General features: G+C 46.2%; 65 protein-coding genes and 1 other RNA gene (2 of these 66 only partly in view). 43 read left to right on the top strand and 23 right to left on the bottom strand.

Features of this window, described 5'->3' with window-relative positions; genetic code table 11:
• The 6 genes from Pas1_RS05960 to Pas1_RS05935 form a co-directional block, all read left to right on the top strand.
• On the top strand, positions 1–322 hold the 3' end of the coding sequence (locus Pas1_RS05960; protein WP_112294761.1) for an endonuclease/exonuclease/phosphatase family protein. Its footprint begins 425 nt before the window's first position; only the last 322 of its 747 coding nucleotides appear in the window; its start codon lies off the left edge, out of view; it ends in the stop codon at positions 320–322.
• Positions 319–1,797: a cardiolipin synthase gene (gene cls, locus Pas1_RS05955; protein ID WP_112294760.1), complete on the top strand. Its 1,479-nt coding sequence runs from the start codon at positions 319–321 to the stop codon at positions 1,795–1,797. The genes Pas1_RS05960 and cls overlap by 4 nt, the downstream gene beginning before the upstream one ends.
• Positions 1,746–2,300 carry a YqaA family protein gene (locus tag Pas1_RS05950; RefSeq protein WP_318784731.1) on the top strand — a complete coding sequence of 185 codons (555 nt, stop codon included), beginning with the start codon at positions 1,746–1,748 and terminating at the stop codon, positions 2,298–2,300. The genes cls and Pas1_RS05950 overlap by 52 nt, the downstream gene beginning before the upstream one ends.
• Before the next feature lie 58 nt (positions 2,301–2,358).
• Positions 2,359–3,135 carry a 3-hydroxybutyrate dehydrogenase gene (locus Pas1_RS05945; protein ID WP_112203649.1) on the top strand — a complete coding sequence of 259 codons (777 nt, stop codon included), beginning with the start codon at positions 2,359–2,361 and terminating at the stop codon, positions 3,133–3,135.
• Positions 3,136–3,276: 141 nt separating this feature from the next.
• Entirely contained in the window at positions 3,277–3,870 is a 594-nt protein-coding gene (locus Pas1_RS05940; protein WP_112209077.1) for a urate hydroxylase PuuD, read from the top strand.
• 146 nt (positions 3,871–4,016) lie between these two features.
• The gene (locus tag Pas1_RS05935) at positions 4,017–5,117 is read left to right on the top strand and encodes an alkene reductase (protein WP_112294759.1); all 1,101 of its coding nucleotides are present in this window, start codon (positions 4,017–4,019) and stop codon (positions 5,115–5,117) included.
• Between the two features lie 40 nt (positions 5,118–5,157).
• Here Pas1_RS05935 and Pas1_RS05930 read toward each other — a convergent pair whose 3' ends face one another.
• The 5 genes from Pas1_RS05930 to Pas1_RS05910 form a co-directional block, all read right to left on the bottom strand.
• The gene (locus tag Pas1_RS05930; protein ID WP_112203655.1) at positions 5,158–5,340 is read right to left on the bottom strand and encodes a hypothetical protein; all 183 of its coding nucleotides are present in this window, start codon (positions 5,338–5,340) and stop codon (positions 5,158–5,160) included.
• 21 nt (positions 5,341–5,361) lie between these two features.
• Complete coding sequence (locus Pas1_RS05925) at positions 5,362–5,904, bottom strand: cytochrome b (RefSeq protein WP_112209079.1); 543 nt, start codon at positions 5,902–5,904, stop codon at positions 5,362–5,364.
• Between the two features lie 88 nt (positions 5,905–5,992).
• Positions 5,993–6,181, bottom strand: a complete 189-nt coding sequence (locus tag Pas1_RS05920) for a hypothetical protein (RefSeq protein WP_112203659.1) — start codon at positions 6,179–6,181, stop codon at positions 5,993–5,995.
• A 33-nt stretch (positions 6,182–6,214) separates the two neighbouring features.
• A complete protein-coding gene (locus Pas1_RS05915; RefSeq protein WP_112294758.1) occupies positions 6,215–7,012 on the bottom strand; it encodes a bestrophin-like domain in 798 nt (265 codons plus the stop codon).
• Complete coding sequence (locus Pas1_RS05910) at positions 7,013–8,158, bottom strand: alpha-hydroxy acid oxidase (RefSeq protein WP_112294757.1); 1,146 nt, start codon at positions 8,156–8,158, stop codon at positions 7,013–7,015.
• Positions 8,159–8,258: 100 nt separating this feature from the next.
• On the opposite strand from Pas1_RS05910, the gene Pas1_RS05905 reads away from it, so the two are divergent.
• From Pas1_RS05905 to Pas1_RS05895, 3 genes are all read left to right on the top strand, one after another.
• Positions 8,259–9,170 carry a DMT family transporter gene (locus Pas1_RS05905; protein ID WP_112209082.1) on the top strand — a complete coding sequence of 304 codons (912 nt, stop codon included), beginning with the start codon at positions 8,259–8,261 and terminating at the stop codon, positions 9,168–9,170.
• Positions 9,171–9,275: 105 nt separating this feature from the next.
• Complete coding sequence (locus tag Pas1_RS05900) at positions 9,276–10,424, top strand: aminotransferase class V-fold PLP-dependent enzyme (protein ID WP_112203671.1); 1,149 nt, start codon at positions 9,276–9,278, stop codon at positions 10,422–10,424.
• A 159-nt stretch (positions 10,425–10,583) separates the two neighbouring features.
• On the top strand, positions 10,584–10,859 hold the full coding sequence (locus tag Pas1_RS05895) for a protein tyrosine phosphatase (protein ID WP_112209083.1): 276 nt from the start codon (positions 10,584–10,586) through the stop codon (positions 10,857–10,859).
• On the opposite strand, the gene Pas1_RS05890 is transcribed toward Pas1_RS05895, so the two are convergent.
• Positions 10,853–11,743, bottom strand: coding sequence for an NAD(P)H-hydrate dehydratase (locus Pas1_RS05890; protein ID WP_112294756.1), 891 nt, complete (start codon positions 11,741–11,743; stop codon positions 10,853–10,855). The two genes, Pas1_RS05895 and Pas1_RS05890, sit on opposite strands and share 7 nt — an antisense overlap.
• A 110-nt stretch (positions 11,744–11,853) precedes the next feature.
• On the opposite strand from Pas1_RS05890, the gene Pas1_RS05885 reads away from it, so the two are divergent.
• The 3 genes from Pas1_RS05885 to Pas1_RS05875 are packed head-to-tail and all read left to right on the top strand — an operon-like array spanning position 11,854 to position 14,464.
• Positions 11,854–12,711, top strand: coding sequence for an LOG family protein (locus Pas1_RS05885; RefSeq protein WP_112294755.1), 858 nt, complete (start codon positions 11,854–11,856; stop codon positions 12,709–12,711).
• 19 nt (positions 12,712–12,730) lie between these two features.
• The gene (locus tag Pas1_RS05880; protein ID WP_112209086.1) at positions 12,731–13,243 is read left to right on the top strand and encodes an ion channel; all 513 of its coding nucleotides are present in this window, start codon (positions 12,731–12,733) and stop codon (positions 13,241–13,243) included.
• Positions 13,244–13,246: 3 nt separating this feature from the next.
• Complete coding sequence (locus Pas1_RS05875; protein WP_112294754.1) at positions 13,247–14,464, top strand: BaiN/RdsA family NAD(P)/FAD-dependent oxidoreductase; 1,218 nt, start codon at positions 13,247–13,249, stop codon at positions 14,462–14,464.
• On the opposite strand, the gene Pas1_RS05870 is transcribed toward Pas1_RS05875, so the two are convergent.
• Positions 14,433–15,191, bottom strand: a complete 759-nt coding sequence (locus Pas1_RS05870; protein ID WP_112209088.1) for a TerC family protein — start codon at positions 15,189–15,191, stop codon at positions 14,433–14,435. The genes Pas1_RS05875 and Pas1_RS05870 overlap by 32 nt on opposite strands.
• Positions 15,192–15,349: 158 nt before the next feature.
• On the opposite strand from Pas1_RS05870, the gene Pas1_RS05865 reads away from it, so the two are divergent.
• Entirely contained in the window at positions 15,350–15,907 is a 558-nt protein-coding gene (locus Pas1_RS05865; RefSeq protein WP_112294753.1) for a phasin family protein, read from the top strand.
• A 44-nt stretch (positions 15,908–15,951) separates the two neighbouring features.
• Here Pas1_RS05865 and Pas1_RS05860 read toward each other — a convergent pair whose 3' ends face one another.
• The gene (locus tag Pas1_RS05860) at positions 15,952–16,176 is read right to left on the bottom strand and encodes a TIGR02450 family Trp-rich protein (RefSeq protein WP_112294752.1); all 225 of its coding nucleotides are present in this window, start codon (positions 16,174–16,176) and stop codon (positions 15,952–15,954) included.
• A gap of 14 nt (positions 16,177–16,190) precedes the next feature.
• Positions 16,191–16,460, bottom strand: a complete 270-nt coding sequence (locus Pas1_RS05855) for a hypothetical protein (protein WP_136625605.1) — start codon at positions 16,458–16,460, stop codon at positions 16,191–16,193.
• A gap of 125 nt (positions 16,461–16,585) precedes the next feature.
• Between Pas1_RS05855 and Pas1_RS05850 the strand changes: the two genes are divergently transcribed.
• Both Pas1_RS05850 and Pas1_RS05845 read left to right on the top strand, forming a co-directional pair.
• On the top strand, positions 16,586–17,635 hold the full coding sequence (locus Pas1_RS05850; protein WP_112209092.1) for a fumarylacetoacetate hydrolase family protein: 1,050 nt from the start codon (positions 16,586–16,588) through the stop codon (positions 17,633–17,635).
• 170 nt (positions 17,636–17,805) lie between these two features.
• Positions 17,806–17,994: a hypothetical protein gene (locus Pas1_RS05845; protein WP_112203691.1), complete on the top strand. Its 189-nt coding sequence runs from the start codon at positions 17,806–17,808 to the stop codon at positions 17,992–17,994.
• 45 nt (positions 17,995–18,039) lie between these two features.
• Here the strand turns inward: Pas1_RS05845 and Pas1_RS05840 are convergent, their stop codons facing one another.
• Together Pas1_RS05840 and Pas1_RS05835 are read right to left on the bottom strand one after the other, a co-directional pair.
• Positions 18,040–18,486, bottom strand: coding sequence for a hotdog domain-containing protein (locus tag Pas1_RS05840; protein WP_112294750.1), 447 nt, complete (start codon positions 18,484–18,486; stop codon positions 18,040–18,042).
• On the bottom strand, positions 18,487–18,924 hold the full coding sequence (locus tag Pas1_RS05835; RefSeq protein ID WP_112295180.1) for a GNAT family N-acetyltransferase: 438 nt from the start codon (positions 18,922–18,924) through the stop codon (positions 18,487–18,489).
• 161 nt (positions 18,925–19,085) lie between these two features.
• On the opposite strand from Pas1_RS05835, the gene Pas1_RS05830 reads away from it, so the two are divergent.
• Positions 19,086–19,664, top strand: a complete 579-nt coding sequence (locus Pas1_RS05830) for a hypothetical protein (RefSeq protein WP_112294749.1) — start codon at positions 19,086–19,088, stop codon at positions 19,662–19,664.
• A gap of 54 nt (positions 19,665–19,718) precedes the next feature.
• On the opposite strand, the gene Pas1_RS05825 is transcribed toward Pas1_RS05830, so the two are convergent.
• Complete coding sequence (locus tag Pas1_RS05825; RefSeq protein WP_112294748.1) at positions 19,719–20,537, bottom strand: substrate-binding domain-containing protein; 819 nt, start codon at positions 20,535–20,537, stop codon at positions 19,719–19,721.
• A gap of 103 nt (positions 20,538–20,640) precedes the next feature.
• Between Pas1_RS05825 and Pas1_RS05820 the strand changes: the two genes are divergently transcribed.
• Complete coding sequence (locus Pas1_RS05820; RefSeq protein WP_112294747.1) at positions 20,641–22,278, top strand: OFA family MFS transporter; 1,638 nt, start codon at positions 20,641–20,643, stop codon at positions 22,276–22,278.
• Positions 22,279–22,338: 60 nt separating this feature from the next.
• On the opposite strand, the gene Pas1_RS05815 is transcribed toward Pas1_RS05820, so the two are convergent.
• Positions 22,339–22,962 carry an FMN-binding negative transcriptional regulator gene (locus Pas1_RS05815; protein ID WP_112203701.1) on the bottom strand — a complete coding sequence of 208 codons (624 nt, stop codon included), beginning with the start codon at positions 22,960–22,962 and terminating at the stop codon, positions 22,339–22,341.
• 142 nt (positions 22,963–23,104) lie between these two features.
• Here Pas1_RS05815 and Pas1_RS05810 point away from each other — a divergent pair, with 142 nt between their 5' ends.
• The 10 genes from Pas1_RS05810 (at position 23,105) to Pas1_RS05770 (ending at position 30,339) form a co-directional block, all read left to right on the top strand.
• Positions 23,105–23,347: a FeoA family protein gene (locus tag Pas1_RS05810; RefSeq protein WP_112209098.1), complete on the top strand. Its 243-nt coding sequence runs from the start codon at positions 23,105–23,107 to the stop codon at positions 23,345–23,347.
• Entirely contained in the window at positions 23,344–25,257 is a 1,914-nt protein-coding gene (gene feoB, locus Pas1_RS05805) for a ferrous iron transporter B (RefSeq protein ID WP_112294746.1), read from the top strand. The genes Pas1_RS05810 and feoB overlap by 4 nt, the downstream gene beginning before the upstream one ends.
• Positions 25,258–25,359: 102 nt before the next feature.
• Positions 25,360–26,403 (top strand): fumarylacetoacetate hydrolase family protein, encoded by a 1,044-nt coding sequence (locus Pas1_RS05800; protein WP_112209100.1) that lies wholly within the window; start codon positions 25,360–25,362, stop codon positions 26,401–26,403.
• Positions 26,404–26,506: 103 nt separating this feature from the next.
• Positions 26,507–27,286, top strand: a complete 780-nt coding sequence (locus Pas1_RS05795) for a hypothetical protein (RefSeq protein ID WP_225971590.1) — start codon at positions 26,507–26,509, stop codon at positions 27,284–27,286.
• A complete protein-coding gene (locus Pas1_RS05790; protein WP_112209102.1) occupies positions 27,283–27,555 on the top strand; it encodes a SemiSWEET transporter in 273 nt (90 codons plus the stop codon). Before Pas1_RS05795 ends, Pas1_RS05790 begins: the two co-directional genes overlap by 4 nt.
• 53 nt (positions 27,556–27,608) lie before the next feature.
• On the top strand, positions 27,609–27,767 hold the full coding sequence (locus tag Pas1_RS09645; RefSeq protein ID WP_158525183.1) for a DUF5993 family protein: 159 nt from the start codon (positions 27,609–27,611) through the stop codon (positions 27,765–27,767).
• A complete protein-coding gene (locus Pas1_RS05785) occupies positions 27,764–28,327 on the top strand; it encodes a disulfide bond formation protein B (protein ID WP_112294744.1) in 564 nt (187 codons plus the stop codon). Before Pas1_RS09645 ends, Pas1_RS05785 begins: the two co-directional genes overlap by 4 nt.
• A 43-nt stretch (positions 28,328–28,370) precedes the next feature.
• Positions 28,371–29,318 carry a Bug family tripartite tricarboxylate transporter substrate binding protein gene (locus Pas1_RS05780; protein ID WP_318784730.1) on the top strand — a complete coding sequence of 316 codons (948 nt, stop codon included), beginning with the start codon at positions 28,371–28,373 and terminating at the stop codon, positions 29,316–29,318.
• Between the two features lie 136 nt (positions 29,319–29,454).
• A complete protein-coding gene (locus Pas1_RS05775) occupies positions 29,455–29,871 on the top strand; it encodes a hypothetical protein (RefSeq protein WP_112237924.1) in 417 nt (138 codons plus the stop codon).
• A 39-nt stretch (positions 29,872–29,910) separates the two neighbouring features.
• Entirely contained in the window at positions 29,911–30,339 is a 429-nt protein-coding gene (locus Pas1_RS05770; RefSeq protein ID WP_112209105.1) for a glycine zipper family protein, read from the top strand.
• Positions 30,340–30,345: 6 nt separating this feature from the next.
• Here Pas1_RS05770 and Pas1_RS05765 read toward each other — a convergent pair whose 3' ends face one another.
• The 5 genes from Pas1_RS05765 to trxA form a co-directional block, all read right to left on the bottom strand.
• Positions 30,346–31,737 (bottom strand): MATE family efflux transporter, encoded by a 1,392-nt coding sequence (locus Pas1_RS05765; RefSeq protein WP_112294742.1) that lies wholly within the window; start codon positions 31,735–31,737, stop codon positions 30,346–30,348.
• A gap of 3 nt (positions 31,738–31,740) precedes the next feature.
• Positions 31,741–33,459: an ArnT family glycosyltransferase gene (locus Pas1_RS05760; protein ID WP_112294741.1), complete on the bottom strand. Its 1,719-nt coding sequence runs from the start codon at positions 33,457–33,459 to the stop codon at positions 31,741–31,743.
• Between the two features lie 98 nt (positions 33,460–33,557).
• Positions 33,558–33,917, bottom strand: coding sequence for a type B 50S ribosomal protein L31 (locus Pas1_RS05755; RefSeq protein ID WP_112203726.1), 360 nt, complete (start codon positions 33,915–33,917; stop codon positions 33,558–33,560).
• Positions 33,918–34,072: 155 nt separating this feature from the next.
• Positions 34,073–35,335, bottom strand: coding sequence for a transcription termination factor Rho (rho, locus tag Pas1_RS05750; RefSeq protein ID WP_112294740.1), 1,263 nt, complete (start codon positions 35,333–35,335; stop codon positions 34,073–34,075).
• Positions 35,336–35,621: 286 nt separating this feature from the next.
• Positions 35,622–35,948 carry a thioredoxin TrxA gene (gene trxA / locus Pas1_RS05745; RefSeq protein WP_112294739.1) on the bottom strand — a complete coding sequence of 109 codons (327 nt, stop codon included), beginning with the start codon at positions 35,946–35,948 and terminating at the stop codon, positions 35,622–35,624.
• A gap of 120 nt (positions 35,949–36,068) precedes the next feature.
• On the opposite strand from trxA, the gene Pas1_RS05740 reads away from it, so the two are divergent.
• The 3 genes from Pas1_RS05740 (at position 36,069) to Pas1_RS05730 (ending at position 43,134) form a co-directional block, all read left to right on the top strand.
• Entirely contained in the window at positions 36,069–39,068 is a 3,000-nt protein-coding gene (locus Pas1_RS05740) for a PD-(D/E)XK nuclease family protein (RefSeq protein WP_112294738.1), read from the top strand.
• The gene (locus Pas1_RS05735) at positions 39,065–42,568 is read left to right on the top strand and encodes a UvrD-helicase domain-containing protein (protein WP_225971589.1); all 3,504 of its coding nucleotides are present in this window, start codon (positions 39,065–39,067) and stop codon (positions 42,566–42,568) included. Before Pas1_RS05740 ends, Pas1_RS05735 begins: the two co-directional genes overlap by 4 nt.
• A 62-nt stretch (positions 42,569–42,630) precedes the next feature.
• Entirely contained in the window at positions 42,631–43,134 is a 504-nt protein-coding gene (locus Pas1_RS05730; RefSeq protein WP_112203734.1) for a DUF1993 domain-containing protein, read from the top strand.
• Positions 43,135–43,154: 20 nt separating this feature from the next.
• On the opposite strand, the gene Pas1_RS05725 is transcribed toward Pas1_RS05730, so the two are convergent.
• The 4 genes from Pas1_RS05725 to Pas1_RS05710 all read right to left on the bottom strand — a co-directional run bounded on the left by Pas1_RS05725 (position 43,155) and on the right by Pas1_RS05710 (position 45,802).
• A complete protein-coding gene (locus tag Pas1_RS05725) occupies positions 43,155–44,111 on the bottom strand; it encodes a tripartite tricarboxylate transporter substrate binding protein (RefSeq protein ID WP_112294736.1) in 957 nt (318 codons plus the stop codon).
• Positions 44,108–45,175: a tartrate dehydrogenase gene (locus Pas1_RS05720; protein ID WP_112294735.1), complete on the bottom strand. Its 1,068-nt coding sequence runs from the start codon at positions 45,173–45,175 to the stop codon at positions 44,108–44,110. Before Pas1_RS05720 ends, Pas1_RS05725 begins: the two co-directional genes overlap by 4 nt.
• 95 nt (positions 45,176–45,270) lie before the next feature.
• Entirely contained in the window at positions 45,271–45,552 is a 282-nt protein-coding gene (locus Pas1_RS05715) for a type II toxin-antitoxin system YafQ family toxin (protein WP_112203740.1), read from the bottom strand.
• Positions 45,539–45,802: a type II toxin-antitoxin system RelB/DinJ family antitoxin gene (locus tag Pas1_RS05710; RefSeq protein WP_112203742.1), complete on the bottom strand. Its 264-nt coding sequence runs from the start codon at positions 45,800–45,802 to the stop codon at positions 45,539–45,541. The genes Pas1_RS05715 and Pas1_RS05710 overlap by 14 nt, the downstream gene beginning before the upstream one ends.
• Positions 45,803–45,916: 114 nt before the next feature.
• Here Pas1_RS05710 and Pas1_RS05705 point away from each other — a divergent pair, with 114 nt between their 5' ends.
• The 8 genes from Pas1_RS05705 (at position 45,917) to Pas1_RS05680 (ending at position 50,129) form a co-directional block, all read left to right on the top strand.
• A complete protein-coding gene (locus Pas1_RS05705; protein WP_112209114.1) occupies positions 45,917–46,402 on the top strand; it encodes a LexA family protein in 486 nt (161 codons plus the stop codon).
• Entirely contained in the window at positions 46,399–47,688 is a 1,290-nt protein-coding gene (locus Pas1_RS05700) for a Y-family DNA polymerase (protein WP_112294734.1), read from the top strand. Before Pas1_RS05705 ends, Pas1_RS05700 begins: the two co-directional genes overlap by 4 nt.
• Before the next feature lie 25 nt (positions 47,689–47,713).
• Positions 47,714–47,848, top strand: a complete 135-nt coding sequence (locus tag Pas1_RS09825) for a hypothetical protein (protein WP_264080452.1) — start codon at positions 47,714–47,716, stop codon at positions 47,846–47,848.
• Between the two features lie 294 nt (positions 47,849–48,142).
• On the top strand, positions 48,143–48,511 hold the full coding sequence (locus Pas1_RS05695; RefSeq protein ID WP_112294733.1) for a phosphate-starvation-inducible PsiE family protein: 369 nt from the start codon (positions 48,143–48,145) through the stop codon (positions 48,509–48,511).
• A gap of 147 nt (positions 48,512–48,658) precedes the next feature.
• Positions 48,659–49,096 (top strand): CBS domain-containing protein, encoded by a 438-nt coding sequence (locus tag Pas1_RS05690; protein WP_112294732.1) that lies wholly within the window; start codon positions 48,659–48,661, stop codon positions 49,094–49,096.
• 299 nt (positions 49,097–49,395) lie between these two features.
• Positions 49,396–49,527: a hypothetical protein gene (locus Pas1_RS09820; protein ID WP_255880032.1), complete on the top strand. Its 132-nt coding sequence runs from the start codon at positions 49,396–49,398 to the stop codon at positions 49,525–49,527.
• Positions 49,528–49,555: 28 nt separating this feature from the next.
• Entirely contained in the window at positions 49,556–49,858 is a 303-nt protein-coding gene (locus Pas1_RS05685; protein ID WP_112294731.1) for a BrnT family toxin, read from the top strand.
• Positions 49,818–50,129 carry a BrnA antitoxin family protein gene (locus tag Pas1_RS05680; RefSeq protein WP_112237987.1) on the top strand — a complete coding sequence of 104 codons (312 nt, stop codon included), beginning with the start codon at positions 49,818–49,820 and terminating at the stop codon, positions 50,127–50,129. Before Pas1_RS05685 ends, Pas1_RS05680 begins: the two co-directional genes overlap by 41 nt.
• Positions 50,130–50,145: 16 nt before the next feature.
• On the opposite strand, the gene ffs is transcribed toward Pas1_RS05680, so the two are convergent.
• Positions 50,146–50,244, bottom strand: an RNA gene (gene ffs, locus Pas1_RS05675) — signal recognition particle sRNA small type.
• A 32-nt stretch (positions 50,245–50,276) separates the two neighbouring features.
• Here ffs and dnaX point away from each other — a divergent pair.
• The 5 genes from dnaX to Pas1_RS05650 all read left to right on the top strand — a co-directional run.
• Positions 50,277–51,890, top strand: coding sequence for a DNA polymerase III subunit gamma/tau (gene dnaX / locus Pas1_RS05670; protein WP_112209129.1), 1,614 nt, complete (start codon positions 50,277–50,279; stop codon positions 51,888–51,890).
• Between the two features lie 36 nt (positions 51,891–51,926).
• Positions 51,927–52,247, top strand: coding sequence for a YbaB/EbfC family nucleoid-associated protein (locus Pas1_RS05665; protein WP_112203755.1), 321 nt, complete (start codon positions 51,927–51,929; stop codon positions 52,245–52,247).
• 11 nt (positions 52,248–52,258) lie between these two features.
• Positions 52,259–52,882: a recombination mediator RecR gene (recR, locus tag Pas1_RS05660; protein WP_112203757.1), complete on the top strand. Its 624-nt coding sequence runs from the start codon at positions 52,259–52,261 to the stop codon at positions 52,880–52,882.
• Positions 52,883–53,001: 119 nt separating this feature from the next.
• A complete protein-coding gene (locus Pas1_RS05655) occupies positions 53,002–54,411 on the top strand; it encodes a carbohydrate porin (RefSeq protein WP_112294730.1) in 1,410 nt (469 codons plus the stop codon).
• A 128-nt stretch (positions 54,412–54,539) separates the two neighbouring features.
• On the top strand, positions 54,540–55,121 hold the 5' portion of the coding sequence (locus Pas1_RS05650; RefSeq protein WP_225971588.1) for a TolC family protein. It continues 897 nt past the right edge of the window; 582 of the gene's 1,479 nt are visible here — the first part of the coding sequence; its start codon is at positions 54,540–54,542; its stop codon lies off the right edge, out of view.

The raw sequence follows: 55,121 nt of genomic DNA, 5'->3' as shown, positions 1-55,121 counted from the left end.
TTTTCAGAAGGGTAGGGAGCGACAGTTGGCGGAGATCATTCATTATATTGGACAGTTAGCCCATCATGAACCTACGATTGTGGCCGGTGACTTTAATGATTGGCGCAGGCGAGTGAGTGGCCCAATGCTGGAGGCAGGTTTTAAGGAGGTATTTGAAGTTTTAACAGGATCACCAGCAAAAACTTTTCCGAGCATTAAACCCATGCTAGCAATGGATCGAATCTATGTGCGTGGCCTGAAGATTCATTCTGCGCAAATCCTGCACGACTGGTTACGCCTATCAGATCACCTGGGTATTGCAGCTGAATTGGAGTGTCTATGAATCATCTCTGGGATTACTTGCTCCAATCGATGCTTGGGATCACCTCGCTTTGGGTTACCCTGCTTCATCTATTGGTAGTGGGTGTTTTTGCAATTCAATTGCTGTTGGTGCGAAGACCGGTTGCCGTTGCTTTTGCTTGGCTTTTTATTGTGGCTACTTTACCGCTCATTGGAATCCTCTTATTTTTCATGATCGGTGAGCGCCCAGTAGGCCGAAAGTTGCGCAGAAAAATCACGCGTATGGAAGAGCACTATGCACAGATTACCCAAGCAATGCGTGAGCGTTATGAGGGTGATAGGCAGTTTATGCCTCAAGAGGCTAAAGCCTTAAGTCTTCTCATCGAGGCTAATAACGGGACCCCAGCTGTCGCCGGTAATCGTGTGACATTGCACACGAACTCCCTAGAGATTTTGCAAGCAATGATTGAAGATATTCAGAACGCTAAAAAATCCTTACATCTGGAGTTTTATATCTGGGCCGTGGGTGGTCAAGCAGATCGTGTTTGCGAAGCCCTCATTGGAGCCGCAGAACGCGGGGTAGCTTGTCGTGTCTTACTGGATTCATTAGGGAGTAAAGATTGGTTCAAGTCAGATTGGCCAGCAAAGTTTAGGGCTGCAGGTATTGAATTAACAGAGGCCCTACCGATTCAATTGGGGCGCTTTCAGTTTCGTCGTGCTGATTTGCGTCTACATCGTAAGATCTTCGTTATTGATGGTGCTGTAGTGTGGACGGGTAGTATGAATTTAGTTGACCCGCGCACATTCAAACAAAGTGCTGGAGTGGGTGAGTGGGTCGATGCCATGGTGCGAGTGGAGGGTCCAATTGCCTCCCAGTTCGAGTTGACCTTCTTATTTGACTGGAGTGTTGATAACACGGCAATCACCGAATTTTCGGATCCTGAGCCACTGGGATCCCCAGATGAGGGGCATGTATTGGCACAGTGCTGTGCCTCAGGGCCAGTTTACCGCGATGACATTCTGTATCAAATGCTGCTCTCCACCATCATGGATGCCCGCGAAGAGTTGACCATTACCACGCCTTATTTTGGGCCTGATGAAGGCTTGATTCAGGCGCTTATCGCTGCAGCAAGGCGAGGCGTCACCGTGACTTTAATTGTTCCAAAGCAAAATGATTCAACGCTAGTTGCATTAAGTAGTCGCAGCTTTTATGGCGACTTAATGGATGGTGGTGTCAACATTGCTGAGTTTCATGGGGGTTTGCTACATACCAAGTCGATGTTGGTGGATCGACGTATCGCCGTCTTTGGGTCAGTTAATTTAGACCAACGCAGCTTGCGCCTCAATTTTGAAATCAGCCTCATTGTTTATAACGAGACCTTCTGTGCAAATCTCCAGAAACTCATCGAGAGCTATTTACAGCAATCGAATTTAGTCAATCCTGTCAGCTGGGCCAAGCGATCACGTTGGCATCTCATTCTAGAAAACGTAGTGCAACTGATGTCACCCTTACTCTAATGGAAGACCTTCTTCATTCTTTTTTCCACTGGTTCGGCATGCCCTCGGTTGGGCTGCCCATGGTTTTTATCACTGCCTTTGTTTCTGCAACATTGCTGCCCATCGGTTCTGAGCCTGTATTGTTTGGCTACATTGCTGTCAAGCCACATTTATATTGGCTAGCGATTGCGGTGGCGACGATAGGGAATTCACTCGGAGGCTTATTGGATTGGTGGCTTGGGTTAATTAGTCGGAATGGTGTTGAATCTCTTAAAGGCCCAATTAATGGTCGAGTACAAAGCTGGCTTGAGGCTCGTGGGCCCAAAATGCTCTTGTTGTCTTGGCTGCCCGGTGTTGGTGACCCTCTTTGTTTGGCGGCTGGCTGGTTACGCCTACCCTGGTTGCCGTGTTTGCTCTATATGGCGATCGGTAAATTTTTGCGTTATGTAACGATTACATGGTTGCTATCCCTAATCCCACACTCTTTTTGGGAGCAGCTAGGACATTTCATTTACAGAATCTAAATGCAATTCCTGTATCCTCGAATTTCTTCTTAGTACATTATTTATTGCGAGTATCCATATGTCCCAATTAAAAGGTAAGACGGCTTTAGTCACAGGTTCAACGAGCGGCATTGGCTTAGCCATGGCCATCGGCCTAGCAAAGCAGGGTGTCAATATCATGGTCAATGGCTTTGGTGAAAAAGATAATGCCATTGCCCAAATTAAAGCCTGTGGTGTTGAGGTTGACTATCACGGAGCTGATATGAGTAAGCCTGCTGAGATTGCAGACTTGATTAGTCAGACTGAAAAACGTTTTGGTTCGCTAGATATCTTAGTCAACAATGCCGGCATTCAACATACTGCGACTGTTCAAGACTTTCCTGCGGCTCAATGGGATGCCATTATTGCGATTAATCTGAGCTCTGCATTCCATACGACGCACTATGCTCTGCCTGGTATGAAAAAACGCAATTGGGGCAGAATTATTAACATCGCCTCAGTGCATGGTTTGGTTGGCTCAGCCCAAAAGTCGGCTTATGTTGCGGCTAAGCATGGCATAGTGGGTTTGACAAAAGTAGTCGCACTTGAAAATGCCCAAACTGGAATTACTTGCAATGCGATTTGCCCAGGCTGGGTTTTGACACCCTTGGTTCAAAAACAAGTCGATGCTAGAGCGGAGCGCGAAAAGATTACGAATGAGCAAGCCAAGCATGATTTGGTTGCTGAGAAACAGCCTTCAGGTAATTTTGTTACTCCCGAGCAGTTGGCAGCACTAGCAGTATTTTTATGTGGCCAAGATGCTTCAGAAGTGCGCGGTGCAGCTTGGAATATGGATGGCGGTTGGACTGCCCAGTAAGCAGGGTGCCTATAGATGGCATAAGTACTTGTTTTACATCATAAAAAATGCATTGCAAAACGCTTACGCCCATCCCGAATTCCAGCCCTAAAGAATAGTTTATAGTTAGCACGCATTCAGATTATTAAAGGAGATCCTGACATGGCTTCAATTTTGACCTCTCTCGGACGCACTGTATTTGCAGGCTTTGTGCTCCTGCTTTTGATTCTCTTGGCATTGGGCGCAAACTTTAGTGCACCTGAGTTGCCATTCGTCTTCCGTTGGTTACACGTGATGTGCTCAATTATGTGGATTGGTTTGCTCTGGTACTTCAACTTTGTGCAAATTCCTTCCATGCCAAAGATTCCTGATGAGCAAAAACCAGCGATTGGTAAAGTCATTGCTCCTGCTGCTTTGTTCTGGTTCCGTTGGGCAGCACTCTTCACGGTATTAACCGGCATTATTCTTGCAGCTTTGAATGGCTACATTCATCAAGCGTTTACTTTGCAGGCTCCATTCCGTGCGATTGGTTTGGGCATGTGGATTGCATTAGTGATGGCCTTTAACGTTTGGTTCATTATTTGGCCAAACCAAAAGCGTGCTCTGGGTATCGTTGCTGTTGAGGCAGATGTCAAAGCCAAATCGGCTCGTGTTGCTATGCTGACATCTCGTATCAATACTTTGCTTTCGATCCCAATGTTGTTCTTGATGGTTGCACAGTCATGGAGCAGGGTTTGGTTAGTAGTAATTTCCTAATCAATAAATGATTTTAGAAGAGGCCCGCATTGCGGGCCTTTCTATTTATATCGACACAATTAATCTCCCAGCCAAATCACCTCAGCAAAATTTACCAAAGTTTGCTAAATTCACAGCGTCAGTTCAACCCCATTAGAAAGCACACCATGTCCGGAAAAGAAATCATGTTCACCCCAACAAAGCTTGGTGCGATTGGTATTAAAAATCGTTTAGTCATGGCGCCCCTCACCAGAATGCGTGCTGTAGCTGGGGATGTACCCAATCCTTTGGCGAAGACGTACTACAGCCAAAGAGCCAGTGCTGGCCTGATTATTACTGAGGCTACTCAAATTTCTGCTCTAGGTATGGGCTATCCCGCGACCCCCGGAATTTATTCTGCAGAACAAACTGCTGCATGGAAAGAGATTGTGGATGCGGTCCATGCTAAAGGAGGTGCCATTGTGGCGCAACTATGGCACGTGGGACGCATTTCTCACTCCTCCTTACATCCTCAAGAAGGGCTGCCAGAAGCACCTTCAGCCATTGCTCCTGCAGGTCAAACCTATGGCGCTGATTGGAAGCTGCACGACTACGAGACCCCAAAAGCGATGGCTGAGTCCGATATTGCTCGTCTGTTACAAGAGTTCAAGCAAGCCGCTCAGAATGCAAAGACTGCTGGCTTTGATGGGGTAGAGATACATTCGGCTAACGGCTATTTGTTGGATCAGTTCTTGCAAGATAAAACCAATCATCGTTCCGACCAATATGGCGGCTCAATTGAAAATCGGATTCGTTTGCTTGGCCAGGTCATTGAGGCGGTCTCTACTGTTTACTCGAGTGATCGAATTGGTGTGCGTCTCTCACCTTATGGCAGCTTTAACGATATTGCAGATAGCGATCCAGTAGCCTTATTCACAGCAGTAATTCATAAGCTCAATACCTATGGACTAGCTTATCTGCATATGATCGAGCCTCGCTCTACCTCTGCTGGCGGCAATGACCAGCACGATGAGGCTGCTCCAGTGACTTCTGAGTTATTCAGGGCCTTGTTTAAAGGCAAGTTCATAACTGCTGGTGGATATGACCAGGCCTTAGGTGAAAAAGTATTAGAAGAAGGCTTGGCTGATGCGGTCGCATATGGCCGAATTTATATTGCCAATCCCGATTTAGTGGAACGCTTCCAACAGAATGCACCACTCAATCCTTATAACCGCAAGACTTTCTACGGCGGTGGTGAGGCAGGATATACCGATTACCCTAGCTTGTAATGAGTTGCACATCAAACGATAAGGCCCAGATCTCTGGGTCTTATTTTTTAGTTTGATCGGTATTGTCTTTGATTAGGCCGTACTGATTGGCTACTAAAATCAGTGCAAGGGAGGCACAGCCGAGCGCAAAAAATTGCCACTGATGCAAGATGGCAGTACCAATGACGGTCATCAAAATCGTCCAGCCCGCTACGAGCTTGGCTTTGGTATTTAAGGGCTTCATATTGATCCTGAATTGAGATTACTAAGATGGTGAATTACGACGATACAACATGCGCTGCAGTGTATCGTTTTTTAGGATGTAGTGCTGCCAAATGGCACTGAAAGCGTGCAACCCTATCAAATAGTAGAGCGCATTACCCAGCCATTCATGGGCAGACTTGAAAGTCTTTTTCATCTCAAGATTACTCGGAACAAGATTGGGTAGATCCCATCCAAGCCAATTGACTGACTTATCTCCAGCTTGCAAAAAGATCACCCCCAGGATTGGTAGCAGTAATAGCAAGCAGTAGAGCAGGGTATGCATGGCTTTGCGAAGAAAATTCATCAGAGTATTGGTGTCGATCGACGGGGGATTACCAAAATACCATTTAGCAAAGAGCCTGAGTACAACGCTCATAAATATTAGCTGTCCTAAATAGCCATGAATAGTCTTACATAACTCACGCGGTGGGCTACCTTTGATGAATTGCCCTTTTAATTCAATGGAGGCGAGGGCTAGGACTACTAAAAGAAAAATAAACCAGTGAAAGAAAATCAGGACTGGATGATAGCGTTGAATAGTCATGTGAACACATTAAAGAATTTTGAGTGTTCATGATAGTGAAAGCAATTGCCAATGATTTTGATATGGTCAATTACTAAATCAGTAAATATTAAATGGGTATTCTCATTCTGGCGCTTAAATTGCTGATTAGGCCGAGCTTATCGAGTTGCGATAAACGTAAGGCTTCAATCTCAAAGTCGAGTTGTGCAGGATGAAACTCAGCATTACCTAAATGAATGACGTAGGTCCAGACTAAGTCTCGACCTCGGTTCTTAAATACATCAACAACTCGTTTCATCTTTACCGCCTATTGGATACTGAGTTACAGCAATTAATGGCTAATGCTTGGGGAAACACTTGCTTTCTGAGGGTAAAGGGAGGCTTGGAGTGCCAATAGGTTACGAGGCTTAATCCGAATAATGCCTCGTGTTGGACTATCAATATCGGCAATCAAAAAAAACGAGACTGAGACAATCAAAGGGAAGATGATGAACAGACCACGATTTTTCTGGTAATTGCGAGCCCCATAACCGACTAATGCGTTAGCAAATACTGCAATGGCAATCATCAAGGTCCAGGCTGCAATAGGAATGCGATTCCACCATGCCGCTTGTGTATAACCTTCGGCGTTCAAGACATCATTCATACCTGAGGCAATCAGGGCGGGGGTAGCTCCATTCTGACTTTTGACATACGGCAAGATACTACTCCAGAGTGCCACTTGCGTATTTTCGGTCTGAGTACGGAGAGATTGCTTCTCATCATCCAATCGCAGACTATAAAAAGTAATGCGTTGATTCAAATACTCGACTAGCAATGCCTTCGTTTTGACTGCAGAACTGGCGGGTAATAAATCTGCTCGTAAATACTCAGTGCTAATGGCGTTGGCTTCCGACTCTTCCAATGTTTGTCTCAGGTCGTAACGGGTAATTGCCATAGAGAAGGTAAAGCCAATAATCAAACCTAAAAGGGTCAAGGTTGCTGTTTGAATGACTCCTAAATCAAATTCAGATTCAGTATCTGCATTGCGATATCGACTAAAAAAGTGTGAGCCCATCCAAGCTGAAAGACTCAACAAGATCAAACTGCAGACAAAGATGATGGCTGGCCAGTCATATATGTAAGACATTTAAAAAGTCCCTGGATACAAAATATCTTTCGTCACGTTTTGAATATCCCGATGACCTGTAAATGCCATCGTAATATCCATCTCGTTACGAATAATTTCCAAACATTTAGTGACGCCTGCTTCACCCATCGCACCTAGGCCATATAAGAAAGGACGGCCGATCATCGTGCCGCGTGCACCAAGAGCCCATGCTTTAAGTACATCTTGTCCAGAGCGTATACCGCCATCCATCCACACTTCAATATCTTTACCAACTGCATCCACAATGCCGGGCAAAGCTTTGATACTGGAGATAGCGCCATCAAGTTGACGGCCACCATGATTAGAGACAATGAGTGCATCGGCACCAGAGTCAGCAGCTAGGCGAGCATCTTGTTCATCCAAAATGCCTTTGATGATGAGCTTGCCACCCCATAATTTTTTAATCCATTGCACATCATCCCAGTTGAGACCCGGATCAAATTGCTCTGCAGTCCAAGAAGAAAGGGAAGACATATTGCCTACCCCGGTAGCATGTCCAACGATATTGCGGAAAGTCCGACGCGGAGTCATCGCCATACCCAAGCACCAGCGAGGTTTAGTGGCCATATCGATCATATTGGCGATCGTGAGCTTGGGAGGGGCTGATAAGCCATTCTTTAAATCTTTATGACGCTGCCCCAGAATCTGTAGATCTAAGGTGAGCACTAAGGCAGAGCATTTAGCTGCTTTCGCTCTTTCAATTAATCGTTCAATAAAGCCCCGGTCTTTCATGACGTAGAGCTGAAACCAAAAAGGCTTGGTTGTTCTTTCAGCAACATCTTCAATGGAGCAGATGCTCATGGTAGATAAGCAGAAGGGCACACCAAACTTTTCAGCAGCCTTAGCAGCCAATATTTCTCCATCGGCATGTTGCATGCCAGTTAATCCCGTTGGTGCTAGCGCTACTGGCATTGTAACTTTCTCGCCCACCATGGTAGTTTCCAGAGTGCGGTTAGTCATATTGACAGCAACCCTTTGGCGTAACTTAATTTTCTGGAAATCAGACTCATTTGCACGATAAGTAGACTCAGTCCAAGAGCCAGAATCGGCATAGTCGTAAAACATCTTGGGAGTGCGTTTTTGATGAAGTACCCGCAGGTCTTCGATATTGGTAATGATTGCCACTAGGTATCCTTGTACTAAATTTGGCTCTATCTTAGCAATACCCCAGCTTTCTTTCTACAATCGAGCCTTTATATCGTCTTTACCCCTTCTAGACCCTGTGATGTCACATATTCCTTTATCTACCATCTTCTATTTAGTGACTGCTACTGTACTTTGGGCGGGAAATGCTATCGCTGGCCGCTTATTGGTTGGCAGTGTTTCCCCCATTACCTTAAGTGCGGTCCGCTGGGCGATTGCAGCAATCATATTGCTACCCTTGGGTTGGAAAGTCTTTAAACCTAGCAGTGCCTTGTGGTCGAATAAAAAACGTTTTGTTCTACTCGGTTTATTTGGAGTGGGTAGCTATAACGTCTTACTCTATCTAGCCCTGCAAACTTCAACCCCTATCAACGTGACATTGATAGGTGCAAGTATGCCAATTTGGATGCTCATTATCGGAGCGCTCTTGTATCAAACTCGACCTAATCCATTGCAACTATTTGGTGCTTTGGTTTCGCTCTTGGGAGTTGCGCTGGTTCTCTCTCGTGGGGAGATGGATGTCTTACTCAACCTCCAAGTAGTGGTTGGTGATTTGTTAATCATGCTCGCAACGATTCTATGGGCGCTCTATAGCTGGATGCTGAGTCGCCCCGGGAAAAGTACAGAGCGCCAGTGGCCCTGGGCTGAGTTTTTGATGGCACAAGTTTTTGCAGGCTTACTATGGACGGGTTTATTCGATGGCTTTGAGGTGATGGCAGGGCACGCCTATATTGAGTTCACACCGCTGACTGTGCTACTGATTCTTTTTGTTGCAATCGGCCCATCTTTAATTGCGTATCGTTGTTGGGGTCTTGGCGTGAATGGAGCAGGGCCCACAGTAGCCGCTTTCTTTGCAAATCTGATTCCTTTATTTACTGCAGTGTTCTCTGCCGCCATGCTAGGTGAGCCACCCCATTTCTATCATGGTTTTGCCTTTATCTTAATTGCCTTGGGGATAGCTGTGTCATCAGCACGGCGCAAGGATCGATCCTAGTGGCCTCTAAATGGGCTAAATTGCATACGATTGATCTTGTGCAATGCAAAAATGGTCAAAATCGGTATCATTTAGGGCTAAACACAGAATTGCTAGGAAACGAATATGCCAGGCCTATTGCCCAATGTTGATCCCGATGGTCTTTTAGAGTTTTCGGTGGTCTATACCGACCGTTCTTTGAACCACATGTCAAACGAGTTCAAGAAGGTGATTGTTGATATCTCGAGCATCTTGAAAGATGCTTACAACGCCAGCTCAGCAGTAATCGTTCCTGGCAGCGGTACTTATGGCATGGAAGCGGTGGCTCGCCAATTTGCCAATAATCAAAAATGCGTGGTTTTGCGTAATGGCTACTTTAGCTATCGCTGGACTCAAATTTTTGATTTAGCTAACATTACCAATGACATCACTGTCATTAAAGGTAAACAGCTAGACAATTCCACCCAAGGTGTATTCGCTCCAGCGCCTATCGAAGAGGTTGTGGCGCATATTAAGACGCATAAGCCAGCCGTAGTATTTGCTCCCCATGTAGAAACCTCTGCTGGAATCATTCTGCCAGATGATTATTTAAAAGCCGTTGGTGAAGCGGTGAGATCTGTTGGCGGTTTATTTGTGCTTGATTGCATTGCTTCTGGTGCAATGTGGGTTGATATGAAAGCCTGTAATGTCGATCTCTTGATTACCGCACCTCAAAAAGGGTGGAGCAGTTCGCCTTGTTGTGCGATGGTTGCGATGAGTGATCGTGCCCGTGAAAAAATTGAGAGCACTCAAAGCAGTAGTTTCTCAATGGACCTCAAGAAATGGTTGCAAATCGTAGAGACCTATGAAAAAGGCGCTCACGTTTATCACACCACCATGCCAACCGATGCCCTAAAGATTCTGCGCAATGTCATGAAAGAAACTCAAGACCTAGGCTTTGATTTACTGAAAGCCAAACAGCTTGAATTGGGAACTAAGGTTCGAGCTTTGATGGAGTCAAAAGGTTACCCTTCAGTTGCAGCAAAAGGTTTCCAAGCACCTGGTGTAGTAGTTAGCTACACCAAAGATCCAGAGATTCAATCGGGCAAGAAATTTATTGCCCTGGGATTGCAAACTGCTGCCGGTGTTCCTTTGCAATGTGACGAGCGCCCAGATTTCCGTACCTTCCGTATCGGCTTGTTTGGTCTCGAGAAGTTAGAGCATGTTGATCGCACGGTGCAACATCTCGAAAAGGCTTTAGAGAAGATTGTTGAAGCTGAAGCGGTTCCTGCTTAAGGGCTAGCTGTAAAGATAAAAAGGTCATCTTAGGATGGCCTTTTTTATTTGTTCTGCCGCTATTGCAAGAGCCAAACCCTATCCAAAACCCGCAAATTGGCATATTTGTTGATTTATTAGGTATGATTGATTCATCGCTTACTTGTTTGGAGATTTCTCATGACTCGCACTTTCCGCCTAGCCTTAGCTACTTTAGTTGCTGCTTCAATCGGTTTAACCCCAATGATGGTTTTGGCTGCAGATCCAGCACCAGCTCCTGCACCTGCAGCAGCTCCAGCTACAGCACCAGCGGCAATGCCTGCAGCAACAACGCCAGCGCAAGACAAGGCTGCTGCTAAAGCAGAAAAGAAAGCCAAGAAAGCGAAGAAGAAGGCAGACAAAAAAGCCAAGAAGGCTAAGAAAAAAGCTAAAGCAGCAGAAGCCGCTGCTCAGTAATTTTGATTTAGCACCGATCTCATTTCTAAAATGAGTTCGGTGGGTGTCAGGCCAATCGGCCCAACACCTTGATTGACTAAAGCATCCGCTGCGCTAGCGTGTAACTCAACCGCTAGGCAGCTCGCTTCCCACAAGTCTAATTCATGTCGAATGCCCTGCGCAGCCAGCGCAGCAATGCTTCCTGTCAAAACATCACCCATACCGCCAGTAGCCATACCCGCATTGCCCTGTAAGCATTGCAAAGGCGTATTTGCAGGTGAAGCAATCAGCGTGTGCTGACCTTTCAGAATCACTATCGACCGAGTCAGTTCTACCAAGGCCCTGATAGATGCGATCCGATCATCTTGTACTTGCGTGCCAGTGGAGTTCAAGAGTCTGGCCGCTTCTCCGGGGTGAGGCGTTAAAACCGTTAAGAGCGGAAAAGCTTGATTACGATTCCGTAAGCGTTGCAATAAGGTCTCATTTTGACTAATCAGATTGAGCGCATCTGCATCAATGATGAGTGGAATAGCAGGGTAGGCTAATACCGCTGTGAGCCAATCCATGGCAGCTAAGGAGTTTCCGAGACCTGGACCAATCGCAATACAGTCTGGTTTTAACTCTGCAAGCTCAATAGCAGCATCTGGCTTAGCGAAGCGGACCATGAGTTCTGCTTGCTCTGGAACAAGATGCGCAGAAGCGGCATCCAGCATTTCTAGTACGGTCCATCCTGCACCTAGATGCAGACAGGCTTTTCCGGCCAAGACAATTGCCCCAGCCATTCCGGGAGCACCACCAATAAGTACAACTTTTCCTGCATCTGCTTTACTTTCTGCAGGATCGCGCTTGAGTCGCTTGATGTAAGCAAAGCAATTGAGATTGTTGGGGGAAGTAGCGTCAGGCATTGAAAGATTTTGATGGATATAAATGATGCCAAAGGGTATGTAGAGATGTTACTACCAAGCCGTCAAATAAAGGCATTAAGATGGAAGCACTAGATATTTAAAGGCTATCAATGAGCCCCAAGCTCCCCGTTAATAATTCCCAGACAATTACTGAGTTCTTCAATCTTCATAAAGAGGATCTTCATGAAGCAACAACGGATGAGTCTTATAAGTTTGCTTTCGCTGATGAGGCCTTTTTGGCTCGCAAAGAAACGATGGGTATTCGGTTCGAGTTAGAACTTCTGAAGCCCGATATCCTATTACGAGAGCACGGTATTGAGCACACCATTACTGTCTTTGGCTCAACGCGCTTTATTAGTCATGATCAAGCAGAAAAACGAGCAGCACAAGCCAAGACGTCTGAAGAGCAATTTGAGGCTAAACGTGCTGTTGACAATAGCCACTTTTATGAAGAGGCTCGAAAGTTTGGCGCTCTAGTGGCTCAATACAATACAAGCCAATCAAATAGCAATAACAAGCTGCATATTTGCACTGGAGGTGGCCCCGGAATTATGGAGGCGGCTAGTCGGGGCGCCTTTGAAAATGGCGATCAGACCATTGGTTTTAATATCAGCCTGCCTCGAGAACAAAAACCGAATCCCTATCTCACTGAAGGTTTGAGTTTTCGCTTTCATTACTTTGCACTTCGTAAGATGCATTTCATGTTGCGTGCGAGGGCCATTGTGGCCTTTCCTGGAGGATTTGGTTCTTTTGATGAGCTCTTTGAAGTGTTGACCTTAATGCAAACCCATAAGGTGGCCCAACTGCCGATCATCCTCGTTGGTAAGACTTTCTGGGAGAATTCGATAAACTTCAATTTAATGACGGAGTACGGAGTAATCGAACGAACCGATATGAAGCTCATTCATTTCACCGAAACCGCAGAAGAAACCTGGCAGATCATTCAGCAATGGTATCAACTGGCTTGAACCTTTACATATTGAGACGATGCAAATACCAGCCAACTCCCTCGTAGTGCAGCTCGATATTCCTGCCTATACCTATGGCATCGCCATATTGATGCTTGTCATGGTTCTTCATGGGGTTTGCCTCCTCCAGATTGCTAAGCGTTATGAGGTCAAAGCCTATCTCTATTTGGCAGAGAAAAAATATACCGCAGTTACTACAGTTTTTTACCTATCTATCTTCCTCCTCCTCATTACCCATCTCTTTGAGATTTTGATTTGGGGTCTATTCATTTACAGCTTTGGGCTGATAGCGCATTGGTCGCAGAGCGTTCTATTTAGCGGTAGCGCGTATACGGCGATTGGTTTTATGGATGACACCTTGCCTGAAGGCTGGCGCATGCTTGCTGTGATCATTGCATTTTCCGGTTTATTTTCTTTTGCTTGGACAGCCTCAGTCATGATTTCAATGACGAAAAGTTTTCGGAAGGCATATACGCGGATTCATATGCATAAACTCAATCTGCCCCAAGAGATTATTGATCGGTTTGAATAGTCTATGAGTACTCAATGGGATGCCATCATTATTGGTGGTGGTGCAGCGGGCCTATTTTGTGCTGGGGTAGCTGGACAGCTCAACAAGAGGATCCTAGTCCTAGATCACGCTGAAGTCTTAGGTGAAAAAATTCGGATTAGCGGAGGTGGTCGCTGTAATTTCACAAACCAGCATAGCAGCCCAGCCAATTTCTTATCGCTTAATCCCCACTTTGTGAAGAGCGCTCTCGCACGTTATCCTGCTAAAGACTTTATTAAGCTAGTGCAGTCTTACGGCATCACCTATCATGAGAAACATCAGGGCCAATTGTTTTGCGATCACTCTGCGCAAGATATCATTCAAATGCTTTTTGCTGAATGCACTAAAGGCAAAGTAGAAATACGCAATCCCGTATCTGTATTGAGTATTACTCAAGAGTCAGGTGGTTGGGTGGTCAATACCAGCACTGGCTTGGAAAAATCCAAGGCAGTCGTGATGGCAACAGGGGGCTTACCTGTGCCTGCTATTGGCGCAACTGCTTATGCGCTCGATATTGCGAAACAGTTCAATCTGAATGTGGTTGAACCCCGCCCAGGTTTAGTACCACTGTCATTTACGGCAGACTCTTTTCATCATCTGAATGAATTAGCAGGCCTGAGTTTGCCGGTCCGAATTAGCTCAGGGTCTAAAGGCGATCGCTATGGTGCTTGCCGCTTTCAGGAAGATTTGTTACTCACCCATAAAGGCCTATCTGGACCAGCCGTTCTGCAAGCCAGTAACTATTGGACTGAAGGTGAAGGCATTCACATTGATTGGCTGGGCTCGGTCGAAGTAGCGGGTGGCTTCAACTGTGATGCATTATTTAATGATGAAGAGAACCGCTTAAAAACTGCTGAGACGATTTTGGCTTCTGTTCTGCCGCAGCGTTTGGCAAAAGTCTTTGCGGAACAGAAAAATTTACTTGGACGCAAGTGGGCAGAGGTTTCTAAAAAGGATCGTAACGCTTTAAAAGAGCTGATCACCAATTGGTCAGTAAAGCCTGCAGGAACTCTAGGTTGGAAAAAAGCCGAAGTGATGTTGGGAGGGGTGGATACCAAAGAATTGGATGGTCAAACCATGATGGCGAAATCACATCCAGGCTTGTACTTCATCGGTGAATGCGTTGATGTTACTGGCCACTTAGGTGGCCATAATTTTCAGTGGGCTTGGGCTAGCGGCTTTGCTTGCGCGCAAGCTGTTTAGCGCGAGCACGAATATTGAGTAACTCGACCGCCAGAGAAAAAGCCATCGCAACGTAGATGTATCCCTTAGGGATATGCAATCCCATGCCCTCAGCGATTAAGACTACGCCCACAACGGTCAGAAAAGAAAGTGCTAAGACTTTGATAGAGGCATGACGGCTAACAAAGTCTCCGATCGGTTTAGCAGCAAGTAGCATAATCAGAACTGAAACAATCACGGCAGCAATCATGATGGCGATCTCATCGACCATACCGACTGCGGTAATCACACTATCTAAAGAAAAAATCATATCGAGTAAGGCAATCTGTCCTACTGAAGTGATGAATAATTTCTGGATAGATTCTTTGGGGCTGATTTGCTCAGCTTCTGATGGCGTATTTGAATCATGATGGAGTTCTACTTCAGAGTAGATCTCTTTTGAGGCTTTCCAGATCAAGAAGAAGCCGCCGAGTAATAAGATCAGATCCCGACCTGAGACCACATGACTAGAAAAGCCAAAGAGGGGTTCTGTTAAGCCCATCACCCACGACAAACTCAGCAACAGTAGGATGCGGGTGACCAGTGCAAAAAGGAGGCCAATTCTTCTGACCTGCTCACGAATGCTAGCGGGTAAGCGACCGGCAATAACACTGATAAAAATAATGTTATCGATGCCGAGAATGATTTCGAGGGCGGATAAAGTGAGGAAGGCGGCCCAGGCACTGGGATTTACAAGTAGATCAAGCATTTAAGGGTGTGAGGAGGGTTGCGGTCTGAGAAATTGATGGTTTAAGCCCTATTTTACCGATAGTAAATGGGGTGATTGCCCACGCCTCCATTTGGGTTTAGGATAGTCGATGAAGGATCACTACTTTTCAGGTAAGTTGTAAATAAAAGGAAACTATCATGAACCCAAAAGATTTTCAGGACTGGCAAAGAGAAAAAGCCAAAGAGCTTTTTGCTTTTTCACATAAATTACTCGAAACGGCTAAAGAAATTGGCGATCATCATCTTGCTGAAGTTGAATACAGTATGAAAAATGCCATGGCTACTGCAAAGTCAGCAGCCAAGAACGATCTCAGTAAATTAAAAGATTTACAAGAAGAGGCAACAAAAGAAGCTGCTAAGCGTGCGGCAACTTATCAGAAAAAAGTTAAATCCCTGCTCAAAGATTTAGGTGAGAACGCAGCCGACGAGACAGAAAAGCATTTAGAGAAGGTGCGCCATTCATTAGTCAGCTGGCTTGAAGATGCAGAAAGCAAAATGCCATCCCATGCTGATAAGTTATCTAAGGTTGTCCATGAAATGTCGACTACTGGTCAGCAGATGTTTCAGGAAGGCCGTCGGATTGTGAATCAGGTTGCAGACTCAGCCGAGAAGAATCTCGACGAGCTAGTCAAAAAAGCCTCTTCTGGTAAGAAATCCAAAGCTGCTTCAAAAGAATCTACTGATAGCCCAGAGTAAGTAGCAATATGCTTCAATAAAAGCCACCTCTAACGGTGGCTTTTTTATTTCCAACCCTGAAGCCAACAATCACTATCAGTCAGCTCTCGCCAAGGAATGACCCGAATCTTTTTACTGAAGACCGCCTCAAGCTCTACCGACTCTGCTATCAATTCCTGTTCGGGATCTGAGTAGATTACTTTAGATACTAAAAAATGTTTCTCTTTATTCTGTGGATGTACTGCAGTCCATTTACTTAAATATAGCTTCTTGGGGCTGAGGGGATTCATCTACAGGGACCTCATTAAAGTGCTGTGCATTGATATGCTTTATCGGCAATGTTGAGCTTGCCCTCACTAGGAATGAATCGCACTTGCGCATCTTGGGTGAGGGCGGGACATTGATTGTCGAAATAAGTGACTTCTCCGAGGGCGCCACAATGTATATAAGTAGTATTGGGCACAATCATTTGCGCCTGCTTGATAATCATCGAGAGCTTCTGTCCATCGACATCCTGGCACTTCCAGGTCGTGTAGTCGATCCTGCCGCAGGCAGAGAGTATGGCGATACTCAAAAGGGGGATGAGAGACTTCAACGGGGTTCGCACACCCTAAGCATAGCGAAATTCTGACGATTTTGTGTTTCGTATTAAGATTTACCTAAAGATATATCAATAGATAAAACCTTAAAGGAGACAGTATGGATACGAATCGTCGCGATATTCTCAAGATGGGTGGTAGTGCCGCACTGAGTGGCTTAATGCTATCTGGCACTGCAGAGGCAGCTAGTGGCAGTTTTCCAGTAGTCGTTGAGCCCTTGACCGGAAAAGCGGGTTACCGAGTTGCAAACTACTTACCTCGCATGGGTGCAACATCCCGCCTGGGGTTAGTTACTAATGATGGCATGGTGATTGATATCCCTGCGGAAGCCACCCGTCAAAAACTCACGCTGTCCTTTGATCCTACTTCTTTGATCTCTTTAGCAGGCTCTGGTAATCAAGGGCTATTAGATTTAGCCAAGCTCTTTAAGGGCAGGGGTCAAGCCACTCAAAACGTGAACCAAATTATCTTGCTTTCACCAATCCCTAAACCCCAAAGTAATATTTACTGCGTAGGCTGGAATTATCTTGATCACTTCGAAGAAGGCCTAAAAAATCGCGAAGATAAAAGTATTAAAGAGTACCCAAAGGTGCCTGTCATTTTCACTAAGGGTACTCAGACCATGAATGGCCCTTTTGACAAGATTCCTTACGATGGCGGTCTTTCCACCATGATTGATTGGGAAGCAGAGCTAGCCTTGGTCATTGGTAAAAAGGGTAAGAATATTTCCGAAGAGAACGCCATGGAATACGTTTTTGGCTACTCTGCATACAACGACACGACTGCACGAGATGTTCAACAGAAGCGACAATCTGGGCAGTGGTTTAAAGGGAAGAGTTTCGATGGTCATGGACCAATGGGTCCTTGGGTAGTTACTGCTGGTGGCGTAGACCTTAAAGACGTGCGGGTGATTTGTCGGGTCAATGGGGTTGAAAAACAAAACGCCAGTTATTCGCAAATGTATTTCAAAATCCCGGCGATCATTGCAGAGTTATCGCGCGGCCTCACTTTGCTACCAGGTGACATTATTGCCACTGGTACACCTTCAGGAGTGGGCTACAGCAGAAATCCCCCTGAGTTTTTAAAGCCCGGTGATGTCATGGAGTCTGAGGTGACAGGTATCGGAATTATCCGAAATACGATTGCGTAATAGCCTCACTAGTATAAAAAATGGTTATTTTTCAATAAGTTATGAGGATTTAGGGGTATGACTCTGTAAGAGTTTTCCCCTATTTAGACTGTCAATAACTCTACTTTTTATAGAGATATACTTGCTTTCGTAGTGGGTAGGGAACCAATTTTTAAATATTAGGAGACAAGATGTCACAACACGATACATTGCTAGCCGCTTTTGAGAATTACATCGCTGAAAACGAAAAATTCATTGGTAAGGGCGTTAAGGCATCCGCTGCTCGTGCTCGTAAAGCATTGCAAGAAATTGCTGGTGCATGCAAAGAGCGTCGTAAAGAAATTACTGCTCATAAAGAAGCAATGGAAGCGAAGAAATAATCTTCTTGGGCTAACTCTGATTGATTAAAAACCTAGCTCATGAGGCTAGGTTTTTTGCTTTTGGGAATCTACTGAATCCACTAAGGGAAATAGCCACTCTGGTAGACCCTTTGGCTTGAGTGTTTTGGTATCGACTGCCACCAAATGAATCAGCGCACTGGCCAGTAAAGTAGGCTCTTCAGATGGGTTGGCTTCATTGATCTTCTTGGCAGTTTGTTTAATCGCGATTTGAGTGCGACCGCGATGCTCAATCATTTGATCAATCACTAAGAGGTCATCCAATCGTCCGGGACGATGAAAGTTCATGGTGAGCTCGCGCACGGGGAAAAGAATCCCGAATTCCTCTACTAACCTCAAGGGGCCGATGCCTAGACCATGAAGCCAAGCAGCTCTGCTACGCTCAAAGATTTCTAGATAACGGGCATGGTAGACAAAGCCCGCAGTATCGGTATCGGAATAGCAAACACGAAAGGTGTAGGGAGTTGTAGTCATTTATGGCGCAGTAGGGTTCAATATCAACATCATAGAGCGATGTGGAATTCCTGCTTCATCATAAACAGGCCCATGGGCTTGAAATCCCAATTTCTCATAAAAAGGAATGGCAACCATTTGGGCGTTGAGAACAAAACGCGCAATGCCTTGTGACTTCCCAAAACCAATTAAAGCCCCCAGCAGCTGTCCACCAAAACCCTGTCTTCGGTAGGGGCTCAATACTGCCATCCGACCAATCTTTCCGGCGCCGTCACTTTGTACAACCAGTCGTGCAGTGCCAATGCATTGTGAGTTTTGATATAGCAGGGCGTGTTGGGCTTGCGCATCATAGAGGTCAAGCTCCATTTCTTCGGGGACAGCTTGTTCTTCAATGAAGACTGTTTTCCGAATGCGGTAGGCGTCTACCTCTGCTTCAGCCCAACTCTTAATCAGTATCACCAGATTTTCTCCAAAATCCCTGCTTAGCCTAGTACTACTACCAATATAGAACATCAATTAAGACTTTTTTGTCTTAAATTGCATAAAGATCATAGTTACAATGAAAAACGCTTTATTGGCGTTCTTGCCTTTTTAAACCCCGTATCTATTTAGGAGTTATCTTGAAGAAATCTGTCTATGCTTTACTAGCCTCTCTTGGCCTTGCTGTATCTGCTTCTGCATTTGCTCAATTGCCAGCCAAAATGATGCCATTGGCAGCTGACGTTGTTATTTTGACTGCAACTGTTGACTCTGTGGATCTCAAAAATCGTATCGTAACTTTAAAAGATGCTAACGGTAATCTGGCTCAGATGAACGTTGCTAAATCTGTAAATGATTTAGACAAAGTAAAGAAGGGCGATATTTTCATGGTTGAGCATGCGCAAGCGATTGCGGTTGGTTTGACTGCTGCAGGTCAAGGTCAGAAGCCAGGTGCATCCGGCGTACATTCTGTAGTAGTTTCTGGCAAAGGATCTGCAAAGCCATTTGAAGAAACCCAAGATACGGTTTATGCGACTGTGAAGATTTCTGCAATTGATTACAACAATCGTGTTGTGACTTTCACACTCCCATCTGGTGAGAAGCAAAAAGTGAAAGTAGCTCCAAGTGTTTTAGGTCTTGAGAAATTCAAAGCAGGCGATGACGTCATTGTTGAGTTCGTAGATGACACCGCAATTGGTTTCGTAAGACCTAAGAAGTAATTTAGCGCACTAAGTAAAAAAGCCCATCAATTGATGGGCTTTTTCTTTATATGCTTACCTGCCGCTTACTTTGGCATTCGGAAAGAAAAGCTGTTGCCCATCAATCTTGTAGGAAGCAATCGTAGACTGTCCGTCTTTAGAGATTAGCCAAGCAATAAAAGTTTGACCTAATACTTTCTTCACCTGAGGAAACTTCTCGGGGTTGACTAGCATTACTCCATATTGATTAAAAAGTTTTCGGTCCCCCTCGACCACAATGATGAGATCACCGCGATTTTTAAAGCTGAGCCATGTGCCCCTATCAGCAAGAATGTAGGCATTCATAGCTGAGGCAGTATTGAGGGCAGGGCCCATGCCTGATCCGGTGTCTTTGTACCAAGCTTCACCAGTAGGATTGATGCCAGCACTCTTCCAATAGCGAAGCTCTGCTGCGTTTGTTCCGCTCTTATCCCCTCTAGAAAAAAACGGTGACTGAGATGCGGCAATTTTCTGAAAGGCGTCATTAATGTCTTTGCCGCCTGCAATCTTGGCTGGATCACTTTTAGGCCCAATCAGAATGAAATCGTTGTACATCACCTCATATCGCTTAGTAGCAAAACCCTCAGCTACAAATTGTTCTTCTGCCGATTTGTCATGAACAAAGACCACATCGGCATCACCTCGGCGACCAATATCTAAGGCCTGGCCCGTACCTACTGCAACGACTTTGACATCAATGCCACTCTTACTTTTAAAGATCGGTAATAGATAACTAAATAGACCCGACTGCTCTGTAGAAGTTGTGGAGGAGACCACGATACTTTTCTCTTGAGTGAAGCCACAACTGGCAAAACTTATTAGAACAACGAGAAAAAATGTTTTGATGATGTTCATGTGCGGGAAAACCCTTATATTTAATGACAAGGATGTAACTACTAAATGCAAAGTTTTTGTTGATGCAGTATAAACAGGAGATGCTGCATAACAAGGAGACAAAATGTTCCATCTATTAGATAAAGAAAGAACCATTGCAGGTTCTGGTTTTAATCGCTGGCTGGTGCCACCAGCTGCATTGGCTATTCACCTGTGTATCGGTATGGCTTACGGCTTCTCCGTTTTCTGGTTACCTCTTTCAAAAGCATTGGGTGTTTCTCAGGGCGGAACAGAAGCAATTAAATGTCCAGCAGATGTAGGCTTTATTGGACAACTCTTTACTACCACCTGCGATTGGCAAATTTCCACGTTAGGTTGGATGTATACCTTGTTCTTCGTATTCCTTGGCGCCTCTGCTGCAATTTGGGGTGGCTGGTTAGAGCGCGCTGGTCCGCGTAAAGCTGGAGTAGTTGCCGCTTTCTGTTGGTGCGGTGGCATGCTCTTCTCAGCACTCGGCGTTCACTTACACCAGTTCTGGATGATGATCCTCGGTTCTGGCGTGATTGGCGGTATTGGTTTGGGATTAGGTTATATCTCCCCAGTATCAACCTTGATTAAATGGTTCCCAGACCGTCGCGGTATGGCAACCGGCATGGCCATTATGGGCTTTGGCGGTGGTGCGATGATCGGCTCACCATTAGCAGCGATGCTGATGAAAAACTTTGCAACTCCTACCAGTGTTGGTGTTGCGCAAACTTTCGTTGTAATGGCTTGTGGATACTTTGTTTACATGATGTGCGGTGCTTTTGGCTATCGCATTCCTGCGAGTGATTGGAAACCGGCAGGTTGGACTCCCCCTGCTAACCAAACTAACAACGCCATGATTGCCAAGCGTAGCGTGAATGTAAAAAGAGTTTGGGGCATCCCTCAGTTCTGGTTGGTGTGGATGGTTTTGTGTATGAACGTCTCTGCAGGTATCGGTGTAATCGGTATGGCATCACCCATGTTGCAAGAGGTATTTGCAGGCAGCTTGATTGGTGTTCAGCAAACCTTTACTGAACTCGATAAAACGCAGCTCACCGCTATTGCTGGTATTGCTGCGGGCTTTACTGCGCTTTTGAGCTTGTTTAACATTGGTGGCCGCTTCTTCTGGGCTAGCTTGTCAGATAAGTTGGGTCGCAAAGTAACTTACATTATTTTCTTTGTGCTCGGCGCCGCAATGTACTTCAGTGTGCCAAGTAGTGCACAGGCAGGTAATTTGGCTTTATTCGTAGGTGCCTTCTGCATCATCTTAAGTATGTATGGTGGTGGGTTTGCTACCGTTCCCGCTTATCTTGCCGACTTGTTTGGTACACAGATGGTAGGAGCGATTCATGGTCGTTTGTTAACAGCATGGGCTACTGCAGGTATCTTGGGCCCAGTTGTGGTGAACTACATGCGTGACTACCAGTTAAGCTTAGGCTTGCCTCGTGCCCAGGTGTACAACCAAACGATGTACATTTTGACTGGCATGTTAGTTATTGGATTGATCTGTAACTTGCTGATTCGTCCTGTAGCTGATAAGTGGTTCATGACCGATGCGGAGTTGGCTGAAGAGAAGCGCTTAGCCCACGAAAAAGCTTTAAGCTCTGTGGTGACTGGCAGCGGTGGTAATGAACATACCTCCAGCTTTACAGTTCTACTGGCTTGGATCGCAGTAGGCATCCCATTGTCATGGGGTGTCTATAAGACTGTATTAAGTGCGATGAAGCTCTTTGCATAAGCTTTATTGCTTAAACAAAAACGGCTCATTCGTGAGCCGTTTTTTTATTCCCAAATTATCTTAATCTTGCTTCATCAACTTGAGCATCGCTTGCAGATCTTCGAGCGAGGATTGCTTCAAATTCTGAATCACGCCACCGTATTCAGAAGGGGTGCGATTCTGACTCAACTTAAATTTACCAACCAAACTCGAAATCTTGATTTCAATTCCAACAATGGCTTTGAGCATCATTTGGACATAGTCTTCTGGCGCATCATCGAGCTTCCAGTCAGATTGATAGATAGGCTCATGAGTGTCGGTGAGTTGCGATACATGTTGACGAATCCATTGCGGATCTTCTTTAAGATTCAGAACACCTTGCACATGAACTACGGCGTAATTCCAGGTGGGAACGACTTTGCCAGTCTCATATTTTGATGGATACCAGGCAGGGGTGATGTAAGCATGTGGCCCATGAAAAATTGCCGTCACTTTAACCTCGCCTGCTTGGGCTAATTTGGTTAAGGGATTCATTCTGGCAATGTGACCATGTAAATATTGGCCATCTTTACTTACCACCAGTGGGATGTGATTGATTTCGAGTTCACCGTCTGTATTGCCAATCAGAGTGGCAAGGGGGTATTCACCCATGACCTTCAATAAGATCCCGCGGTCCTCGACTAAGAAATGCTTGGGTAGGTACATAAATATCTCGTTGCTATTAGTATTTCTGACAGTGTATTACTTCAAACAGGGATGGTACGACCAAGCTTCTTAGATGAGAATAATTCTCACTTTATCGCTATAATGAGAACCATTCCCATTAAATAACAAAAGTGCCATATTTATGTTTCTAGATCAGGCTTCCTTAGATACCCTTTTTAGGGTCAAGGGCGTTCTCGCTTCGGAAACTAGCCCCGAAGTAAAGGGGCAATTAGAGGATATTGGCTTTCTGATTGGTGAGCAGGTCACCGTCTTACGAAAAGGACTCTTTGGAAAAGGGCCCATTCTGGTGCGCGTCGGATCTTCCACTTTTGCCTTACGCGAGAACGAAGCCAAACTGATTGAGTTAGAGGCGATTGCGTCATGACTGAGTCCAAGGTTCATTTCTTTGCCAAAGAGCCCTTGGTTGCACTATTGGGTAATCCTAATTGCGGTAAGACTGCACTATTTAATTTGCTGACAGGTAGTCGACAAAAGGTTGCCAATTATTCTGGTGTGACAGTGGAGCGCAAAGAAGGTAATTTAACGCTTAGCTCAGGCAAGGTGATTCGGATCTTGGATTTGCCAGGCGCTTACAGTCTCTATCCCCGCTCATTAGATGAGCGAGTGACTTGCGATGTGTTGCATGGCAGGGCTGCTGGAGAAAAAAGACCCGACTTAGTTCTGTGCGTACTCAATGCCATGAACTTGCGTGCCAATTTGCGTTTAGTCTTAGCTGCTAAGCGTCTAGGCTTACCTTGTGTCGTCGTACTCAATATGGTGGACATCGCCAAACGCCAAGGCCTACAGATTGATGCAGCGGCCTTAGCAAAAGAGTTGGGTATGCCGGTGATTTCTACAGTCGGTATTCAGGCTAAGGGAGCCAATGATCTCAAAGCCTACTTAGCTGATCTGGATTGGCGCAATTTAGCAGGACTTGCGCAAGCCTCTATTGATGAGGGTGATGAAACGGTTACTGCGCATTCTGAGCATATCGAGTCTGACAATATCCAGGTACATCGCATTCTGAAAAATCTCAATTTGGATCATGTGATTCCGGATCAGTTCAGTGATCGCTTAGATGCAGTCCTATTGCATCCTGTGATTGGCCCAATTATTTTGACTGTCTTACTGTTCTTTATCTTCCAGGCAGTCTTTGCTTGGGCTGTCTATCCAATGGAGTTAATCAAAGACTCGCTAGACTGGTTGGGTGGATTGCTGACACAGTTATTACCAGACAATTGGTTTAGAAGCCTATTGATCGATGGCATTTTGGCGGGAGTAGGGGGCGTACTCACTTTCCTGCCGCAGATTTTGATCTTATTCTTCTTCATTCTGGCTCTGGAAGAGTCTGGCTATTTACCAAGAGCTGCTTATTTATTAGATCGTTTGATGGGTCGAGCTGGCTTATCTGGCAGATCTTTTATTCCTTTGCTATCGAGTTTTGCCTGTGCAATCCCAGGCATTATGGCGACGCGTAGCATCTCTAATGCCCGCGATCGTTTAATTACCATTCTGATTGCACCGATGATGACTTGCTCGGCACGTCTACCGGTATATGCTTTATTGATCTCCGCATTTATTCCGCATACCAAGTTATGGTTTGATCTCGACTTGCAAGGCCTAGTCTTATTTGCCCTTTATCTGGCCGGTATTCTTGGGGCAATGGGCGTAGCTTGGTTACTTAAGCACTTCACCAGCAAGCAATTTAAAGTCAACGCCTTGATGATGGAGTTACCCAGCTATCACTTGCCCAGAGTGAGCAATCTTGCAATTAGTCTATGGCAACGGGCAGAGATTTTTCTCAGACGCGTTGGCGGAATCATCTTGCTAATGACGATTGCCTTATGGGCGCTATCGAGTTTTCCATTGCCACCTGAGGGTGCAACAGGAGCGCCGATTCAATACAGTATCGCGGGCATGTTAGGTCATGCTTTATCAATCGTCTTTGCGCCGATTGGCTTTAACTGGCAAATCAGTATTGCCTTAGTCCCCGGCATGGCAGCACGTGAAGTTGTAGTGAGCTCATTGGCAACGGTCTATGCCTTATCCAGCACTGGTGCTGATGCTGCCAGCGCTCTGGTACCTTTAATTTCTTCTACATGGAGCTTAGCTACGGCATTATCTTTGTTAGCTTGGTTTGTGTTTGCTCCCCAGTGCTTGTCGACGATTGCGACCGTTAAGCGTGAGACAGGGGGGTGGAAGATCCCCATCATCATGCTTAGCTACCTTTTCTTCCTAGCTTATCTAGCCTCCTTTATTACCTACCGAATTGCATTGTTCTTCGGTCTAGGTTAAACCCTGATCTACCCGTTTTTAGCCCATTTTTCCCTCTAGTGTGCGGTAAGATATTTGCAGATGTATCGCAGCAAATAATAAAAATACATTACAGGAGATAGTATGAGTTCACGTCGTCAATTTATGAAGACGGTTTCTGCATCGGGTGCAGGAATCGTAGCTGCTTCTACAATGGGTTTAATGCAAGAGGCTTCAGCACATCCAACTTCCCAGTGGGGCGGAGAGATCTATAACGGCCCCCACGAAATGGTGAAGAATTGCAAGATTCTCACCATCATGAATGCTGATGGCACTGAAAGCATGGGTGTAGTCACGCCAAAGGGCGTGATTGATGTTCGTACTGTCGCTAAGAAACTCAAAATTGCAGCTCCTATTACCCTCGATCAATTATTGCAAGAAGGTAATGCCGCTGCATTCAATAAAGTCGTCGCAGGTGCAGATAAGTCTGGTGTGCCTTACTTGGATGAATCCAAGATTACTTATGGCCGACTGTTTGTCAATCCTGGCAAGATCGTTTGCGTTGGCCTCAATTATCGTGAGCATGCCAATGAAATTGGTATGGCGCATCCTCGTGTGCCACCGCTCTTTAATAAATACAACAATAGCCTGACCTCACACAATTGCATCTTGAGGATCCCACCACCAGAAGTCTCCTATAAGCTTGACTACGAAACTGAGTTGCTCATTGTGATCGGCAAGCGGATGCGCAATGTTCCTGAGGCTGAGACGCTGAACTACGTTGCTGGATATTGCACTTCGAATGATTTCTCCTCACGCGATCTGCAACTAGAGACCCCCAGTGTTCAATGGATGATTGGTAAGACCTTAGATCAATATGCGCCGATTGGACCTTATTTTGTGAGTGCTGACCGGGTAGGGGATCCTAATAAGCTGCAAGTGCAAACTTATGTGAACGGCCAGATTCGTCAGAACTCCAATACTGCCGACTTTATTCACAACACCCAAAAGATGCTCTCCTATATCAGTACCTATTGGGCGCTGGAGCCAGGCGATATTGTTTTCACGGGCACTCCCCAAGGTGTGATCTTGGGTTATCCAAAAGATAAACAAGTGTGGCTCAAGAAGGGTGATGTAGTCGTGAGCGTGGTTGAGAAGTTGGGTGAATTGAAGTTCACCTTGGGCTAACTCATCAGCCCTCTAGAAAAGCCACCTCCGGGTGGCTTTTTTATTTCATCAGCGGCGCCTCAACAAATAAATCGATTCGTTGCTAAACTCTCGCATCATGTCGATGCGCGCCCGCTTTCTCTCTCAATGTGCACTCTGCTTGCTGGCCTTGGCGCCTTTAGCAAGCTACGCCGTATTGCAAGATGAGATTCAGGTATATGACGATGAGATTAATGCCAAGGGTGAGCAAAGTTTAGAGTTGCATGTCAACAATACGCCCAATGGTTTAGTAACGCAGAGTTACCCAGGTGAGGTGATGAATAATCACAACACTCGCATTACTCCTGAATATGCTTATGGCTTAGGCCATGATTTAGAGGCAGGCTTTTATATCAACTCTGTCGTGAGTGGCGGTACATGGAACTATGCTGGCGCCAAAGTCAGGATGAAATACCTGCCCATCATGGAAGACAAAGGCTACCCCTTTTTTGCTGGTGTCAACGTCGAGCTCTCGAATACCTTGCCCCAGTATGAGCAGTCCCGTTATAACGGGGAAGCCCGTTTCATTTTGGGTAAGCATGTCGATAAATGGCTCTTTGTAATTAACCCCATCTTTGATCAGCCACTGTCACAGCCCTATGTGCACCAAGCACCTGATTTCAATACCGCAATCCGGATCTCACGAGAAGTAGCGCCAGATTGGGCTGTGGGTACTGAGTTCTATTCCAACTACAACCAAATCGGTAGCGGTCCACTTGCTAATCCCAACACTCAGCAGTTAGTGTTTCTCAAAGTTTATTGTGATGATGGACCTTTACCTTTTCAGGCGGGGGTCGGTAGAGGCTTTACCAACAGTAGCGACACTTGGACTTTAATGACGATTGTCTCGATTCCATTACCATGATCCTAGAACCCCATCAAATAGAGTTGATTGGTTACGCTGCTGCATTTTTGACCACCTTTGCTTTTGTTCCCCAAGCGATTGTGTCATGGCGAACCCGTGACCTTTCCGGAGTCTCCTTAGGGATGTACTCTTTATTTACTTTTGGGGTAGGGCTCTGGCTCATCTACGGTCTCATTATTGAGAAGTGGCCCTTAATCCTAGCTAATGCGATTACCTTTGCCTTGGCACTCAGTATTTTGGTTTTAAAACTGCGCTATCCAAGAAAATAAGACCTCAATTCAGATTTCATAGATCTTCAATTCGCTTGAGCTAGAATGGATTCATGTACATGTTTTTACCATTTCTGACAGCTTTTCTAGGCTTGATACTTGCCTGGTTTGAGAAGCGTTTTGCGGCCTTAATCCTACTCGCTATTACCGTCGGAATTCTGATGTACTGGTTCCACTTCCATGCAACTGACGCTCTGAATATTAGCCTGTGAGTAAATCGAACCTACCTTCACTCTCCTTATTAGGCAATCAGCTCTCACTATTGGCGATTGTGGGTATTCTTTCTTATGCATTTGTAGACCAGATCTACTTTGGTGAATTGCCTTGCCCACTTTGCTTGATGCAAAGGATTGGTTTTGTATTAATGGGTTTTGCAATTGTTCTTAATCTGCGCTTTGGTGCACATTCCTCTCATTACGGTTGGGCCATTTTTAGTGGCTTAGTCGGCATGATGATTTCATTACGGCAAATCTTCTTGCATATTGCACCAGGTGACCCTGGCTATGGCAGTCCCTTTCTAGGCTTGCATTTTTATACTTGGGCCTTTGTTGGATCTCTGGGTTTGATTGGAGGGCAGGCCATTTTGCTGATGTTGCCCAATGGTGAGGTGCGCTCCCGTTCTTGGTTTAGCAATTTCCTTGTGGTGATTTTTATCCTGCTGGTCTTTGCCAATCTCATTTCCACTTTAGCTGAGTGCGGCTTGGGTCCTTGTGCAGATAATCCTGTCAATTACGACGGCTGGACTTTGCTGCGTTTCCGCTTCGGTTTCTAATTTTCTGATGCATTACCTAATCAAGGCTCTTAAAAGCCTCTGCGTGCTTTTGTGTGTTTCATCTTTAATTGCACCCGCACAAGCAGCTACTTGGCCCAAAAATCCGATTCGCATCATAGTCACCTTCACTCCAGGTGGCGCACCGGATATCTTGGCAAGAGTGCTGGCGCAAAGTTGGCAAAAATCTCTGGGTGTACCAGTACTGGTTGAGAACAAGCCAGGCTATGGTGGCAATATTGGTGCCGAGTTAGTCGCTAAAAGCGAAGCTGATGGCTATACCTTGCTGATTGGCACGGTGGGTATTCATGCGATCAATGGGGCGCTGTACGAGAAGATGGCGTTTGATCCTATTAAAGACTTCACGCCGATTAGTTTTTTGGCCAGCACGCCCAATGTCTTGATAGTGAACAAACAGCTTGGCATAAGTAATTTGCACCAACTGATTGAATACGCTAAAGCCAATCCCAATCAACTCACTTATGGGTCTTCTGGAGCAGGCACTTCACTGCATATGTCAGGAGAGCTTTTACAGGAGATGGCGGGTATTCAGATGCGACATATCCCATACAAGGGTAGAGCGCAATCCTTGCCTGATTTAGTTAGCGGTAGAATCTCGCTGCTCTTTGATAATTTGTCCTCCTCTTTGCCCTTAATTCAGTCTGGTGATGTTGTCGCGTTGGGTGTCACTACCTTGAAGCGCTCACCTGCTGCTCCTGATATTCCCACATTGGCAGAGCAGGGTTTACCGGGTTTTGAGGCGACGTCTTGGTTCTGCCTCATGGCACCAGCCAATCTTCCACCTGCCTTAGTCAGGCGACTCAATACGCTGACGCGCAATACCCTAAATCAACCTGAAGTCAGGCAAAAGCTCCTTGCCAGCGCCTTAGAGCCTGCCCCAGCTAGCCCTCAAGAATTATCAAAATTGATACAGTCTGAATCTGTTAAATGGGGAAGACTGGTGCAAAAGGCGGGCCTTAAATTAGAGCCCTAAGGGCCTACAAAATAATTCCAAAAAGACCTTTTTTCTTGTCAGCTTGAATGGATTTCAGGCGTTAATAGGGTAAGGGCTTAAAAAGCCCAGGGGTAGTAAGATAATGATACAGAGACCAAAAAATAAGGGGTCCATCATGAAACAGATTCAATCATTTCTCGCGCTAGGCGCATCCATCGCTTTGCTTGTTATATCTCCGCTATCCCTTGCTCATGGCGGTTCTTATGTGGGCTGGAATGTCTCGGTCGGCAGTGGCTATCGTCCTGCAGCCTATGGTCCCGGTTGGGGTGGATGGGGTCCAGGTTGGCGAGGTAATTGGGCATATGGCGGACCTTATTACGGTTACCCTTATGGCGGCTATTATGGCCCCCCAGCAGTGGCTTACGTTCAACCCACTCAACCGATGGTTCTGGCTGCTCAGCCTCAACCCCCAGTTTGGTATTACTGCGCAAGCAGTGGCAAATATTTTCCTTACGCGCAGGATTGCGCAACGGGTTGGCAGGTTCAACCTGCAATGCCACCCAGTGGCAAAGTAGTATCGCAACCAAACTAAACCTCAATTACTAATTTAATAGTCTTAGAAAGCGATCGTATGAAACGTATTATTTTGTCATTTGCCGTGATCAGTGTTTTGGCCGCTTGTACTTCAGCGCCGACAGGTCCAACGGTTGCGATCATGCCGCGTGAAGGCAAACCTTTTGAGGTGTTTCAGGCTGAAGATCAGCAGTGCCGTCAGTTCGCTGTAAACGCTGTCAAAGACACTTCTGATGCTGCTCTCAAAGAGGGCATGACCAGTGCAGCTGTTGGTGCCGCTTTGGGTGCAGCAGCAGGTTTGGTCATCGGTGGCGGTAGTCATACCAATGTAGGAACTGGTGCAGGTGTTGGCTTACTCGGCGGTGCTGGTCTTGGAGCCATGAACGCCTCGGGCAAGCAGAACCAAGCTCAAGAGCAATACAACATTGCTTATCAACAATGCATGTATTCCAAAGGCAATCAAGTCCCTAGCTATAAAGCTCAGTAAGCGTCTTTAAACCTCAATAGGCGGATGCGTTTTCTCATAACGCGCCGCCGTTTTTCTAAAGAGGTAGAGCAAGAGGCAAGCAGCTAAGCCTAGGCTCATGCTGTTGGCTGCCCAAAAACCATTAGCGCCTTGTAAGAAGCTTGGGGTATTGCCCAAGATGTTAAAGCCCATCAGATAGCCGCCGCCTAAGCCAACGCCCCATAGTGAGCCTGCATAAATGAGCATGGGCCAGAAAGCAATGCGGTAAGCACGAAGAATAAATGCTGCCGTGACTTGTAAGGCATCAAACATTTGGTAGAAGGCAATAAATAAAAAGAGTGGAATTGAAAAAGCTTTAACGGCTTGCGGTGGATTGTATAAATCCAGTAACTCGAGCCTAAAGCTCCACACTGCAATACCAATTGTGATGCATAAGGCGCTGGTAAAAAAGACAGACGACCAACCAATTTCTTCGGCACGTTCTTGTCGATTGGCGCCAATCGATTGTGAGACTAGAGTCATGGTAGCAATCGAGAGTGAGAGGGGCACCATATACATCACTGTGCCCATATTGGCGATGATCTGGTGACCGGCCAGCGCGGTAGTCCCAAGGCGCGCAATAAATAGTGACATAAAGGTAAATGAAGTGACTTCAATTAAGTAACTGAAACCAATTGGGGCGCCTAATTTAAGCAGGGTCCAGATGCGGTGAAGGTCAGGCTTACTGAAGCGACTAAAGATTTCAAAAGGACGATAAAAACGATTGAACAAAACGTAGCTTAAGGTCAGTAGTACCCAAAACCAATTGATGATGACAGTAGCTACTGCGCAGCCTGGGCCACCCATCGCAGCAATTCCTAAGCCACCATAGATAAAGAGGAGGTTCAGTGGTAGCTTGAGTCCTAAACCGATAATCTGAATCACGGTAATGACAGTTGGTCTGGAGATGGCATTATGCAAAGCCATCAAAACGCGCATCCCCATGCTAGCTGGTAATCCTAGCGCCAGTATGCTCAGATAGAGACGGGCTTTGTCTTCAATCTCAGGACTGATGTGCGAGATACTCAACAATACATCAGCATGGGTCAAAACGAGGCAACCCACAATCGATAGTGCAACTGCTAGCCAGGTTGCTTGCCTTACCTCCTCGCCAATTTCACTGAAGCGCTTGGCACCAAAGAGTTGCCCAGCAATAGGAGCCAAGGCAGAAACAACACCAGTTAAGCCAACATACAGACTAATAAAAATGGCTGAGGCCATGGCTAATGCAGCCAGGTCAGCAGCGGAGTAGCGCGCTGTCATGGCAGTGTCTAAGACGCCAAAGGCAATAACGGCTAACTGCCCCAATAAAATTGGGGTAGCAAGTTTGAGTAGGGCGGGGATATCCTCGCGTAAACGCGATAATTTAAAGTGAATCACAGATTATTTAGGGCTAACTTCGTAAAGGCGTAGACGCTCGTCTCGGTCGGCAGCACGACGATCTTCCCAGATCAAGACCAGTTTCTTGTCATTGAGGCTGCCAAAAGCCTGAGCTTCAGACTGGCTATGGGTAAGCATCCATGGACAATTTGGATCATCACGTAAATCGAGTTTGGTGAAGTAATCAAACGAGGCGAGTTGGGATAAACCTAGACTGCTGGTATTAACGCATCCCGTATTGGTAGAAATCACTTGAGATAAACGTGCAGCCACATAACGATAGGTTTTGGCGTAATTAATGGTGGGTAACCACAGAGTCATTAATAAAACCCACATCAAAGTTGTGCCCGATGCAGAAATAATGAGGCAGCGCCAGATTTCTTTGGGGGCGCGTGAAGTTCTCCAGCGCACGATGGCTAACCACACACCTGTAATCGCAAGGGCAATAAAGAAAGCCAACCAATTCAATTGCGCCTGAAAGCCGGGTAATAAGCGTGCGAGATTAGCGGCAGTACTTTCGGGATAGCCAGTGACCTTGGCAAACCAAATCACCCAAACTGCAATTGCAATTACAGTGAAACTGAGCATCGCAAACCAATCAATAAAACTAATTAAGTTGCGCTTGAGAATCGGCAAACTAAAAGCCCCAATGATCGCTAGACTCGGTATCAGAATCATCAAATCATGTTCATTGGCTTCGACTCTAAATAAGACATAAATCAATGAGCCAATAAATAAACTTAGTGGAATCGCAAGATGGGGAGCCCGCCAAGCACCTGCTGACTTATTCGTACCCCAGTGAGCCAGAGAGATTGCGGCAAGAGGCCACACTGGCCATGCGTAAGCCCAGAAGTTCACACTCAAGAACGTAATCGAATCAAGTGAGATAGAGGAGCGCATGACTGGCATATTGCGCCAACCGACTTCCGCAACATGGCGCAGCTCTGGTGAAAGATTAAAGCCATACCAAAGTGCTGGCCAGATCGCAAATCCAATTAAACCCAGTACGGTACTAGTTAAGGTCCAGCGCAAACGTAACTTGGCATTGCTTGCCAAGACCGCGATGATAGTAGAGCTGACCATGATCAAGCTAAGCGTTAAATTGCTCGACAAAATCACAATCATTAAGCCTAGGCCAGTCCACAAGCCACCTTGCCAGGGCTTATCTAGTCCGCGTACGGTGCCATAGAGTATGAAGCCAATACCCATCAGCTGCGCCATCATCGGCGTAGTTTCATGGGCGTTTTGTGCCAGACCAATGCAGGCTAAAAAGATGAGTAGGGCGCCATCGGCCAAGGTCATGCCGTAACTCTTGCGATCGGGTTGGCCACCAACTGCAAAAGCCATCGGCTGCACTTCGGGGCGACGACCTAAAAGATAAGTGGCATACCAAATCGCTACTGCAGTTGCAAAGAAGCAAATCGCTGAATACAAACGGGCTGCATTAGCAGCGCCAACCCAAGGCCCAAACAGGCGAATGAGGGTGCCGCCTAACCAATATGGAAAAGGTGCGCCTAAAGAAAGTTCACGGCCAGCTAGGTGCGGAACAATCCAATCAAAGGTATTGCCCCTAAATAAAGTCCACATACCACCAAAACCAATCGCGTCTTCATTCTTCCAGGGATCCCGAAAGAATAGTCCTGCAAAACCATAGACCAAGGTCAACGCAAAAATAATGATGCGCGGAATGGAGCGGGTGGCGGCGGCGGTGAGTTTAACCATGCGTTAGTCAATACAAGTGCGCAAAATACACAAACTAGAAATAAAAAAGGCAGCAAACGCTGCCTTGATTATCTCGCAAGTATTGAGTACCTGAAAAATTAAGCCTTCTTAGCAGCAGGCTTCTTCGCTGGCTTTTCAGCAGCTTTCGCTTCTGCAGCAGCAGCCTTTTTCTCAGCAGTCTTAGCAGCGCCATCGCCAGTTGCTTTAGCAACAGCTTTGGTACCAAACTTCTGACGGAATTTCTCAACACGACCTGCGGTATCCATGATTTTCTGGGTACCAGTGTAGAAAGGGTGTGACTCAGATGAAGTCTCGATCTTGGCCAAAGGATATTCCTTGCCATCTTCCCACTTGATTGTCTCTTTTGTAGACATGGTGGAGCGAGTCTTAAAGCTGAAGTTGTTGGAAACGTCAACAAAGACGATTTCACGATATTCTGGGTGGATGCCTGGTTTCATAATAATTCCTATTAGCGGGTAGCCGTTTCGGTTAAACAACCCAAATACTTGCCCAAGTTAAAAGTGCTTCTGACAGCAGCAAAGGCAAAATTATGCCATGAAATCAATCAGAAAGCGCTGTTTCCAAAGTGGAAAAAGGCTAAAACAAGTCCTTTTTAGCCACCACGACGCATTAAATCAAAGAATTCACCGTTGTTTTTAGTCGATTTGAGCTTATCGACGATGAAGTTCATCGCTTCAATATCGTCCATATCGGCCAACAATTTACGCAATACCCAGATCTTTTGAAGGTTCTCAGCCTTCACCAAGAGCTCTTCACGACGGGTACCAGACTTATTGAGATTGATCGCTGGGTAAACTCGGCGCTCAGCCAAACGACGCTCAAGGTGGACTTCCATATTGCCAGTACCTTTGAACTCTTCGTAGATCAAGTCATCCATACGGCTGCCAGTTTCAATCAGGGCAGTTGCGATGATGGTGAGTGAGCCACCTTCTTCAATATTACGAGCGGCACCAAAGAAACGTTTTGGACGTTGCAATGCATTGGCATCCACACCACCGGAGAGGACCTTACCTGAGGAAGGTACGACGGTGTTGTAAGCGCGCGCTAAACGGGTAATTGAATCGAGCAGGATGATCACATCTTTGCCCATCTCAACTAAGCGCTTGGCTTTTTCAATCACCATCTCAGCAACTTGAACGTGACGCACTGCAGGCTCATCAAAAGTAGAGGCCACAACTTCACCGCGCACGGAGCGCTGCATTTCAGTCACCTCTTCAGGGCGCTCATCAACGAGCAATACGATCAAGATCGCATCAGGGTTATTAGCAGAGATTGCATGCGCAATGTGCTGCATCATCACCGTCTTACCAGACTTGGGTGAGGCAACTAAGAGGCCACGCTGTCCATAACCGATGGGCGAAATCATATCGATGATGCGGCCAGTAAGGTTTTCTTCTGCTTTGATATCGCGCTCTAAAGAGATCACACGGTTGGGGTGGAGTGGTGTGAGGTTTTCGAACATGATGCGGTTCTTCAGAGCCTCTGGCGCTAAGCCATTGATCTTATCGACCTTCACTAAAGCAAAGTAACGCTCACCATCTTTAGGGGTACGTACTTCACCTTCAACGCTATCACCAGTGTGCAAGTTAAAGCGGCGGATCTGTGCAGGGGAGATATAGATATCGTCTGGAGAAGCCATATAGGAGGCTTCTGGAGAGCGCAAGAAACCAAAGCCATCAGGCAATACCTCTAAGGTGCCATCACCAAAGACAGTCTCGCCAGACTTCGCGCGTTTCTTGAGAATGGCAAACATCAACTCTTGTTTACGCATCCGTTGGGTATTTTCAATCTCCAGGCTAGCTGCCATTTCCAGCAGGGCGGATACGTGGAGGACTTTAAGTTCAGTTAATTGCATAGCGTTCTTCGGGGGGGATAAATGGGGTATTGATAAAAGGAAAGGATTTGGCTTGGGTTTTGTCTAGATGAGATCTGACAAGAGCTTGTTACCAGAAAACCAATTTGGGGGATGTGTACTAGAAAGAGATCAAGAAAAGTGGGGGAGGTGAATCAGAAAATCGAAGCACAGATGAGTGCTGGATTTGTACTATCGAGACATACTACACCAAAACAGACCTAAAAACACAAAAAGGGTAAAACACCTACATCACAGGCTCAGTCAGAGAGCCTGTGACCCGGGATGATTAGATATTGCTGTCAATAAAGGCGGATAACTGGGATTTAGCCAGGGCGCCTACTTTTTGAGCAGCAACTGTACCGTTTTTAAACAAAATGAGGGTAGGAATGCCGCGGATATTAAATTGGGCTGGAACACCTTGGTTCTCATCCACATTCATCTTGGCGATTTGTAATTTGTCGCCGTATTCGCCTGAGAGCTCCTCAAGGATAGGGCCGATCATTTTGCAAGGACCGCACCATTCAGCCCAGAAGTCGAGTAATACAGGTTTATCGGACTTGAGGACGTCTTGTTCAAAAGAAGCGTCTGTTACGTGTTTAATGCCGGCACTCATGAAAATTCCTTATCTAGACTTATTTAGTAATCGAGCTACACCGCTTATATTAGCAATAAGCCACACTTTCTGCCCAAAAAAACGCTTTAGACCAAAACCGAGCCCCAAAACATCAGCCTAATGCCTCAACCCTTCCCAACCCTCAATACTGAAAAACAAGTGAACACTTGGGCTATCGAACCCAATGCCAAGGCATTAGAGCAACTGGCAAACGGCATTTGGGAATGCGCTATCAATACCGAGCAGAGGCCCTTGGTCGTTCTCAGTACTGCAGGACCACTCATCGGGCTCAGAAAAGTTCTGGAGCAACAACGACCCAAAAACCTCAGTCCCCAGATTGCACTCTTGCCACAAGTGATCAGCATGAGTGATTGGCTAGAGTCAGCACCAGGCGCATGGAAGTTTCCTAAGAAACCATCGGATCTAGAGCGCTGGCTCAGTGTCTACGTCAATTTGCGCAAGCACAAAATTTTGCAAAGCTGGTTTAAAGCCGAGAGTGAAGCGGGAGCATGGGGCTTAGCGCAAGCAGTGATTGATGCATGTGACGCCTTAACCGAAGCAGTGATTCCACAATTACAAAACGAGCTCAATGCATTAGTGCAAGGACAATCCATTGATACCGAGCAGTGGCTCAAAAAAGTGGAGCTCGTACTAGACCAAGCAATTGCTAAAGCCTATGTCGGACTATCGCGTAATGTGGTGGATCAAGAATCTGCAGTGTTACTTACTTTCTGGCGTTATCTCAGCAGCGTGCATGATCCCGTGGTACGAAAACATCTGGCGATGGCGGCCCATCTGCAAGTGGCTAAGATTCAAGCAAACGCAGGCGTGCAAGCTAGACCGCTGGTTTGGGTGCAAACCGCCGATCCCAAGCCCATTGAGCAAGAGCTAATTGCCAGCTATCTCGACAGTTATGCGCAATATGCTCCAGTTGTAAAGGTTGATCAGGATTGGCAGACAGTAGCCCTGTGGTCTGAAGCGCTATTAGGTGAAGATCAAGATGGCAATATTGCACCCGCTAATGAAATGATCGCGTCCCAAATTACCCAGAACCTTAACTCTCAAAGACACGATGAGTGGCAACTCTTGGCTGCTAGACGGTTTGAAGAGTTAGCCTGGGCAGCAGCCAAATCGATCGAACAACATTTAATCGATTGCAAGCAGAACATTGCATTGGTAGCACAGGATCGCTTAGCAGCGAGAAGAACCCGTGCCTTACTAGGTCGCCTAGGTGATGCACTACGTATTCGAGATGAAACCGGTTGGAAGTTATCCACCACCCGTGCCGCAGCAGCCTTTGATAGCTGGCTAGAGCTGATTCGGGCTCCCAAAGAAGGCCCGAGTGCCAGCGCCTTATTGGAGTTCTTGCAAAACCCATATTTTGATTTGGCGCTCAGCCTGAAACAAGCACCAGAAGCCTGTAAAGGATTAATTGCTCAACTTGAAGACATTCTGGTTGCTAGTCAAGCCAAGTCCGGTTGGGAAACTTTCAAAATGGCGATCGAGAGAGCCAATCTCTATGCCACCACTCATGGCGGCTCAGCCAATCAAACACTATTAGATCTGATTGAATACATTCAGAAACGACACCTGCTTTGGCAGCAGCCCCAACTCGAGTGCGCGAGTGCTTATCAACACTTGCAAAAGAATCTTGAAGACCTCGGAATGGTAGAGCGTCTCAAGCAAGACTCAGCAGGAGAGCAATTATTGGAAGTGCTCGAACAATTTAATTTGAGCAATGGCCCATTCCAAGAAGTGAAGATGACTTTGCCAGAGTGGCTAAGTCTGATCAAAACCGTGATTGAAGAAGCGTCGTATGAAGAGGCGGGCAAAGAAGCGCTGGCGACACTCAGTATCCTGCCACTGAGCTCAACTCGACTCAGACAATTTGATGCTGTTGTGTTGGTGGGGTGTGATGAGCAACAGCTTCCTGCATTTGCAGAGCCACCGCTATTTTTCTCGGATACGCTTAATCGCTATCTCAAATCCTCTACGATCAACGCACAATATATTCAGCAAGCCCGAGATCTCTCTAGTCTCTTGGTGTCTTGTCCAAACACCGACTTACTTTGGCAGAGTAAGAGCAAGAGTGGCGAACCGCTCAGACCTTCAGCCTGGATTCAGCGCTTACAAGCTCAGCTTGATTGGCCAACGATTGATGTCAGTCCCGAAACCTATGAAGGTAAATCGAATCCAATTCAGATGGCAGTCAGCACCCCTGATCCCAATTTAGAGATCCCCGTGACTATGACACCAAGCGCTTATAAAGCTTTGCGTGATTGCCCCTATCGCTATTACGTCAGCAGCCTACTAGGCCTACGTAAGGCGAAAGAATTCGAGGAAGGTTTTGATGCTTCTTTGGCGGGGCAGACCTTACATGCTTTATTGAAAAACTTCTTCCAAGCTCTTAAAACAGAAGAGGGTAAGACTCATTCACCTATTCATCAGGGAATAGATGCCCGTCGCCAGTGGATGGAAACCCAGCTAAACAAATATTCTGAAAAAGAGTTCGAGCGCCTGATTGCGGGTGATGCCAGAGTATTGGGAACACTGCGCGATTGGCAAAAACAAATCCCGACTTTTGTCGATTGGCAACTCAAACGCGAAGCAAAGGGCTGGCAGTATCACGACGCAGAGTTACCGATTGGTTTCACGATCCGTTTGACTGATCCCGATGGAGTAGAGCGCGATATTCAAATAGCCGGACGGGCCGATCGATTCGATATCAATATTCATGACAAGACAGCAGCTTCTGTCATTGACTACAAAAATCAGGCTATTAAAAAGATTATCGATCGCTCCAAAAATGTTTTAGACGATCCTCAGCTTCTGATCTACGCTCGAGCCGTGAATGAAAATGCGCCAGCAGCGCATTTATCTGGAAGAACGATAGAGCAAGCAGAGTGGGTCACGCTTAAGGTAGATTTGAAAAAGTCAGAAGAGAAGATGGTCAGAGACCATTTGGTAGAAGAGCTCCCACTGAAGATGGAGGAATTCTCCAAACAACTCAGCAAAGACCTTGAAGACTTGTGGGCGCGTAAACCTATGAAAGCCTTTGCACCCGACAGCGTATGCCAATACTGTGAAGCCCGCGGTATTTGCAGAAAGGGGATGTGGTGAACGAAGAGTTCAACTATAAAATCGCTTGTGATCCGAATCAATCGGTGATTGTTTCTGCTTGTGCAGGTAGTGGTAAGACTTGGCTCTTAGTTGCGCGCATGATCCGTTTATTGCTAGCCGGTACCAAGCCACGAGAAATTCTTGCGCTGACCTTTACCCGTAAAGCAGCACAAGAAATGCGCGACCGTCTCTATCAATTGCTAGAAGACTTTTCTACAGCGGATGACAAAGGTCTCACAAAACAGCTCACTAGCATGGGCTTGGAAGAGGATGAGGCCAAAAAACTTTTGCCACAAGCCAAGGGCCTTTACCTCAAGGTGCTAGCAAGCCCACAAGCGATTGTGATCGATACCTTCCACGGATGGTTCGGGAGCTTACTTGAAGCAGCGCCAGTTTCTGCTGATATTCAGCCAGGCTTTAGTCTGCGGGAAGATGCTAAGCGACTCCAAGAAGAGTGCATGCAGGATTGGTGGGGGGATTTACCCAAGAATCTGAAAGACCACTACGACACCTTGTTAGATGAATTCGGCGCTAGCGAGACCCAGAAATTTCTGATGGGTAATTACAGTCTCTTTAAGCAACGCGGCGCATGGACCTTCTTCCTGGATGCCTGCCGAGCAAAAGGCATGAGTCCAGTCGACCATCTCAAGGCTTGCTTGTCACACTTGGGTAAACCCAATCCCCTCGAGCTGTTCTGGAAGGATCCCCAAACCAAAGCCAATCTCCCAATTCTCTATCAGTGCTTTAATAATGGCACACCCACACAAAAAGCTAAGGTGGCTCTGATCGAAAAGGCGATGGAACTAAACCAAGCCGGTGGATCGATCATGGATATTGCCCATGAATGGCAAAGCCTCTTCATCACTAAAGAAAAAACGCCACTAGCAGACATCGCGAAGATGAGTGCGCCGATGACGAGTTATCACAGCAAAAATGGTATTGATCCCACAATCATCACTGGTATTCGAAATGATTGGGTAGAGGCTTTTGACACATTCTTTGCTTGGAAAAATGAACATCTCATGCATGAGATGAATGTCGCTTGGTTTGCGATGAGTGAAGCCATGCTCAGTCATCTAGAGAAAGTCAAAGAATCGATGCGGGTACGCGATTTTGATGATTTAGAAATCGGTGTCAGCAAGCTCATGGCTGAATCTAGTAATGCAGCTTATCTACAAGCGCGCTTAGACGCTAAGTACAAACAGATTTTGGTGGATGAGTTCCAAGACACCAATCCATTACAGTGGCAGATTCTGCGATCATGGCTTGCAGGCTATAGCGCGGGCGATGAAAAACCTAAAGTCTTTATCGTGGGCGACCCTAAGCAATCGATTTATCGATTCCGCAGAGCAGACCCCAGGCTCTTTGTTAGCGCAAGTCAGTTCCTTGAAGCGCACCTCGATGCCAAGGCGCTCTCGCAAAATAAAACCCGCAGAAACGCACCAGCAATTAACGATGCGGTAAATAAACTTTTCTTAGCAGGACCATTACCAGAGACTTATCAGTTCAGCGAGCAAACCACGCTCTGGCAAGCCCCGCCTACCGATGATGCAACCCACCCATCGGCAAGCACTGGCGAAGCACAGTTACTACCCCTCATCGAGCGTGTTGAACAAGAACAGCCCGAGCGTATTGGTACCGCTTTAGATAGGCCGATTAAAGATGCTGGTCAAACCCTAGGTGTGCAACAGCGTTATCAAGAGGGCAAGCAAGTCGCTAAGTTGATTCATCACATCATGGCCACTCGACAAGTCATCGATAAAAAAGACGGTAAAGAGTATTGGCGGCCAGCCCGCGGGAGCGACTTCATTCTCCTGGTCAAGCGCAGACAGTATTTACCGCAGTTTGAACAAGCCCTGCGCGAGGCAAGCTTGGCTTATGACAGTTCCCGTTTAGGAGGGCTGCTTAATACCCTTGAGATTGATGACTTGATTGCCTTACTCACGGTCTTAGTCTCGCCACGACACGATTTGCCATTAGCGCAAGTATTGCGTAGCCCCATCTTTAGCTTTAATGAGGCGCAGATGCAGTCGCTCAGTATGGGTATGCAAGATACCTACACCTCATGGTGGGATGCATTGCAAGCCAGTCACGATATTAATATCCAGAAAGCAGCCCGCTATTTAGAGCATTGGCGTAGCCTTGGAGAAGTGCTGCCCGTTCATGACTTACTGGATCTAATTTATCAAGAGAGTAATTTACGGATTCACTATGCAGTCGCTGCACAGAATCTCGCACGTGCTCAGGTCTTAGCTAACCTCGATGCTTTCTTAGAGCTGGCCTTAAATCAAGATGGTGGTCGTTACCCGAGCTTGAGCCGCTTTATTGATGAGATCAATGCAATGCGACGCGGCGATGATGATGAGACCCCCGATGAAGGCGACGTTGAAGCTGAAGCAGAAATGGATGAGGATATTGGTGAAGTGGATCTCGACAGCGAGATGAGTGAAGAAGAACGCCACAGACGAGTCCGCTTAATGACGATTCATGGCGCTAAAGGATTGGAAGCGCCATTTGTGATCATGCTCGATGCTAATAATACGGAGTGGAGGGCGCCACATCGTGGTGTATTGCTGGACTGGTCACCTGAACATACTGCCCCTAGCCATCTATCGCTCTATACCAAGAAGACCTTAACCGGTGAGCGCGAACACATTCGTCAAAAGGAAAATGAAGTCAGCCAAAATGAAAACTGGAACTTACTCTATGTGGCTATGACCAGAGCCAAGCAAGGTCTTTGGATAAGTGGTGCGCAGTCTAGAACAACCGGTGGTATTAATGAACGCTCGTGGTACGGCCGAGCACTGGCTGCAGACATTGAAACCTTAGATATCAGTACTCTGGACCAAGAAGAGAAGATAGAGAATCAAGCGCAGGATAAAGATCAAATAGAGCTTGGCAGCATGCCATTTAAGATCGATCACTTTGACATCGTTTGGGATCAAGCCAAGCAAAGTTATCAAGAGAAGCTTGCCCAGATTGAGAGCGGCACACTTAAAGAATCAAAGCAGATCAAAGAAGAATCTCCTGACCCCGAGTTACTCGATGAAGGAACCCATTTTCATAAACTCCTCGAGTTCCTCACTACCCAGACTGGTACAGAAATAAAACTCGAGATACCGAGTGATCAAGAGATCATGGCTTGGCTCGGCACTGATCAAGCCATGGCGCAAAAACTGCAAGCCCATGTCCAAGCCGTGCTCAATGCTAATGAACTTAAACCTTATCTGACAGAAGGTAAGTGGCTGCAGGCCTGGAATGAGCTCGATATTGTGAGTGAGGAAGGTAAGAGCTATCGTATGGACCGCTTAGTGGAGTTTGAGGATCACTTTGCCATCTTGGATTACAAGCTGAGCATTCCAGAAGCAGGTAGTGAGAAGTACAACAAATACCAAGCACAGTTGCAGAATTATCAAAAAGAGCTAGAGCGTATTCGGAAAGATAAGCCCAGCAAAGCCTACCTCATCTCAGCCACCGGCAAGATCAAACAAGTAGCGTAATCAACCCGAAATCAATTCGGATTACACTCCAGTTCAGCAATAACCTACCAGGAGTAATACACATGGCTTTATCAATGTACCAAGCATCAGTCCCCCAATTTAAAAAGATGTTGACCAATCTGTCAGTGATTCTCAAAAAAGCAGAAGAGCATGCTACTGCCCACAAGATTGATCCTAAAGTCTTCTTAGAGGCCAGACTCTATCCCAATATGTTTCCGCTCACCAAGCAGATCCAAATTGCTTGTGATCAGCCTAAGAATGGCTTTGCCCGTTTAGCCGGAATTGAGCCACCCAAGTTTGAAGATAAAGAAGCGAGCTTTGCAGAACTCTATGAGCGTATCGCTAAGACGATTACTTTTATCGACACCATCAAGCCCGAGCAAATCGATGGCAGCGAAGGTAAAGAGATTAAATTCTCCATTCTCGAGTGGAACTTCGAGTTCATCGGTGATCAATACTTATTGACTTGGATCATCCCGAATTTCTACTTCCATATCACCACGGCATACAACATCCTGCGCCACAACGGAGTCGATATTGGTAAGAGCGATTACTTGGGAAGATAAGTAAAGCAGTAGTAACTGCCTTACTTAATCATTCCCGCGTTTTTCGCATCATCCATTGCCTGCGCCGTCTTCTCTTTCATGAAGGCGGGCATTTTGCTCAGAGGAATGTCGACTAGAACAAAGCCGGCATCCTCTAGCTTCTTCTTGATCTCTGGATCTGAGTTCAATAAAGCAAAGTAGTCAGACAGTTTTTGCTGGATCAGTTTTGGAGTTGCCTTGGGGACACCAATACCACGATAAGCGCCATCAACCCAATTAATGCCCAGCTCCTTAAAGGTAGGCACATCGGGTAGGGCAGGGTGGCGTTTCTCAGTAGCAATCGCTAAGGTGCGCACTTTCCCTTTTTGCTGAATGGCTAAAGGTAAATAACCCATCGCGCCATCGACGTGCATCCCAATTAAAGAGGTGATGAGATCACCCGTGCCTTTAAAGGCGATGTACTCGGTTTTAATTCCCATGGCTTTATTGAGACGCTCTACGGCCATATGGTTGGCTGAGTAGAGGGCTGAACCCGCTAGACTGACTTTGCCTGGATCTTTCTTTGCCGCTGCGACTAAATCTTGAAAAGTCTTGTAGGGACTATCGGCTGAGACCATCAATGCATCCGGTGTGTAGTGATAAAAATAGATTGAATTAATATCTTCCGTCTTGAACTGAATTCCTTCTTGTAACGGTTGCAAGATGATGTGCGGAATATTCACACCCACTACGGTGAGACCATCAGCCGGGTAGCTATTGAGTTGGCTCCAAGCTAAAGCGCCACCGGCACCAGCACGATTAATCACGACCATCTGCTGGTTGTATTTCTTGGCAGAGAGTTCAGCTTGATAGCGTGCAACCAAGTCAGACTCACCCGCAGCCGGAAAAGGAATGATGTACTGAATGGTCTTACCAGGAAAGGGCTGGGCCTGAATGAGACCAGCGAACAGCAGACCCCAACTCAAGACGATCAAGCGTAAACCAGAGATGATTCTCATTTAGAAACCTCCTCAATAACAGCATGAGTCACATCAGCCATCTTGGCAGTACCGCCGAGATCGCCAGTATGCAGTTTAGGATTAGCGGTAACCTTCTCAATCGCTTGCATGAGTTTGCCAGCTAAAGCTTTTTCGCCCAAGAAGTCGAGCATCATCACCGCCGACCAGAAAGTACCAATTGGATTGGCTAAGCCTTTACCCATGATGTCAAAAGCCGAACCATGAATAGGTTCAAACATCGAAGGGTAACGGCGCTCCGGATCTAAATTGGCTGTGGGTGCAATACCTAAGCTACCAGCGAGCGCTGCAGCCAAATCACTTAAGACGTCGGCATGTAGATTAGTGGCCACGATCGTGTCTAAAGACTCAGGGCGATTGACCATGCGAGCTGTAGCAGCATCGACCAATTCTTTATCCCAGGTGACATCTGGAAAGTCTTTCGCAACATGGCGAGCAATCTCATCCCACATCACCATGCCATGACGCTGAGCATTCGATTTAGTAATCACGGTGAGATGTTTACGAGGACGCGATTGCGCTAACTTAAAGGCAAAGCGCTGAATACGTTCCACACCTACGCGCGTCAGAATGCTCATATCAGAAGCGACTTCAATGGGATGGCCTTGATGGGCTCTGCCACCTAAGCCAGCGTATTCACCTTCGGAGTTCTCGCGCACGATTACCCAATCGAGTTGCTCAGGCTTGCAATTACGCAGCGGTGTCTGAATACCCGGCAAGATCCGAGTAGGGCGTACGTTTGCGTATTGATCAAAGCCTTGGCAGATCTTGAGGCGTAGACCCCACAAGGTAATGTGATCTGGAATATCGGGATCACCAGCAGAACCAAACAAGATGGCATCTTTAGAGCGCAATGGATCAAGACCATTGTCGGGCATCATCACGCCATGCTTGCGGTAGTAATCACCGCCCCAATCAAAGTGCTCAAACTCAAAAGCCACTTCAGGATGTTTCTTGCTCAGGGCGTTGAGCACCTTCTCGCATTCGGGAATAACTTCTTTACCAATTCCGTCACCTGGAATGGAAGCGATCTTGTACGTCTTCATTGGTCTCCTACTGTTCTATTTGTATAAGGCAATCTGCATTATGCGGACGCCAGAAGACAAAAGAACTTAGGGTTTATGGCTAGAAACCCTTAAGCCTATAAGCTTAATTCGCTATGTGATCCTAGTCGAACCAATTGAAGGATGCGCTGATCCGGTTTTCTGTAGATGAGGACTAAATCGGGTTTGATATGACAGTCTCTATGGTCCACCCAGTCCCCCACTAAGGGGTGGTCGTGGTATCGATAGGGAAGATCCCAGTCATTAATTAAGTAATCTAAAGTTTCCTGAAAATCTCTAGCTAGCGTAAGTCGGTACCTACCTTTTAATTCTCTTTTGTAATCTTTTCTAAATTTTTTGGTGTATTCAGTCGTCCGCATTCAGGTCAGCCATTAAGTCATTAACAGAAGTAAAGGATTTGAGATTTCCTTTTCTAGCTTCTTTCATCGCAGCAATCGTTTCTGCGTTGGGACTTAATGGTTCAAAGGGTAGAGCCTTTTCTCTGGCTATGCGGGTCATCAGAATTCGAAAGGCATCAGACGGCGTTAGACCCATTGCAGCCAATATGGCGCTAGCTTCCTCTTTGATATCGCCGTTAATTCTGGCGCGAACTACTGCGTTTGCGGTCATAAACCCCTCCTTAATGAGCTACATTGTAGCTCAAAATAAGCAGATTAAGCCAATTTGGGTGCTTAAAAACCACTGTATTTGCATACTGTATAAACATACAGTATATTGGCACTTATGGAACTTAAGTCACCCACCACAAAAAGCACTCTAAGCCAAGCCCCACAGGGCTTAGCGGTCCATTTTGACGACTATGAGCTCAAGCTCCTGAGCCATCGGATTTCAGCAGGATTTCCTAGTCCAGCGGCGGATTACGCTGAAGATGGCTTGGATTTGAACCGCTATCTGGTCCAAAACAAACCTGCCACCTTCATGTTCACCGTGAAGGGGGATTCAATGATGGGGGCTGGCATTTGTGACGGCGATAAGGTCGTCGTCGATAAGGCCCTTAAACCCAAGCACAAAGATATCGTGGTTGCCGTAGTGGATAGTGAGTACACCATCAAACGCCTCTACCAACTCAGAGGTCGAATTGAGCTCCAACCCGAAAACCCCCAATACGAAGCCATTACCTTTAATGAAGGAAGTGAGTTACAGATCTGGGGTGTGGTCGTAGGGGTGGTGCGTAAGTACAGCCACGCTAGCAGCAGGGGCAAGCAATGACCAGCAAACAACTCTTTGCCCTCGTCGACGTTAATAACTTCTATGTTTCATGCGAGAGGGTGTTTCAGCCCAAGTTAGAAGATGTACCCATGGTGGTGCTCTCTAACAATGATGGTTGTGCCGTAGCGCGCAGTGCAGAAGTCAAAGCGCTTGGTGTCAAGATGGGAACCCCTTGGTTCAAGATGAAAGATCTTGCAGAGGAGCATGGCATCCAAGCCTTCTCCTCAAACTACACCCTCTATGGCGATATGAGCGAGCGGGTAGTACAAACACTCAAACGCTATACGCCTAATTTTGAGGTCTACAGCATTGATGAGAGCTTTCTGAGAATTGAATCCGTACTCCAGGGTTATCTAGACGCAACACACTTAGGGCAAACGATTAAACAAGACGTTAAAGACACCACTGGCTTACCAGTTTGTGTTGGCATTGGTGCTAGCAAGACCCTCGCCAAGTTTGCCAATCACTTAGCCAAGAAGCAGTCCCAGTTTGCCGGTGTATGTGATGTTGATAGCATGCCTAAAGAAAGCCTCTATCAATGGATGAGTGAGACCCCTGCAGCAGAAGTGTGGGGCATTGGCAGACAGCTGGCTAAAAAACTCCAGGTCATGAAGATCAATACCGTCTTTGATCTCTTGCAAGTCTCACCCCAAACCATGCGCCAACAGTTTGGCGTGGTGATGGAAAGACTGTGCTATGAGCTGCGCGGTGTATCTTGCCTTAAGCTCGAAGAAGTAGCACCAGCCAAACAACAAATTATTGCCTCACGTAGCTTTGGCAAGTTAGTCACCAGCTTAGAAGAGCTCGCTGAATCAGTCGCCACCCATACCGCCAGAGCAGCCGAGAAACTCCGTAGTCAACAATCAGTCACCGGTGCGATTAGTGTCTTCATTCAGACGAATCCCCATAAACAGAATGAGCCTCAATACGCACAGAGCATCACCATCGCTCTAGAGAACCCTAGCGATAACACGCTCAAGCTCACCGAAGCCGCAATCGATGGGCTCAAGCAAATCTATCAAAAAGGATTTCGGTATAAGAAAGCAGGCATCGTACTCAATCTACTCTCAGACAAACCCACTACCCAACAATCTCTATTTGAAGATATGGAAACCCGAGGCAAGTCTGCTGATCTCATGAAAGCGATGGACGCAATTAACAGCCGATTTGGGAGCGGTGTGATTCGCAGCGCAACCACCGGCACGAAACAACAGTGGCAAATGAAGTCTGGCAATAAATCACCCAACTACACCACCCAGTGGGATGAATTACCTGTAGCACGATAATCAACGATACAAAAAGGAGCATCAAATGGAACTACTAAACAACATCAACGGCCTATCACTAGCGATTGTGATGATCCTGTCCTACTTTGCTGTAGCAAAGAACACAAAGCACGATGTCTATGAAAAGAAACAAGTTGCAATGAATCGCCACTATCAGTAATAGCAGCGAGTAGGTAGAAGGAAATCAGGAAATCACGGATTCCTGGTTACCTTACGAGGAGTCGTAGACAGAAACCCCAATTGACCTTGTCAGTTGGGGTTTTTTAATATCTAAGCTGAGCTCGGTAATAGGCTTTGTGTAAGGTGCTTTTGTAGGTAAGCATCTAAAAATAGACACCTAAGCCACAATTCGATAGACTGAAAATATGGACGCCAATCCTGACCAACCGATCAAGAAACTTATAGAAGAAATTAAGGTGAGTTGAAACTCATTAAAAAATTAAGGGGTAGGAGTATGAATATCAAAAATATTATTGGCTTAATTGAAAAGTTATTTCTGATCATCATTGCAATTTTTACGATTACAGCAATGGCCCAAGAAATTTTATCTACTATTGCTAACCATCATGTTGAGTTGAAGGACCTCTTGCTCATGTTTATTTATGCAGAGGTGCTTGGTATGCTAGGCGCTTTTTATGCAAGCCATCGTATTCCAATCACAATACCTTTGTTCATCGCAATGACTGCATTGAGCAGGTTAATTATCCTGCAGGGTAAGGATGGGGATCCCTCTATTCTTGTATACGAGAGTACTGCCATTATCTTGATTGCAGCAGCTTGTTGGATTATTAGTCGGGTGGGGTTGGTGAGTGAGAATGAATAGGGCTAATTAGTGAAAGACACAACCCATCCAAATAGTCAATCGCCCACCAGGCAAACTTTCTTGAGCATCGATATAATATTTTCAATGAGTTAGGCTTATTAAGCATTAAATACAGAAGCAGTACTTCTATTTAAGAGGCTGATTTTTATGACAACAGTAAAACACGTTATTGAGAAAAAACCCAAGACAATTTTTTCCGTAAGATCGTCTGACACCGTGGACAATGTTTTGACCGTGATGCGTGATCATCGGGTCAGAGCAGTTTTAGTTATTGATGATGGAAAATTAGCAGGAATTGTTTCGCAAGGAGATTGCGCTATAAAAGTACTGTTGCCACACGATAATCCAAAACAAGTTCTTGTCTCAAAAATAATGACAGCCAATCCTCTTACTGTCTCACTTTCTAACTCATTAGAAGAGTGCATGGCAATTATGGTTCATAAACATATTAGGCATCTACCTGTCGTAGAAGAAAAGAAAGTGGTTGGAATAATTTCTGTTGGGGATACTGTAAAAAATATCATTGAGTCACAGGGCGACCAGATTAAGTTTCTTGAAACTTATATCAAGGGTCACGGAAGCTAAGTTTTACCTAACCAAAGGCTATGCCATGAGTATTAACAAAGCAGTTGAATCAAAAAATAAGTCAGCCAAAATTTACCTTACTTTAGGGTTAATATTTGTTGCTATTTTCTCGACCATCACAATCCTCTATTACTTTATTGCTGCGCTAAACTTTTAGCAGTCAATAGTGTCCTTTGAGCTGCTTAAGTAATAGAAAAGAGTAGAAAAGACAGAGCTTTCCTACATACTTTTCATCCATTCACTCTACCAATACCTAATCCAAGCTAATACGCTGAACCCTTCTTAATAGAGGAGGGTTCATGCAAGTTGCATTGGAATGTACTCACAAGCAAGCGCGGTACTTTAGGGTTGTTCTCGACGGTCGAACCGTCCTGGTCTTAGTTCTTATCTGGATGGTCTGGCAAATCTTAGCCATTCTGCACATCATTTAATTGTTTGTTACTACAAATAAATACTTGATTGCTGAATAATTTGTTACTACAATTAAATGGATTAATTGAGTTTGACCCTATAAAGAGGGCTCAAACATTGGAGTTGCGTGGCTTGGACTTTGCTCGAGCATGGGAAGTCTTAAGTCACACCACTCACACTATTGAAGATCTGCGAAAGAGTTACGGCGAGAGAAGATTTATTGCTATTGGATTTTTGGATGATCGATTAACGGTAGTGGTTTGGACTCCGAGAGGTCGAAAGAGAAGAATCATTTCAATGAGGTATGCAAATGAACGTGAAATTAAAGAATACGCAAAAGGAGTGGATTGATTCTGATGATGCTCCAGAAATTAGTGCTGCAGATTTACAGCGTGGTGTGTGGAGTGTTGAGGGAAAGGTCGTTTCAGAAAAAGAGGGTCGCAAAGCCTTTGCTAAAAGATTGCGTGGAAGACCGGTTGGTAGTGTGAGTAAGTCACCCAAAACGCTGACAACCATTCGATTGTCTGCTGAAGTCATTGAACAATTTAAAGCTGCTGGTGCAGGATGGCAGACAAAAATTGATTTAGCACTTAAAGACTGGCTGCTAACCCATCGGCCATAAGTTCTTGAAAAGAAGGGTGGATGAGCCAAACCCCCGGCACTGACAGAAATTGGGTTTGGCTGCTTCGTTCCCGACCTGACCAGGTTATCCAACCCACCATGCGGGGAGGCCCATCCAATTCCATTTTAGCTTGTTAGAATGTAAAGCATGACTGCATTGGCACTAGCCCGTTCGTGGCGCCCTAAAACTTTTTCCCAATTGGTAGGACAAGACCATGTGGTCAAGGCTTTGACCCATGCTTTGGATCAGGGACGCCTACATCACGCTTGGCTCTTTACCGGCACCCGCGGAGTGGGTAAAACCACGATTGCCCGCATTATGGCTAAAGCCCTCAATTGCATCGGCGAAGATGGTCAAGGAAAAATGACCTCGACACCTTGTGGCAAATGCTCTGCCTGTACCGCAATCGATCAAGGTCGCTTTGTTGACTATATTGAGATGGACGCCGCCAGTAATCGTGGTGTGGATGAGATGGCTGCTCTATTAGAGAAAGCCGCCTACGCACCCAGCAATGCACGATACAAGGTCTACATGATTGACGAGGTACACATGCTCACCAATCATGCCTTTAATGCCATGCTCAAGACTCTGGAAGAGCCACCAGAGCACGTCAAGTTCATTCTGGCAACAACCGATCCCCAAAAGATCCCCGTCACCATTCTGTCGCGCTGCTTGCAGTTCAATCTCAAGCAAATGCCAGTACCCCTGATTGTTGAGCATTTGGAGAAAGTGCTTGCTGCAGAAAAAGTCGATTACGAAACCAATGCACTGCGCGTGATTGCAAAAGCAGGTCAAGGCTCAATGCGCGATGCTTTATCGCTGACGGACCAAGCGATTGCGTATGCCGCTGGCAAAGTCACTGAAGAATCTGTCCGCGGCATGCTTGGTACATTAGACGATGCGTACCTCATTCGTATTCTGGATGCACTAGTCAGTAAAGATGGCGCAACTTTACTTAATATTAGTAATGAGATGGGTGAGCGCAGTATGTCTTTCTCATTAGCATTACAAGATCTATCGAGTTTGATTCAGAAGATTGCTGCTGCGCAAATTGTTCCAGAGTCGGTATTAGAAGATTGGCCCGAAGCAACAGAAGTACGCCGCCTAGCCAAAATCTTCACCAAAGAAGAAGCGCAACTCTTTTATCAAATCAGCATCACCAGCCGTCCCGACTTATCACTCGCACCAGATGAGCAAACGGGCTTTGCTATGGCATTGCTACGGATGCTGGCATTTAGACCTGCTGGCTCAGAGCCTCAAGCTGCTAGATCAAATACAGGGGCAAACACAGCACCCGCTAGACCAGCGATGCCAAGCAATCGCTCTGAACCCAGAGCTGCTGCTCCCGCTAGCCCAAAGCCCCCAGCCGCATCTAGCGAACGGCCAGATTGGCATACCCTAATGCGCGCTTTACCCGTGAAGGGATTGGTACAGCAGTTGGCTTTTCAGACAGAGTTACAAGACTGGGCCGATTCAGCGACAGGGATTAAGGCAAGGATTGTTACGCCTACACCATCACTTGCATCCGACGCTTCTGTAGCCCGCCTAACGGAAGTGTTGACTGCACACTTTGGTAAACCCATTAAGTTGACGATTGAGAAGGGTGAAGTCGAAGGCAAGAGCGTTGCCAAAATTGATGCAGCGATTCATCAAGAGAAAAGACAAACTGCGGAACAACTGATCGCAGCCGATCCTTTTATTCAAGCACTTGAAAAAGAGTTTGGCGCTAAGGTGGTTGGTGGTTCTGTGAAGCCGCTATAAATCAATTACTACTGATACGTACTAAGGAAGAACAAGATGATGAAGGGTGGAATTGCCGGCTTGATGAAACAAGCCCAGCAGATGCAAGAGAAGATGAAAAAAGCGCAAGATCAACTTGCTGCTTTAGAAGTGACTGGCCAAGCCGCCGGCTTAGTCAAGGTGACTGTCTCTGGCAAGAACGAACTCAAGCGCGTGCAGATCGAACCTGGTGCAATGGATGATCGCGAGATGCTCGAAGACCTGATCGTGACTGCTTATGCTGATGCCTTCAAACAAGTAGAGGCAGCGAGCACTCAATTGATGTCAGGCGCAACGGCGGGTATGCCAATGCCGCCCGGATTTAAGTTACCGTTCTAAAATCCAGATCGATGGCCCGCCCTGAAGTTCCCCAAGACGCATTGCACCGATTGATCGAGGCATTACGAGTCTTGCCAGGAGTAGGGCCCAAGTCTGCGCAGCGCATGGCCTTCTATTTATTGCAGCATGATCGCAATGGTGCCGCAGTCCTTGCACAATCTCTAGGTGAGGCGGTTGAGACTGTTGGTCACTGTGCCCGTTGCAATACGTTTTCAGAAGATCAGATCTGTTCTACCTGCTCGGATGGGCGCCGTGATCCATCACTGCTCTGTATTGTGGAGACACCTGCCGACCAAATCATGGTCGAGCAAACCTTGAGCTTTAAAGGCAATTACTTTGTACTGATGGGACGCCTCTCGCCCCTCGATGGCATGGGCCCCAATGAAATTCATTTTGATCGCCTGATTGTCCGCATCGAAAATCCGGATACTGGAGTGCCTGTCAGAGAGGTCGTGCTGGCAACCAATTTCACGAGCGAAGGGGAAGCTACTGCCCATTACATCGGTGAAGTACTCAAAGCCAAAGGCATTAAGGTCACCCGTATTGCCAGAGGTATACCAGTGGGCGGTGAACTCGAGTACGTAGATGCCGGAACGCTCGCCCGAGCCATGATGGATCGCCGAACGCTGGGCTAAATACTGCCTGCCCGCAGTGTCCCCAAGCCCTATTTAATGTAAATTAGGAAACTTTTAACGAATTAGACATATTTTCTCATTTACAATGAGAATCATTCTTATTTACAAGCAAGGTTGTTGTGAAGCGTTTCCATCTATATCTCATAGCCTGCTTGCTCAGTTCGCTAAGCTTTTCTGCTCTTGCCCAAAGAGCAGGTTCAGGCGCCGATCAAATTTCAAGTATCGAGGAGCCAATCAGCTGGTTGCCGACTGAGGGAACGCTGGGTGGTATGCCCGTCAATATCCACGGGCAAACAACCTATATCAACCAACGCTATAACAATTTCACGGCATCCTATTCTGGTCTGAACAGTATGTCGGCAAAAAAGTCGATGAGTGATACCTGGTCGGGTACATTATTTTTTGGTGCGCGTGTATTCGAAAATACCGACTTGTATTACAACCCTGAAGTATTTTCTGGAGTCCCATTTTCGGGTTTGGTTGGTTTAGGTGGCTTTTCGAACGGTGAAGCCAATAAGGCTGCCGGTGCTCAAGCTCAGTTTTATTCAGCACGCGCTTTCTTCCGTCACACCATTAATCAAGACGGCGCAAAAGTCCATTTAGAAAATGAGGCTAATCAGATCTCCCAAACCGTGAGTAGTAATCGTTTTGTCATTACTGGCGGCAAGTTTTCTACTTTAGATGTCTTTGATGACAGCACCTATGCTAAGGATCCCCGCGTTCAATTTATGAACTGGGGCAATATGACTTATTTGGCCTATGACTATGCGGCCGATGCTCGTGGTTATACCTGGGGCTTGGCGGGTGAGTGGTATCGGGATAACTGGGTCTTTCGTGCAGCACGGACGCTTGCGCCTAAAACTCCCAATGGCCGTGATTTAGATAATCAAATTTTTAAATCCTATGGCGATCAAATTGAAGTAGAGCGTCAACACAATATCGCTGGCTTGCCAGGTAAGGTAAGTGTCTTGGCTTATCGCAATAAGATGACCTTAGCGCGCTTTCAGGATGCGACCAACTATGTGATTCAAAATAATGCACAAGGTACGCAAGCCATCAACGATGTGAGAACCAATCAGCAATTTAAAACGGGTATCGGTATTAATGGTGAACAAGCCATTACGAAAACAGTCGGTATCTACGGACGCGCCTTTACCTCTGATGGCCATACCGAAACCATGTCCTTTACAGAAGCAGATAATTCTGTATCAGTCGGCGTCAGTATTAACGGCCTGAACTGGAATCGAGAAAAAGATACGATTGGTATTTCGATGATGCAAAACGGCTTATCGAGCTATCGACGTCAGTATCTGCAAGCGGGTGGTGTGTCGTATTTCATTGGTGATTATGCGGGCCCAAATCAGACCATTTCTTACAAACCCGAGCAGATTGCCGAGCTGTATTACAACGCTCTATTGGTCAAAAATGTCCTTTTCGGAGTGAACTATCAGCATGTGAATAATCCGGCCTACAACTCGGCTCGGGGCCCAGTGCAGATCTATTCCTTTCGGGTCCACGCCGAGTTTTAATTATTGTGTTTAGAATCAATAAGTTAAGAATTTGCCATTAATAGGAAATACATATTTCTACCTTATAATCCGAGCCTTATAGGCCTTAATTGCTGGATTTAATAACTATTACGCAGCTAGAGAGACCATTGAGCTATTTTTTAAATACACAAAATCTGCAAAGTTCGCTAACACTGCGCGCTGGTTTTGTCCTTGCTATCGTCTTCATCTCGCTTCCTGCTTTTGCTCAAACTGATCCCTTCGCCATCACGACCACCAGTCCATCGACCAATAATGTCGGTAAGGCGTCAGTGGAAGTGCGCGCTGGTGCAAATCTTGCTGCCCCCGCGCAAGAACCTGAGCGCAGAGTATTGGCTGATTCGAAATCGCTCGATGCCAATCGCAAGCCATACGAAATGGATTTGCGTCAACTCTGGAATGAGTTGCGCTCTAACAATCCCCAATTGATTGCAGCGCGCGAATCCTACTTCGCTGCTAAAGCGACCGTACCTCAAATTGCTGCACCAGCCAATCCGCAAGTGGGTTTAATCTGGTCAGGTATGCCTGCAGGTTCGCCCTTGGCATTAGGTACTGCGGGCACCAATCCGAACGGACAAAACGGATACTCATTCGCACAGCCCTTTCAGTTTCCCGGCAAGAAGACCTTAGCGTCTGAGATTGCTGATAAGGGCGCCGAATCTATTCAGGCGCAAAACGATAATCTCTATTTG

It is taken from the genome of Polynucleobacter paneuropaeus (assembly GCF_003261235.1).
Classification (GTDB): domain Bacteria; phylum Pseudomonadota; class Gammaproteobacteria; order Burkholderiales; family Burkholderiaceae; genus Polynucleobacter; species Polynucleobacter paneuropaeus.
This window is presented reverse-complemented; position numbering and strand designations above follow the sequence as displayed.

Excerpts from the sequence above, each read along its gene's own strand:
- Pas1_RS05880 (WP_112209086.1), top strand. The coding sequence starts at position 12,731 with ATGCAAATACCAGCCAACTCCCTCGTAGTGCAGCTCGATATTCCTGCC.
- Pas1_RS05920 (WP_112203659.1), bottom strand. The coding sequence starts at position 6,181 with ATGAAACGAGTTGTTGATGTATTTAAGAACCGAGGTCGAGACTTAGTC.
- Pas1_RS05935 (WP_112294759.1), top strand. The coding sequence starts at position 4,017 with ATGTCCGGAAAAGAAATCATGTTCACCCCAACAAAGCTTGGTGCGATT.
- Pas1_RS05740 (WP_112294738.1), top strand. The coding sequence starts at position 36,069 with ATGCCTCAACCCTTCCCAACCCTCAATACTGAAAAACAAGTGAACACT.
- Pas1_RS05790 (WP_112209102.1), top strand. The coding sequence starts at position 27,283 with ATGATCCTAGAACCCCATCAAATAGAGTTGATTGGTTACGCTGCTGCA.
- Pas1_RS05940 (WP_112209077.1), top strand. The coding sequence starts at position 3,277 with ATGGCTTCAATTTTGACCTCTCTCGGACGCACTGTATTTGCAGGCTTT.
- Pas1_RS05690 (WP_112294732.1), top strand. The coding sequence starts at position 48,659 with ATGACAACAGTAAAACACGTTATTGAGAAAAAACCCAAGACAATTTTT.
- Pas1_RS05720 (WP_112294735.1), bottom strand. The coding sequence starts at position 45,175 with ATGAAGACGTACAAGATCGCTTCCATTCCAGGTGACGGAATTGGTAAA.
- Pas1_RS05705 (WP_112209114.1), top strand. The coding sequence starts at position 45,917 with ATGGAACTTAAGTCACCCACCACAAAAAGCACTCTAAGCCAAGCCCCA.
- Pas1_RS05755 (WP_112203726.1), bottom strand. The coding sequence starts at position 33,917 with ATGAAACCAGGCATCCACCCAGAATATCGTGAAATCGTCTTTGTTGAC.
- Pas1_RS05730 (WP_112203734.1), top strand. The coding sequence starts at position 42,631 with ATGGCTTTATCAATGTACCAAGCATCAGTCCCCCAATTTAAAAAGATG.
- Pas1_RS05865 (WP_112294753.1), top strand. The coding sequence starts at position 15,350 with ATGAACCCAAAAGATTTTCAGGACTGGCAAAGAGAAAAAGCCAAAGAG.
- Pas1_RS05860 (WP_112294752.1), bottom strand. The coding sequence starts at position 16,176 with ATGAATCCCCTCAGCCCCAAGAAGCTATATTTAAGTAAATGGACTGCA.
- Pas1_RS05915 (WP_112294758.1), bottom strand. The coding sequence starts at position 7,012 with ATGTCTTACATATATGACTGGCCAGCCATCATCTTTGTCTGCAGTTTG.
- Pas1_RS09820 (WP_255880032.1), top strand. The coding sequence starts at position 49,396 with ATGCAAGTTGCATTGGAATGTACTCACAAGCAAGCGCGGTACTTTAGG.
- Pas1_RS05945 (WP_112203649.1), top strand. The coding sequence starts at position 2,359 with ATGTCCCAATTAAAAGGTAAGACGGCTTTAGTCACAGGTTCAACGAGC.
- Pas1_RS05925 (WP_112209079.1), bottom strand. The coding sequence starts at position 5,904 with ATGACTATTCAACGCTATCATCCAGTCCTGATTTTCTTTCACTGGTTT.
- Pas1_RS05825 (WP_112294748.1), bottom strand. The coding sequence starts at position 20,537 with ATGAACATCATCAAAACATTTTTTCTCGTTGTTCTAATAAGTTTTGCC.
- Pas1_RS05725 (WP_112294736.1), bottom strand. The coding sequence starts at position 44,111 with ATGAGAATCATCTCTGGTTTACGCTTGATCGTCTTGAGTTGGGGTCTG.
- Pas1_RS05665 (WP_112203755.1), top strand. The coding sequence starts at position 51,927 with ATGATGAAGGGTGGAATTGCCGGCTTGATGAAACAAGCCCAGCAGATG.
- Pas1_RS05840 (WP_112294750.1), bottom strand. The coding sequence starts at position 18,486 with ATGACTACAACTCCCTACACCTTTCGTGTTTGCTATTCCGATACCGAT.
- Pas1_RS05885 (WP_112294755.1), top strand. The coding sequence starts at position 11,854 with ATGAGCCCCAAGCTCCCCGTTAATAATTCCCAGACAATTACTGAGTTC.
- Pas1_RS05775 (WP_112237924.1), top strand. The coding sequence starts at position 29,455 with ATGAAACAGATTCAATCATTTCTCGCGCTAGGCGCATCCATCGCTTTG.
- Pas1_RS05700 (WP_112294734.1), top strand. The coding sequence starts at position 46,399 with ATGACCAGCAAACAACTCTTTGCCCTCGTCGACGTTAATAACTTCTAT.
- Pas1_RS05815 (WP_112203701.1), bottom strand. The coding sequence starts at position 22,962 with ATGTACCTACCCAAGCATTTCTTAGTCGAGGACCGCGGGATCTTATTG.
- feoB (WP_112294746.1), top strand. The coding sequence starts at position 23,344 with ATGACTGAGTCCAAGGTTCATTTCTTTGCCAAAGAGCCCTTGGTTGCA.
- Pas1_RS05695 (WP_112294733.1), top strand. The coding sequence starts at position 48,143 with ATGAATATCAAAAATATTATTGGCTTAATTGAAAAGTTATTTCTGATC.
- Pas1_RS05930 (WP_112203655.1), bottom strand. The coding sequence starts at position 5,340 with ATGAAGCCCTTAAATACCAAAGCCAAGCTCGTAGCGGGCTGGACGATT.
- Pas1_RS05710 (WP_112203742.1), bottom strand. The coding sequence starts at position 45,802 with ATGACCGCAAACGCAGTAGTTCGCGCCAGAATTAACGGCGATATCAAA.
- Pas1_RS05715 (WP_112203740.1), bottom strand. The coding sequence starts at position 45,552 with ATGCGGACGACTGAATACACCAAAAAATTTAGAAAAGATTACAAAAGA.
- Pas1_RS05900 (WP_112203671.1), top strand. The coding sequence starts at position 9,276 with ATGCCAGGCCTATTGCCCAATGTTGATCCCGATGGTCTTTTAGAGTTT.
- Pas1_RS09825 (WP_264080452.1), top strand. The coding sequence starts at position 47,714 with ATGGAACTACTAAACAACATCAACGGCCTATCACTAGCGATTGTGATG.
- Pas1_RS05875 (WP_112294754.1), top strand. The coding sequence starts at position 13,247 with ATGAGTACTCAATGGGATGCCATCATTATTGGTGGTGGTGCAGCGGGC.
- Pas1_RS05820 (WP_112294747.1), top strand. The coding sequence starts at position 20,641 with ATGTTCCATCTATTAGATAAAGAAAGAACCATTGCAGGTTCTGGTTTT.
- trxA (WP_112294739.1), bottom strand. The coding sequence starts at position 35,948 with ATGAGTGCCGGCATTAAACACGTAACAGACGCTTCTTTTGAACAAGAC.
- dnaX (WP_112209129.1), top strand. The coding sequence starts at position 50,277 with ATGACTGCATTGGCACTAGCCCGTTCGTGGCGCCCTAAAACTTTTTCC.
- Pas1_RS05810 (WP_112209098.1), top strand. The coding sequence starts at position 23,105 with ATGTTTCTAGATCAGGCTTCCTTAGATACCCTTTTTAGGGTCAAGGGC.
- Pas1_RS05795 (WP_225971590.1), top strand. The coding sequence starts at position 26,507 with ATGCGCGCCCGCTTTCTCTCTCAATGTGCACTCTGCTTGCTGGCCTTG.
- Pas1_RS05895 (WP_112209083.1), top strand. The coding sequence starts at position 10,584 with ATGACTCGCACTTTCCGCCTAGCCTTAGCTACTTTAGTTGCTGCTTCA.
- cls (WP_112294760.1), top strand. The coding sequence starts at position 319 with ATGAATCATCTCTGGGATTACTTGCTCCAATCGATGCTTGGGATCACC.
- recR (WP_112203757.1), top strand. The coding sequence starts at position 52,259 with ATGGCCCGCCCTGAAGTTCCCCAAGACGCATTGCACCGATTGATCGAG.
- Pas1_RS05760 (WP_112294741.1), bottom strand. The coding sequence starts at position 33,459 with ATGGTTAAACTCACCGCCGCCGCCACCCGCTCCATTCCGCGCATCATT.
- Pas1_RS05845 (WP_112203691.1), top strand. The coding sequence starts at position 17,806 with ATGTCACAACACGATACATTGCTAGCCGCTTTTGAGAATTACATCGCT.
- Pas1_RS05770 (WP_112209105.1), top strand. The coding sequence starts at position 29,911 with ATGAAACGTATTATTTTGTCATTTGCCGTGATCAGTGTTTTGGCCGCT.
- Pas1_RS05905 (WP_112209082.1), top strand. The coding sequence starts at position 8,259 with ATGTCACATATTCCTTTATCTACCATCTTCTATTTAGTGACTGCTACT.
- Pas1_RS09645 (WP_158525183.1), top strand. The coding sequence starts at position 27,609 with ATGTACATGTTTTTACCATTTCTGACAGCTTTTCTAGGCTTGATACTT.
- Pas1_RS05800 (WP_112209100.1), top strand. The coding sequence starts at position 25,360 with ATGAGTTCACGTCGTCAATTTATGAAGACGGTTTCTGCATCGGGTGCA.
- Pas1_RS05850 (WP_112209092.1), top strand. The coding sequence starts at position 16,586 with ATGGATACGAATCGTCGCGATATTCTCAAGATGGGTGGTAGTGCCGCA.
- Pas1_RS05870 (WP_112209088.1), bottom strand. The coding sequence starts at position 15,191 with ATGCTTGATCTACTTGTAAATCCCAGTGCCTGGGCCGCCTTCCTCACT.
- rho (WP_112294740.1), bottom strand. The coding sequence starts at position 35,335 with ATGCAATTAACTGAACTTAAAGTCCTCCACGTATCCGCCCTGCTGGAA.
- Pas1_RS05680 (WP_112237987.1), top strand. The coding sequence starts at position 49,818 with ATGAACGTGAAATTAAAGAATACGCAAAAGGAGTGGATTGATTCTGAT.
- Pas1_RS05890 (WP_112294756.1), bottom strand. The coding sequence starts at position 11,743 with ATGCCTGACGCTACTTCCCCCAACAATCTCAATTGCTTTGCTTACATC.